This window comes from Streptomyces sp. CNP082, assembly GCF_059570535.1.
In genome coordinates, this window is sequence record NZ_JCANSZ010000006.1 from 228,076 (window position 1) to 283,648 (window position 55,573).

General features: G+C 74.1%; 55 protein-coding genes, 1 tRNA gene, 1 pseudogene and 1 riboswitch (2 of these 58 running past the window's edge). Of the genes and pseudogenes, 29 read left to right on the forward strand and 28 right to left on the reverse strand.

Going from position 1 to position 55,573, the window contains the following annotated elements:
* Positions 1-168, forward strand: partial view of a hypothetical protein gene (locus tag B124_RS08005; protein WP_496502047.1) — the end only. The gene continues 756 nt to the left of window position 1, outside the view; the window shows 168 of its 924 coding nt (coding positions 757-924); its start codon lies beyond the left edge, outside the window; it ends in the stop codon at positions 166-168.
* Positions 169-379: 211 nt separating this feature from the next.
* Here the strand turns inward: B124_RS08005 and B124_RS08010 are convergent, their stop codons facing one another.
* Positions 380-1,174, reverse strand: a complete 795-nt coding sequence (locus tag B124_RS08010) for a maleylpyruvate isomerase family mycothiol-dependent enzyme (protein WP_496501969.1) — start codon at positions 1,172-1,174, stop codon at positions 380-382.
* 79 nt (positions 1,175-1,253) lie between these two features.
* Complete coding sequence (locus tag B124_RS08015) at positions 1,254-1,931, reverse strand: TetR family transcriptional regulator (protein WP_496501970.1); 678 nt, start codon at positions 1,929-1,931, stop codon at positions 1,254-1,256.
* 161 nt (positions 1,932-2,092) lie between these two features.
* Between B124_RS08015 and B124_RS08020 the strand changes: the two genes are divergently transcribed.
* The 11 genes and pseudogenes from B124_RS08020 (at position 2,093) to B124_RS08070 (ending at position 14,711) form a co-directional block, all read left to right on the forward strand.
* Positions 2,093-3,418, forward strand: a complete 1,326-nt coding sequence (locus tag B124_RS08020; protein ID WP_496501971.1) for a glycosyltransferase family 4 protein — start codon at positions 2,093-2,095, stop codon at positions 3,416-3,418.
* Entirely contained in the window at positions 3,412-4,137 is a 726-nt protein-coding gene (locus B124_RS08025; RefSeq protein ID WP_496501972.1) for a class I SAM-dependent methyltransferase, read from the forward strand. Before B124_RS08020 ends, B124_RS08025 begins: the two co-directional genes overlap by 7 nt.
* Positions 4,134-5,231, forward strand: a complete 1,098-nt coding sequence (locus B124_RS08030) for a prenyltransferase (RefSeq protein WP_496501973.1) — start codon at positions 4,134-4,136, stop codon at positions 5,229-5,231. Before B124_RS08025 ends, B124_RS08030 begins: the two co-directional genes overlap by 4 nt.
* A 189-nt stretch (positions 5,232-5,420) precedes the next feature.
* Positions 5,421-5,537, forward strand: a riboswitch (cobalamin riboswitch).
* Positions 5,538-5,681: 144 nt separating this feature from the next.
* On the forward strand, positions 5,682-6,995 hold the full coding sequence (locus B124_RS08035; RefSeq protein WP_496501974.1) for an SCO2321 family membrane protein: 1,314 nt from the start codon (positions 5,682-5,684) through the stop codon (positions 6,993-6,995).
* A gap of 278 nt (positions 6,996-7,273) precedes the next feature.
* The gene (locus B124_RS08040; protein WP_496502048.1) at positions 7,274-7,975 is read left to right on the forward strand and encodes an SCO2322 family protein; all 702 of its coding nucleotides are present in this window, start codon (positions 7,274-7,276) and stop codon (positions 7,973-7,975) included.
* A gap of 95 nt (positions 7,976-8,070) precedes the next feature.
* Positions 8,071-9,489: a CbiQ family ECF transporter T component gene (locus B124_RS08045; RefSeq protein ID WP_496502049.1), complete on the forward strand. Its 1,419-nt coding sequence runs from the start codon at positions 8,071-8,073 to the stop codon at positions 9,487-9,489.
* On the forward strand, positions 9,486-11,372 hold the full coding sequence (locus tag B124_RS08050) for an ABC transporter ATP-binding protein (RefSeq protein WP_496501975.1): 1,887 nt from the start codon (positions 9,486-9,488) through the stop codon (positions 11,370-11,372). The genes B124_RS08045 and B124_RS08050 overlap by 4 nt, the downstream gene beginning before the upstream one ends.
* A gap of 224 nt (positions 11,373-11,596) precedes the next feature.
* Positions 11,597-12,436, forward strand: a complete 840-nt coding sequence (locus B124_RS08055; RefSeq protein ID WP_496502050.1) for an ECF transporter S component — start codon at positions 11,597-11,599, stop codon at positions 12,434-12,436.
* Positions 12,437-12,451: 15 nt separating this feature from the next.
* Positions 12,452-13,981 carry a UDP-N-acetylglucosamine 1-carboxyvinyltransferase gene (locus B124_RS08060; RefSeq protein WP_496501976.1) on the forward strand — a complete coding sequence of 510 codons (1,530 nt, stop codon included), beginning with the start codon at positions 12,452-12,454 and terminating at the stop codon, positions 13,979-13,981.
* An 89-nt stretch (positions 13,982-14,070) separates the two neighbouring features.
* Positions 14,071-14,333 (forward strand): annotated as a pseudogene (locus B124_RS08065) (hypothetical protein); the annotation flags it as partial.
* Positions 14,316-14,711, forward strand: a complete 396-nt coding sequence (locus B124_RS08070; protein WP_496502055.1) for a hypothetical protein — start codon at positions 14,316-14,318, stop codon at positions 14,709-14,711. The pseudogene B124_RS08065 and the gene B124_RS08070, both read left to right, overlap by 18 nt.
* Here the strand turns inward: B124_RS08070 and B124_RS08075 are convergent.
* Positions 14,663-15,511, reverse strand: coding sequence for an AraC family transcriptional regulator (locus B124_RS08075; protein WP_496501977.1), 849 nt, complete (start codon positions 15,509-15,511; stop codon positions 14,663-14,665). The genes B124_RS08070 and B124_RS08075 overlap by 49 nt on opposite strands.
* 54 nt (positions 15,512-15,565) lie before the next feature.
* On the opposite strand from B124_RS08075, the gene B124_RS08080 reads away from it, so the two are divergent.
* Entirely contained in the window at positions 15,566-15,976 is a 411-nt protein-coding gene (locus B124_RS08080; RefSeq protein ID WP_496501978.1) for a DUF2000 family protein, read from the forward strand.
* 233 nt (positions 15,977-16,209) lie between these two features.
* On the opposite strand, the gene B124_RS08085 is transcribed toward B124_RS08080, so the two are convergent.
* Positions 16,210-16,872 carry an HNH endonuclease family protein gene (locus B124_RS08085; RefSeq protein WP_496501979.1) on the reverse strand — a complete coding sequence of 221 codons (663 nt, stop codon included), beginning with the start codon at positions 16,870-16,872 and terminating at the stop codon, positions 16,210-16,212.
* Between the two features lie 211 nt (positions 16,873-17,083).
* On the opposite strand from B124_RS08085, the gene B124_RS08090 reads away from it, so the two are divergent.
* Together B124_RS08090 and B124_RS08095 are read left to right on the forward strand one after the other, a co-directional pair.
* A complete protein-coding gene (locus tag B124_RS08090) occupies positions 17,084-17,935 on the forward strand; it encodes an ABC transporter permease (protein ID WP_496502051.1) in 852 nt (283 codons plus the stop codon).
* A gap of 198 nt (positions 17,936-18,133) precedes the next feature.
* Positions 18,134-18,715: a TMEM165/GDT1 family protein gene (locus B124_RS08095; RefSeq protein ID WP_496501980.1), complete on the forward strand. Its 582-nt coding sequence runs from the start codon at positions 18,134-18,136 to the stop codon at positions 18,713-18,715.
* A 235-nt stretch (positions 18,716-18,950) separates the two neighbouring features.
* Here B124_RS08095 and B124_RS08100 read toward each other — a convergent pair whose 3' ends face one another.
* The 3 genes from B124_RS08100 to B124_RS08110 form a co-directional block, all read right to left on the reverse strand.
* Positions 18,951-19,385 (reverse strand): VOC family protein, encoded by a 435-nt coding sequence (locus B124_RS08100; protein WP_496501981.1) that lies wholly within the window; start codon positions 19,383-19,385, stop codon positions 18,951-18,953.
* 136 nt (positions 19,386-19,521) lie between these two features.
* Positions 19,522-20,184 carry an HAD-IA family hydrolase gene (locus B124_RS08105; protein ID WP_496501982.1) on the reverse strand — a complete coding sequence of 221 codons (663 nt, stop codon included), beginning with the start codon at positions 20,182-20,184 and terminating at the stop codon, positions 19,522-19,524.
* Between the two features lie 85 nt (positions 20,185-20,269).
* On the reverse strand, positions 20,270-20,863 hold the full coding sequence (locus B124_RS08110) for a TetR/AcrR family transcriptional regulator (protein ID WP_496501983.1): 594 nt from the start codon (positions 20,861-20,863) through the stop codon (positions 20,270-20,272).
* Positions 20,864-20,960: 97 nt separating this feature from the next.
* Here B124_RS08110 and B124_RS08115 point away from each other — a divergent pair, with 97 nt between their 5' ends.
* Positions 20,961-22,145, forward strand: a complete 1,185-nt coding sequence (locus B124_RS08115) for an amidase (protein ID WP_496501984.1) — start codon at positions 20,961-20,963, stop codon at positions 22,143-22,145.
* On the opposite strand, the gene B124_RS08120 is transcribed toward B124_RS08115, so the two are convergent.
* The 6 genes from B124_RS08120 to B124_RS08145 all read right to left on the reverse strand — a co-directional run bounded on the left by B124_RS08120 (position 22,046) and on the right by B124_RS08145 (position 26,784).
* On the reverse strand, positions 22,046-22,525 hold the full coding sequence (locus tag B124_RS08120) for a nitroreductase family deazaflavin-dependent oxidoreductase (RefSeq protein WP_496501985.1): 480 nt from the start codon (positions 22,523-22,525) through the stop codon (positions 22,046-22,048). The two genes, B124_RS08115 and B124_RS08120, sit on opposite strands and share 100 nt — an antisense overlap.
* Positions 22,526-22,695: 170 nt before the next feature.
* A complete protein-coding gene (locus B124_RS08125) occupies positions 22,696-23,640 on the reverse strand; it encodes a helix-turn-helix domain-containing protein (RefSeq protein WP_496501986.1) in 945 nt (314 codons plus the stop codon).
* A gap of 256 nt (positions 23,641-23,896) precedes the next feature.
* Positions 23,897-24,442, reverse strand: a complete 546-nt coding sequence (locus B124_RS08130; protein WP_496501987.1) for a hypothetical protein — start codon at positions 24,440-24,442, stop codon at positions 23,897-23,899.
* A gap of 174 nt (positions 24,443-24,616) precedes the next feature.
* Positions 24,617-25,069: a DUF6069 family protein gene (locus tag B124_RS08135; RefSeq protein WP_496501988.1), complete on the reverse strand. Its 453-nt coding sequence runs from the start codon at positions 25,067-25,069 to the stop codon at positions 24,617-24,619.
* A complete protein-coding gene (locus B124_RS08140) occupies positions 25,066-25,686 on the reverse strand; it encodes a TetR/AcrR family transcriptional regulator (protein WP_496501989.1) in 621 nt (206 codons plus the stop codon). The genes B124_RS08135 and B124_RS08140 overlap by 4 nt, the downstream gene beginning before the upstream one ends.
* Positions 25,687-25,770: 84 nt before the next feature.
* Complete coding sequence (locus B124_RS08145) at positions 25,771-26,784, reverse strand: peptidoglycan-binding domain-containing protein (RefSeq protein ID WP_496501990.1); 1,014 nt, start codon at positions 26,782-26,784, stop codon at positions 25,771-25,773.
* A 437-nt stretch (positions 26,785-27,221) separates the two neighbouring features.
* Here B124_RS08145 and B124_RS08150 point away from each other — a divergent pair, with 437 nt between their 5' ends.
* Both B124_RS08150 and B124_RS08155 read left to right on the forward strand, forming a co-directional pair.
* Positions 27,222-29,348, forward strand: coding sequence for an MFS transporter (locus B124_RS08150; RefSeq protein WP_496501991.1), 2,127 nt, complete (start codon positions 27,222-27,224; stop codon positions 29,346-29,348).
* A 289-nt stretch (positions 29,349-29,637) separates the two neighbouring features.
* Entirely contained in the window at positions 29,638-30,240 is a 603-nt protein-coding gene (locus tag B124_RS08155; RefSeq protein WP_496502052.1) for a DedA family protein, read from the forward strand.
* 64 nt (positions 30,241-30,304) lie between these two features.
* Here the strand turns inward: B124_RS08155 and B124_RS08160 are convergent, their stop codons facing one another.
* The gene (locus tag B124_RS08160) at positions 30,305-31,243 is read right to left on the reverse strand and encodes a DUF459 domain-containing protein (protein ID WP_496501992.1); all 939 of its coding nucleotides are present in this window, start codon (positions 31,241-31,243) and stop codon (positions 30,305-30,307) included.
* 317 nt (positions 31,244-31,560) lie between these two features.
* Here B124_RS08160 and B124_RS08165 point away from each other — a divergent pair, with 317 nt between their 5' ends.
* Complete coding sequence (locus B124_RS08165) at positions 31,561-32,955, forward strand: pyridoxal phosphate-dependent decarboxylase family protein (RefSeq protein WP_496501993.1); 1,395 nt, start codon at positions 31,561-31,563, stop codon at positions 32,953-32,955.
* An 87-nt stretch (positions 32,956-33,042) separates the two neighbouring features.
* Here the strand turns inward: B124_RS08165 and B124_RS08170 are convergent, their stop codons facing one another.
* The 3 genes from B124_RS08170 to B124_RS08180 all read right to left on the reverse strand — a co-directional run bounded on the left by B124_RS08170 (position 33,043) and on the right by B124_RS08180 (position 34,439).
* Positions 33,043-33,798: an MBL fold metallo-hydrolase gene (locus B124_RS08170; RefSeq protein ID WP_496501994.1), complete on the reverse strand. Its 756-nt coding sequence runs from the start codon at positions 33,796-33,798 to the stop codon at positions 33,043-33,045.
* A gap of 114 nt (positions 33,799-33,912) precedes the next feature.
* On the reverse strand, positions 33,913-34,119 hold the full coding sequence (locus B124_RS08175) for a hypothetical protein (protein ID WP_496501995.1): 207 nt from the start codon (positions 34,117-34,119) through the stop codon (positions 33,913-33,915).
* Positions 34,116-34,439: a hypothetical protein gene (locus tag B124_RS08180; RefSeq protein ID WP_496501996.1), complete on the reverse strand. Its 324-nt coding sequence runs from the start codon at positions 34,437-34,439 to the stop codon at positions 34,116-34,118. Before B124_RS08180 ends, B124_RS08175 begins: the two co-directional genes overlap by 4 nt.
* 271 nt (positions 34,440-34,710) lie before the next feature.
* Between B124_RS08180 and B124_RS08185 the strand changes: the two genes are divergently transcribed.
* Together B124_RS08185 and B124_RS08190 are read left to right on the forward strand one after the other, a co-directional pair.
* Entirely contained in the window at positions 34,711-35,334 is a 624-nt protein-coding gene (locus tag B124_RS08185; RefSeq protein WP_496502053.1) for a GH25 family lysozyme, read from the forward strand.
* Positions 35,335-35,669: 335 nt separating this feature from the next.
* Positions 35,670-36,848 carry a phosphatidylinositol-specific phospholipase C1-like protein gene (locus tag B124_RS08190; protein ID WP_496501997.1) on the forward strand — a complete coding sequence of 393 codons (1,179 nt, stop codon included), beginning with the start codon at positions 35,670-35,672 and terminating at the stop codon, positions 36,846-36,848.
* Between the two features lie 111 nt (positions 36,849-36,959).
* On the opposite strand, the gene B124_RS08195 is transcribed toward B124_RS08190, so the two are convergent.
* A complete protein-coding gene (locus B124_RS08195; RefSeq protein ID WP_496501998.1) occupies positions 36,960-37,811 on the reverse strand; it encodes a methyltransferase domain-containing protein in 852 nt (283 codons plus the stop codon).
* Between the two features lie 28 nt (positions 37,812-37,839).
* On the opposite strand from B124_RS08195, the gene B124_RS08200 reads away from it, so the two are divergent.
* Positions 37,840-38,289 carry a MerR family transcriptional regulator gene (locus tag B124_RS08200; RefSeq protein WP_496502054.1) on the forward strand — a complete coding sequence of 150 codons (450 nt, stop codon included), beginning with the start codon at positions 37,840-37,842 and terminating at the stop codon, positions 38,287-38,289.
* Here the strand turns inward: B124_RS08200 and B124_RS08205 are convergent.
* Positions 38,249-38,320: transfer RNA gene (locus B124_RS08205), tRNA-Val, on the reverse strand. The two genes, B124_RS08200 and B124_RS08205, sit on opposite strands and share 41 nt — an antisense overlap.
* A gap of 164 nt (positions 38,321-38,484) precedes the next feature.
* Between B124_RS08205 and B124_RS08210 the strand changes: the two genes are divergently transcribed.
* From B124_RS08210 to B124_RS08220, 3 genes are all read left to right on the forward strand, one after another.
* Positions 38,485-39,756: a hypothetical protein gene (locus tag B124_RS08210; protein WP_496501999.1), complete on the forward strand. Its 1,272-nt coding sequence runs from the start codon at positions 38,485-38,487 to the stop codon at positions 39,754-39,756.
* 54 nt (positions 39,757-39,810) lie between these two features.
* Entirely contained in the window at positions 39,811-40,050 is a 240-nt protein-coding gene (locus tag B124_RS08215) for an FmdB family zinc ribbon protein (protein WP_496502000.1), read from the forward strand.
* Between the two features lie 123 nt (positions 40,051-40,173).
* Positions 40,174-40,815: a DUF4383 domain-containing protein gene (locus B124_RS08220; protein ID WP_496502001.1), complete on the forward strand. Its 642-nt coding sequence runs from the start codon at positions 40,174-40,176 to the stop codon at positions 40,813-40,815.
* Here the strand turns inward: B124_RS08220 and B124_RS08225 are convergent.
* From B124_RS08225 to B124_RS08240, 4 genes are read right to left on the reverse strand one after another with little or no spacing between them, the layout of a single operon-like run.
* The gene (locus B124_RS08225) at positions 40,793-41,470 is read right to left on the reverse strand and encodes an O-methyltransferase (protein ID WP_496502002.1); all 678 of its coding nucleotides are present in this window, start codon (positions 41,468-41,470) and stop codon (positions 40,793-40,795) included. The genes B124_RS08220 and B124_RS08225 overlap by 23 nt on opposite strands.
* Positions 41,467-42,405, reverse strand: a complete 939-nt coding sequence (locus B124_RS08230) for an HAD family hydrolase (protein WP_496502003.1) — start codon at positions 42,403-42,405, stop codon at positions 41,467-41,469. The genes B124_RS08225 and B124_RS08230 overlap by 4 nt, the downstream gene beginning before the upstream one ends.
* Positions 42,402-45,341, reverse strand: a complete 2,940-nt coding sequence (locus tag B124_RS08235; RefSeq protein ID WP_496502004.1) for a phosphoribosyltransferase — start codon at positions 45,339-45,341, stop codon at positions 42,402-42,404. Before B124_RS08235 ends, B124_RS08230 begins: the two co-directional genes overlap by 4 nt.
* Positions 45,341-46,525, reverse strand: coding sequence for an HpcH/HpaI aldolase/citrate lyase family protein (locus tag B124_RS08240; protein ID WP_496502005.1), 1,185 nt, complete (start codon positions 46,523-46,525; stop codon positions 45,341-45,343). Before B124_RS08240 ends, B124_RS08235 begins: the two co-directional genes overlap by 1 nt.
* A 161-nt stretch (positions 46,526-46,686) precedes the next feature.
* Here B124_RS08240 and B124_RS08245 point away from each other — a divergent pair, with 161 nt between their 5' ends.
* Positions 46,687-47,481 (forward strand): TerD family protein, encoded by a 795-nt coding sequence (locus B124_RS08245; protein WP_496502006.1) that lies wholly within the window; start codon positions 46,687-46,689, stop codon positions 47,479-47,481.
* Positions 47,482-47,544: 63 nt separating this feature from the next.
* On the opposite strand, the gene B124_RS08250 is transcribed toward B124_RS08245, so the two are convergent.
* A complete protein-coding gene (locus B124_RS08250; protein ID WP_496502007.1) occupies positions 47,545-48,102 on the reverse strand; it encodes a CGNR zinc finger domain-containing protein in 558 nt (185 codons plus the stop codon).
* Positions 48,103-48,193: 91 nt separating this feature from the next.
* Here B124_RS08250 and B124_RS08255 point away from each other — a divergent pair, with 91 nt between their 5' ends.
* Positions 48,194-48,406, forward strand: a complete 213-nt coding sequence (locus B124_RS08255) for a hypothetical protein (RefSeq protein ID WP_496502008.1) — start codon at positions 48,194-48,196, stop codon at positions 48,404-48,406.
* 30 nt (positions 48,407-48,436) lie between these two features.
* Here B124_RS08255 and B124_RS08260 read toward each other — a convergent pair whose 3' ends face one another.
* From B124_RS08260 to B124_RS08275, 4 genes are all read right to left on the reverse strand, one after another.
* Positions 48,437-49,171: a TerD family protein gene (locus B124_RS08260; RefSeq protein ID WP_496502009.1), complete on the reverse strand. Its 735-nt coding sequence runs from the start codon at positions 49,169-49,171 to the stop codon at positions 48,437-48,439.
* A gap of 114 nt (positions 49,172-49,285) precedes the next feature.
* Positions 49,286-50,419 (reverse strand): DUF475 domain-containing protein, encoded by a 1,134-nt coding sequence (locus B124_RS08265; RefSeq protein WP_496502010.1) that lies wholly within the window; start codon positions 50,417-50,419, stop codon positions 49,286-49,288.
* 261 nt (positions 50,420-50,680) lie between these two features.
* Positions 50,681-51,166, reverse strand: coding sequence for a peroxiredoxin (locus B124_RS08270; RefSeq protein WP_496502011.1), 486 nt, complete (start codon positions 51,164-51,166; stop codon positions 50,681-50,683).
* Between the two features lie 174 nt (positions 51,167-51,340).
* Complete coding sequence (locus B124_RS08275) at positions 51,341-51,778, reverse strand: DUF3052 domain-containing protein (protein WP_496502012.1); 438 nt, start codon at positions 51,776-51,778, stop codon at positions 51,341-51,343.
* A gap of 372 nt (positions 51,779-52,150) precedes the next feature.
* Between B124_RS08275 and aceE the strand changes: the two genes are divergently transcribed.
* Both aceE and B124_RS08285 read left to right on the forward strand, forming a co-directional pair.
* The gene (gene aceE / locus B124_RS08280; protein ID WP_496502013.1) at positions 52,151-54,898 is read left to right on the forward strand and encodes a pyruvate dehydrogenase (acetyl-transferring), homodimeric type; all 2,748 of its coding nucleotides are present in this window, start codon (positions 52,151-52,153) and stop codon (positions 54,896-54,898) included.
* A gap of 94 nt (positions 54,899-54,992) precedes the next feature.
* Positions 54,993-55,573, forward strand: partial view of a potassium channel family protein gene (locus tag B124_RS08285; protein WP_496502014.1) — the 5' portion only. 322 nt of this gene lie beyond the right edge of the window; only the first 581 of its 903 coding nucleotides appear in the window; the start codon lies at positions 54,993-54,995; the stop codon falls past the right edge of the window.

Sequence of the window (55,573 nt, forward strand, 5' to 3'; positions counted from 1 at the left end):
GCGGCCCGGCCGCTGTTCGCGGAGAACGGCTCGGCCCAGATCGCCGAGCTGGCCCCGGGCATCTGGTACCTGGCGGTGGAGCAGCGCGGTGCCGCGCTGGTCGCGCAGACCCAGGACGGCCGCCGCGGCGTGCTGCAGGACACCACGGGCATCCAGCGCGGCGCCTGACCGCCCGCGCCTGACGCACCCCCGACGGCCCCCGCCCGGAGTTCCGGGCGGGGGCCGTCGCATGCGCGCGGACCCGGGCGCGGGCCGATGCCTCTGCGGCGGTACACAGACGGCGGCGGCCCGGCAGCGCGTACGGCCCGCACAGCGCGCATCGCGCCCTGCCGCGCCTCCGGCACCCGCGCGTCCGGCAGCGCGGTATGCACCGCCCCGCTCACCCCCAGGCCGTCGCCGCCAGCCACCTGTCCAGCAGCCCCGCCTCCCCCAGCACGTCCACCCGGTCGCTGGCCGGCGGCAGCCGCCGGTAGAACACCCGCAGCACGTCCGCCAGCGGCCCGCGCACCGCCACCGCGGCCTTCTCGTGCGCCCGGCGCCAGGTGAACCCCTCCGACCCCAGTTCGATCAGCCACTCCGCGCGCGCCTCCGGCGGTGTGTCCGTGGCGTGCAGGTGCAGGGCCGAGCCCGCGAACTCCGGCGCGCGCAGCGCGGCCATGTCCGCGTCGCCGCCCCGCTGCGCGAAGTCCAGGATCTCCAGCCACTCGTCGACCGCGTCCGCCGCCACGTCCCCCTCGACGGCGAACTCCACCCCCGCCGCCCCCGCCGCGTCCGCCCGGTGCACCACCGTCTCGTACGCCATCCGCCGCGCCCAGAACGCCGCCCGCTGCTCCTCGGCCCACGTCCACACCGCGGCGTCCGGCCCCGCCGCGCGCAGTTGGGCGGCGAGCAGCCCGGCGCCCTCGGCCAGCCAGCCGTCGAGCGCGGCGGCGGTGCGCGGCTCGGGTCCGGTGAAGCCGGGCACCTGGGCTTCCGGCACGTCCTCGGTGGCGCGGGTACGGACGAGTTCCGCCGCCCAGCGGTGCGCGCCGCCGACGTGCACGGCCAGTTCGCCCAGGTCCCAGTCGGGGCAGGTGGGCACGCGGGTGGCGAGGTCGGCGCCGCGGACGGTGCGGCGCAGCAGGTCGGTCTGCGCGACGACTTCGGCGCAGGTGCGCTCGTACGGGAGTCTCATGCCAGCGCACTCTACGGGCGCACCCGCCCTCCTCCGCCGCCCGTTTTCCGCCCGTCCCCCGCCGCCCGCGGGTCCGGTGCTACCCCGGCTGCCGCGCCCGGCCGGCGGCGCCGGCGGGCGGCGTGCCGGCCGGCGGCGTGCCGGCCAGCCGGCAGACCGTCTCGATGTCGGTCCGCACCTGCGCGACCGACGCGCGCCCCGACAGCCAGGAGATGAGCGCCGAGTGCCAGGTGTGCTCGATCACCCGCGCCACCGACAACTGATCCGGCGTCGGCCGGCCCTCGGCGCCCATCGCGTCCAGGATGATCGCCGACGTCAGCCGGGAGGCGACCTCGACGTCCGGGCTCACCGACCGGTCGGCGAAGCTCAGCGCGCGCATCATCGCGTCCGCGAGCTGCGGCTCGTGCTGCAGCGCGCGGAAGGCGCGCTGCAGCGTCTGCGCCACCCGGGCGCCGGGCCCCGCGGCCGTCGGCGGGCGCGCGCGCAGCGTCTCGTGCAACTCCCGCAACTGGTCCTGGAGGGTGGCGACGAGCAGGTGGATCTTGGACGGGAAGTAGCGGTACAGCGTGCCGAGCGCGACGCCCGCCTGCTCTGCCACCTCGCGCATCTGCACCGCGTCGAAGCCGCCGCGGCAGGCCAGCTCCGCGGTGGCCTTCAGAATGCGGCGGCGGCGCGCCTCCTGCCGCTCGGTGAGCCGCGGCGATCCCGGGCCGCATCCGGCTCCGCCCGGGACGCCGCCCTTCGGTGTTGTCGTCATGTGTCCCGATCTGTGCCGTGCTTCCCCCGACGGCGACTCCGGCGGACAGGTCTCGCTACCAACCGGTAGATTCGAAGCCGCCGAACGTCTGCCTGAAACTTGTTCTAGATTAGCGCGAGCGGTTACGCTCCGGCGAAACTGCAGTGAGAAGGGGGCCGTACGTGACCGCCGAGGTGCCACTGCGCATCGCCCTGCTCAGCTACAAGGGCAACCCCTACTGCGGCGGACAGGGCGTCTACGTCCGCCACCTCTCGCGCGAGCTGGCCCGCCTCGGCCACCGGGTCGAGGTGATCGGCGCCCAGCCCTACCCCGTACTCGACCCCGGCGTCACCCTGACAGAGCTGCCCAGCCTCGACCTCTACCGGCAGCCGGATCCTTTCCGCACCCCCGCGCGCGGCGAGTACCGCGACTGGATCGACCTCCTGGAAGTCGGCACGATGTGGACCGGGGGCTTCCCCGAGCCGCTGACCTTCAGCCTCCGCGCCCGCCGCCATCTGGCCGCCCGGCGCGGCGACTTCGACGTCGTCCACGACAACCAGACCCTCGGCTACGGCCTCCTCGGCGGCACCCGCGCCCTCGGCGCCCCGCTCGTGACCACCGTGCACCACCCGATCACCGTCGACCGGGACCTGGAGCTGGCCGCCGCGCCCGACTGGCGCCGGCGCGCCTCGGTGCGCCGCTGGTACGGGTTCACGCGCATGCAGCGCCGCGTCGCCCGCCGGCTGCCGGCCGTGCTGACGGTCTCCGGCTCGTCCCGTACGCAGATCACCGACCAGCTCGGGGTGCGCCCGGAGCGGGTCCACGTGGTGCCGATCGGCGCGGACACGGAACTCTTCGGCCCGGACCCCGCGGTGCGGCGCGTGCCCGGCAGAATCGTCACGACAGCGAGCGCGGACGTCCCGCTGAAGGGGCTGATCCACCTCGTCGAGGCGCTGGCGAAGGTCCGTACGGAACAGCCCGACGCGCACGTCGTCGTCGTCGGCAAGCGGGCCGAGGACGGCCCGGTCGCCCAGGCCGTCGAGCGCTTCGGGCTCGGCGGCGCGATCAGGTTCGTCACCGGCATCAGCGACGAGGAGCTGGTCCGCCTGCTGCGCAGCGCTGAAGTCGCGTGCGTCCCGTCGCTGTACGAGGGCTTCTCGCTGCCGGCCGCCGAGGCGATGGCGACGGGCACGCCCCTCGTCGCCACCACCGGCGGCGCGATCCCGGAGGTCGCGGGACCGGACGGCGAGACGTGCCTGGCCGTCCCCCCGGCCGACCCGGGCGCTCTGGCCACCGCCCTCGCCCGGCTGCTCGCCGACGCCCCGCTGCGCGCCCGCCTCGGCGCGGCGGGCCGCGAACGGGTGCTGGCCCGCTTCACCTGGGCGCAGGCGGCGAAGCAGACCGCGGAACGCTACCGGGAAGCCATCGCCTCCCACGCGGCGGCCGGCGCCCGGCGCCCCGTACACCCACCAGCCACCGCCCCGCCCCCTTCGGAGGAGACTTGCTGACCGTCGACTTCACCCGCTTCCCGCTCGCGCCCGGCGACCGGGTGCTCGACCTGGGCTGCGGCGCAGGGCGGCACGCCTTCGCGTGCTACCGGCGCGGCGCCCGCGTCGTGGCCCTCGACCGCAACGGGGAGGAGATCCGCGAAGTCGCCCGCTGGTTCGCGGCGATGAAGGAGGCGGGCGAGGCCCCGGCGGGCGCCACCGCCACCGCCGTCGAAGGCGACGCCCTCGCGCTGCCGTTCCCCGACGACAGCTTCGACGTCGTCATCATCTCCGAGGTGATGGAGCACATCCACGACGACAAGGGCGTGCTCGCCGAGATGGTGCGCGTGCTGCGCCCCGGCGGCCGGATCGCGGTCACGGTCCCGCGCTACGGGCCCGAGAAGGTGTGCTGGGCGCTGTCGGACGCGTACCACGAGGTCGAGGGCGGCCACATCCGCATCTACAAGGCGGACGAACTGGTCGGCAGGATCCGCGAGTCGGGCCTCAAGCCCTACGGCCTCCACCACGCGCACGCGCTGCACTCGCCGTACTGGTGGATCAAGTGCGCGGTCGGCGTGGACAACGACCGGTCGCCGGCCGTCCGCGCGTACCACAAGCTGCTGGTCTGGGACATCATGAAGAAGCCGCTGGCGACCCGCCTCGCCGAGCGGCTCCTCAACCCGGTGCTGGGCAAGAGCGTCGTCGTCTACGCGACCAAGCCCCACGAGGGCGGCCGGTGACGGGCTCAGAACGCACCGAGCACCTGGTCCTGCCCGGCGTGCTGTCCGCCGCCGAGGTGGCGCAGACCGTCGCCGGCATCGCCGCGGTGCAGCGGGACGACGGGGCGATCCCGTGGTTCCGCGGGCACCACCTCGACCCGTGGGACCACACCGAGGCGGCGATGGCGCTGGACATCGCGGGCGAGCACGGGCGGGCGGAGGCGGCGTACGAGTGGCTGCGCCGGCACCAGCTCGCGGACGGCTCCTGGTACGCGGCGTACGCGGACGGCGACGCGGCCCGGCCGACCGACCGGGGGCGGGAGACGAACTTCTGCGCGTACCCCGCGGTCGGCGTCTGGCATCACTATCTGGCCACCGGCGACGAGGCGTTCCTGCGCCGGATGTGGCCGGTGGTGCAGGGTGCGACGGAGTTCGTGCTGCGGTTGCAGCAGCCGGGCGGGCAGGTGGGCTGGAAGCGTGAGGCCCCCGCGGCGGGCTCGGCGGGAGAGCCGGCGGAGGGAGCGGTGCTCACCGACGCGCTGCTGACCGGCTCCTCGTCCGTCCACCACGCGCTGCGCTGCGCGCTGGCCGCCGCCGAGCGCCTCGGCGAGCCGCAGCCCGCCTGGGAACTGGCCCTCGGCCGGCTCGCGCACGCGATCCGCCGGCACCCGGAGCGGTTCCTCGACAAGGACCGCTTCTCGATGGACTGGTACTACCCCGTGCTCGGCGGCGCGGTCACAGGACCGGCCGCCGCGGCGCGCCTTGAGCGCGAGTGGGACCGGTTCGTCGTCCCCGGGCTCGGCGTGCGCTGCGTCAGCGACCGCCCGTGGGTGACCGGCGGTGAGAGCGCGGAGCTGGTGCTCGCCCTGTGGGCGGCGGGCGACGGCGACCGGGCGCTGGAGGTGCTGCGCTGGCTGAAGCACCTGCGGGCGGACGACGGCATGTACTGGACGGGGTACGTCTTCGAGGACGACGCGATCTGGCCCGCGGAGCGGACGTCGTGGACGGCGGGGGCGCTGCTGCTCGCGCTCGCGGCGGTCGGCGGCGACGAGGCGACGGGCGCGGTCTTCGGCGGCGCGGGGCTGCCGCGGGGGCTGGCCCCGGACTGCTGCTGAGGGGTACGGGCAGCGGGGCGCGGGTCGTACGGGCCGCGGGGCGCGGGCAGTTCGGGGCCGGGGACGCCGGTCCCGTACGGGACCGGGGGAGGTTCCGTACCGCAGCCGCACGGAACCCGCCTCGTCAGGCGCTCCCCTGGCCGGGACCGGCGCTGACCGCCCGGGGCCAGGGGCGGTATGGTGAGCGGACAACTCCATACCGCGCCCCGTGGGGGAAGCCGGTGCGAACCCGGCGCTGACCCGCAACCGTGAGTCCGGCCACACGGCCGTACGAGTCGGAACACCCGCGGAGTGCGGAGGCTCATGGGCCCGCCCGGTACCGACACCGGCCCCGGGCCCGTCCGTCGCGGTACGCGGAGCTGAGCCCGGCACCCCCGGCGTGCGTCGAGCGCGGACGGGCGGTGGCGGCTGGCTGTGCCGGCCGCCCCGTCACGAAAGGCCCGCTCCGCCATGGCTCCCCTAGGCCGGACCGCCGTCATCCGCGGCACGCGCGCGGCACTCGCCGCCGCCGTGCTGCTGCCCCTGGCCGTCGCCGGTTCCGCGACGGCAGCCTCGGCCGCCGGCGCGCCGCAGGCGGCACCGCACGCCGTCCCCGCGCAGAAGAAGCTCCCCGAGGGGCTGTACGGCACCGCGGACCCCGAGTTCGACGGCGTGTGGCGGCAGTCGCTGGCCATCCTCGCCCAGCGCACGCAGGACTTGCGTCCGGCTCCGGCCGCGGTCGGCTTCCTCACCGGCCAGCAGTGTGCGGACGGGGGCTTCCCCTCGTACCGCGCGGACACCGCCAAGCCCTGCGACGAGGCCGCCGAGGACACCAACGCCACGGCCGCCGCGCTGCAGGCGCTGAGCGCGACGGGCGGGGAGCGCAAGGCTGTCGACAAGGGCGTGGCCTGGCTGAAGGAGGTCCAGAACGAGGACGGCGGCTGGGGCTTCAACCCCGGTGCACCCACGGACGCCAACTCCACCGCGGTCGTCGTCGGAGCGCTCGCCGCGGCCGGCAGGCTGCCGGAGACGACGAAGGCGGGCGGCGGCAGCCCGTACGACGCGCTGGCGACGCTGCAACTCGGCTGCGACGCGGAGAAGGCGGAGCGGGGGGCGTACGCGTACCAGCCGGAAGACGACGGCGCGCTGCTCCCCAACGACTACGCCACCGCCGCGGCCGTCCTCGCCGGCACGGGCCACGGCCTCGGGCCCGGCCTGGCGGACAAGGGCGGCGCGGACGGTGCGGGCGGCGCGGACAAGCCGGTCAAGGCAGGTGCCTGCACGAAGGATCCGTCCCCGGCGCAGGCCGCGGACGCGGGCGCGGCGTATCTGGCGCAGAAGCTCGCGGCCGGCGACGCGCACCTCCCGGCGATGACCGGCGAGGGCGCCGACCACAACGCCACCGCGGTCGCCGTGCTCGCGCTGGCCGCGGGCGGCCACGGCAGCGCGGCGCGCGAGCCGTACGGCTGGCTGGAGCGCGACAAGAGCACGCTGGCCTGGTCGAAGGAGAACCCGGCGGCGCTGGCGACCCTCATCCTCGCCGCCGCCGCGGTCGACGCCGACCCGAGCGCCTTCGCCGGCGACACGGACCTGGTGGCCCGCCTCAACGCCACGGGCCCGCAGCCGACGGCACAGAAGCCGGCGCCGGACCAGGCGGGCGCCGAGGAGTCGTCGGAAGACGACGGCGGACCGGGCGTGGCGGTCTGGTCGCTGCTGATCGTGGGCCTGGCGGCGGGCGCGGGGATCGGGCTGCTGGTGAGCGCCCGCAGAAACAAGCGCGCATGACCGGCGGTACGGAGACCTTGCGCGGTCGGCGGCGGGGGCAGCCGGGTGGCCGCCGCGGCGGGACGAGGCCGGTACCGGACGCGGTGGTACGCCCCGGTCCGCGGCGGGGATCCGGGCCGGACCGGAGCGTGCCCCTCGCCCCCGGCGCGGAGCGCGTCCGCGCGCCGGGAGCCGAAGCGGGGCCCGGCGGCGGCCCGTTGCACGCCGGCCCGGCCCACGCCGGACGCCCCGCGGGCACCCCGTACGGCAGTCCGCGGCCCGCTCACCGCCGTGCCGGCCTGCGGCGGCGGCTGCGGCAGGCCGTCGTGGCCGGTGTGGGGGGTGTGCTGCTGGCGCTCGGGGTGGCCGCGCCCGCGGCGTACGCCGGGCCGGCGGCGGACGGGTACCGGTACTGGTCCTTCTGGGACCGGGACGGCGACGAGTGGGTCTACGCCACGAAGGGCCCCGCGATCGACCGGCCCGGAGACGGTGACGTGCACGGCGTGCGGTTCGGCGTGAGCGAGGGAGCCGGCGGCGGGCCGCGCCCCCGCGGGGCCGCCGGCTTCGAGGCCGTCTGCGGCGGCACGGAACCCGATGACGGCCGCAAGCGCGTCGCCCTCGTCCTCGACTTCGGCACCGCCGCGCACGCCCCCGACGGCGAGATCCCGCCCCCCGCCCGTACGGAGTGCGCCTCGGTCGGCGAGGACGCCACCCTCGGCGAGGCCCTCGCCGCCGTCGCGGAGCCGCTGCGCTACGACTCCGGCGGCATGCTCTGCGCCATCGACGGCTACCCGCGCACCGGCTGCGCCGAGCCGGCGTCCAGCGACGACGGCGACGCGGCAGAGGAGCCGGGCATCGAGGTCACCACCACCGCCGTCCCGGCCGACGACGCCGCCGACGACGGGGACTCCGGCCCGGCCACGGGCGTGGTCGGCGGCGTCGCCATGGTCGCGGTCCTCGCCGGCCTCACGGTCTGGCAGTTGCGCCGCCGCCGCACATGACACCCCACGCAGCCGACCGCCCCAACGCCCCGCGCCCCGCCCCGGCGCGGGGGCTGCCCACCACCGGCCCGGCACACAGGACGCCGCAGCCCGGCTTGGCGGACAACGCGACCGGCGGGACGGCTGACACGGGACCGCCCGGCGGCACGGGCGGGCCCGGCGCGGATCCGGCCAGCCCGGCGCCGGAACCCCGCCCCGCGGACGGCGGGGGCGCCCCGGCCGCGCCTGCCGCGCGCGCCCCCCGGCCCCGTACCGCCGCGGCGGACGCCCCCACCGCCCCACCCGCCCCCGCAGCCGGCGGCCCCACGGCCGCACCGGACCACCCCGCCGGTGCTCCCCCGGCCCGCCTCCGCCGCGCCCTCCGCCCCCTCCGCCCGCCCCTCGCCGACCGGGCCAACGCCCTGCACGCCGGGGCCTGGTGGCTCTGGGCGCTCGGGCTCGCCACCGCCGCCTCCCGTACCACCAACCCCCTCCTCCTCGCCCTCCTCGTCGCCGTCGCCGGCTACGTCGTCGCCGCCCGCCGCACCGACGCCCCGTGGGCCCGCTCCTACGCCCTCTTCCTCAAGCTGGGCCTGGTCGTCATCGCCGTGCGGCTCGTCTTCGCCACCTTCCTCGGCTCGCCCATCCCCGGCACCCGCACCCTGTTCACCCTCCCCGAAGTCCCCCTCCCCGAGTGGGCACAGGGCGTCCGCCTCGGCGGCCGGGTCACCGCTGAGCAACTGACCTTCGCCCTCTACGACGGCATGAAGCTCGCCGCACTCCTCATCTGCGTCGGCGCCGCCAACGCCCTCGCCAACCCCGCCCGCCTGCTGAAGTCCCTGCCCGCCGCGCTGTACGAACTCGGCGTCGCCGTCGTCGTCGCGATGACCTTCGCCCCGCACTTCGTCGCCGACGTGGCCCGGCTGCGCCGCGCCCGCCGGCTGCGCGGTCGCGACGACCGCGGGCCGCGGGCCCTGCTCCAGGTCGGAGTGCCCGTGCTGGAGGGCGCGTTGGAGCGTTCCGTGGCGCTGGCCGCCGCGATGGACGCCCGCGGCTACGGCCGTACGGCGCAACTCCCCCGCGCCGTCCGGCTCACCACCGCCGCGCTCACCCTCGGCGGGCTCCTCGGCATCTGCGCCGGCACGTACGGGCTGCTCGCCGCCTCCGGCGCCGGCTACGGCCTGCCCGTGCTGGCGCTCGGCGCCGCCGCCGCGGCCGGCGGGCTGCGGCTCGGCGGGCGCCGGTCGGTGCGCAGCCGCTACCGGCCCGACCGCTTCGGCCCGCGCGCCTGGCTGGTCGCCGCCTCCGGCGCGGCCGTCGGGGGCCTGATGATCTACGCGGGCTCCTACGCGCCGGACGCCCTGCAGCCCACCGTCGTCCCCCTGACCGCGCCCGAACTGCCGCTGTGGCCTGCCGCGAGCTGCCTGCTCGGCCTGCTGCCGGCATTCGTGGCGCCCGTACCACCGCGACCACCGGCACCACCCGCACCACCGGCACCACCGGCCCCGAGAACCACCGAGGAGACCGCCCAGTGATCCGTTTCGAGGACGTGTCCGTCGTCTACGACGGCGCCGCGTCGCCCGCGATCCGGGGGGTGGACCTGACCGTCCCCGAGGGCGAACTCGCACTGCTCGTCGGCCCCTCCGGAGTCGGCAAGTCGACACTGCTGAACGCCGTCTGCGGGCTCGTACCCCACTTCACGGGCGGCACCCTGCACGGCCGCGTCACCGTCGACGGCCGCGACACCCGCACCCACCCGCCGCGCGAACTGGCCGACGTCGTCGGCACGGTGGGCCAGGACCCGCTGGCGCACTTCGTCACGGACACCGTCGAGGACGAACTCGCCTACGGCATGGAGTCGCTGGGCCTGCCCCGCGACACGATGCGGCGGCGGGTGGAGGAGACGCTCGACCTGCTGGGCCTGGCCGACCTGCGCGACCGGCCGATCGCCTCGCTCTCCGGCGGCCAGCAGCAGCGGGTGGCGATCGGCTCGGTGCTGACGCCCCACCCGCGGGTGCTGGTCCTGGACGAGCCGACGTCGGCGCTGGATCCGGCGGCGGCGGAGGAGGTGCTGGCGGTGCTGCAGCGCCTGGTGCACGACCTGGGCACGACGGTGCTGCTGGCGGAGCACCGGCTGGAGCGGGTGGTGCAGTACGCGGACCAGGTCATCGTCCTGCCGTCGCCGGGCGGGGCGCCGACGGCTGGGGCGCCGGCGGAGATGATGGCGGTCTCGCCGGTACGCCCGCCGGTGGTCGCGCTCGGCCGGCTGGCGGGCTGGTCCCCGCTGCCGCTGACGGTACGGGACGCAAGGCGCCGGGCGGCACCGCTGCGGGAGCGCCTGGCGGCGGTGACGCCGGGGACGCCGCGGGTGCCGCCGACCCCGGCCGGCAACCGGAACGCACCGGCAGCCCCGGCCCGCACGCACCCCGCCGCCACGCCCGACGGCACCGGGGACACCGAGAACCCCGGGGCCCCCGGAGCACGCCCCACCGAAACACCCGGCACCGCCGACCCCACGCCGGCACGTACCCCCGGACCGCCCCCCGCCCGCCCCGCGGAACCGGCCTCCGCCCGGACCCCCGCACCGGCCAGGCCCCCCCTCGCCCCCCTCACCGGCCCCGCCGCCCGCGCCGACCGGCTCGCCGTGCGCCGCGGGCGGGCCGAGGTGCTGCGCGGGGTGTCGCTGTCCGTCGCCGCCGGCGAGACCGTCGCCGTCATGGGCCGTAACGGCGCGGGCAAGTCCACGCTGCTGGCCGCCTTCGTCGGCATGCACCGGCCGGCGGCCGGCTCCGTACGGCTCGGCGGCCTCGCCCCGCACCGCACCCGCCCCGCCGAACTCCTGCGGCACGCCGGGCTCGTACCGCAGGATCCGCGGGACCTGCTGTACGCGGACACCGTCGCCGCGGAGTGCGCCGCCGCCGACGGCGACGCGCAGGCCGCGGCCGGCACCTGCCGGGCCCTGGTCGCCGGACTGCTGCCCGGCGTACCCGGCGACGCCCACCCCCGCGACCTGTCGGAGGGCCAGCGGCTCGCGCTGGCCCTCGCCGTGATCCTCACCGCCCGCCCCCGGCTGCTGCTGCTCGACGAGCCCACCCGCGGCCTGGACTACGCCGCGAAGGCCCGGCTCGTCGGCGTGCTGCGCGAGCTGGCCGCGGCGGGCCACGCCATCGTGCTGGCGACGCACGACGTGGAACTGGCCGCGGAGCTGGCGCACCGGGTGGTGATCCTGGCGGACGGCGAGGTGGTCGCCGACGGGCCGACCGCCGAGGTCGTCGTCGCCTCGCCGTCGTTCGCACCGCAGGTGGCGAAGATCCTGGGCCCGACGGGCAGCGGCGGGGCGGGCGGCGGCAGCGCGGCGGCGGGCACCCCGTGGCTGACGGTCGCGCAGGTACGCGACGCCCTGGAGGCGGCTGCGTGACCGGCAGGCCCGCGGACGACGCCGGAATGCCCGGCGGCGACGCGTACCCGCACGCCGACGCCGCGACCGGTAAAGGCACAACCGGTGACGCCGCGGGTCTGCACAGCGACCGCACCACCGACGCCACCGACGCCACGCCGGACACGAGTTCCCCGCCCGACGACCCCGCGCACCCCGCCACCGCCCCCACCCCGCCGCGCCGGCCGCAGGCCGCCCCGCGCCGGCTGCAGGCCGCGCCGCAGGCCGTCCGGCTCGGCCCCGTCTCCGCCGCCGCCCTCCTCCTCGTCTCGGCCATCGGCGTCGCCGCCTTCGGCTGGCCGCTGCTCGCCGGGCCCGACTCCGGCCTGGCCCACTCCGGCGACGCCCCCTGGCTCTTCGCCGCCCTCCTCCCCCTCCTCGTCGCCGTCGTCGGCGCGACCATCGCCGACTCCGGGCTCGACGCCAAGGCCGTCGCCATGCTCGGCGTGCTCGCCGCCGTGGGCGCCGCCCTGCGGCCCCTGGGGGCCGGGACGGCGGGGATCGAGCCGATGTTCTTCCTCATGGTGCTCTCCGGCCGGGTGCTCGGGCCGGGCTTCGGGTTCGTGCTCGGGGCCGTGACGATGTTCGCGTCCGCCCTGCTCACGGGCGGTGTCGGGCCCTGGATGCCGTTCCAGATGCTGGCCATGGGCTGGGTGGCCATGGGCGCCGGGCTGCTGCCGGGGGCCGAGCGGCTGCGGGGGCGCCGGGAGTTGTGGCTGCTTGCCTCGTATGGAGCAATCGCCTCGGTTCTCTACGGGACGGTCATGAATCTCCAGGGGTGGCCATATCTGAGCGGCATGTCGTCGGGCGTGTCGTTCGTCGCGGGCGATCCGCTGCCGGAGAACCTCGCCCGTTTCGTCGCGTACTGCCTCGCCACATCGCTGGGTTGGGACCTGCCGCGCGCCGTGGTGACGGCGGTGTGCACGCTCACCCTGGGCCGCGCCGTGCTGGCGGCGCTGCGCCGGGCCACCCGAAAGGCTGCATTCGGCACACCAGTGACATTCCGGGACGCAAACCGCCTGAATGAGCCAACATCTCACATGTGAGATAGCGTCCATTTCATGGCAAATGACTACCTGGTGCGCATCGGCAGGCTCATCCGTGACGCCCGGCAGCACCGGGGATGGTCGCAGAGTCAGCTCGCCGCGGCGCTGGGCACCAGTCAGAGCGCCGTCAACCGCATCGAGCGCGGCCACCAGAACATCAGCCTGGAGATGATCGCGCGCATCGGCGAGGCACTGGACAGCGAGATCGTCGCCCTGGGCACCGCGGGCCCCATGCACCTGCGGGTCAGCGGAGGCCGTCGGCTGTCCGGCGCGATCGACGTGAAGACCAGCAAGAACGCCTGCGTCGCGCTGCTGTGCGCCACCCTGCTGAACTCCGGGCGCACGGTGCTGCGCCGGGTGGCGCGGATCGAGGAGGTCTTCCGCATCCTGGAGGTGCTGAACAGCGTCGGGGTGCGTACGCGCTGGATCAACGACGGCGCCGACCTGGAGGTCGTACCGCCGGCCGAGCTGGACCTCGACTCCATGGACCACGAGGCGGCGCGCCGCACCCGCAGCGTGATCATGTTCCTCGGCCCGCTGCTGCACCGCGCGGAGCACTTCAAACTCCCCTACGCCGGCGGCTGCGACCTGGGCACCAGGACCGTACAGCCGCACATGGCCGTGCTGCGCCGCTTCGGCCTGGACGTGACGGCGACCGAGGGCGTCTACCACTGCGAGGTCGTCCCCGGCATCGCCCCCGACCGCGCCATCGTGCTGACCGAGCGCGGCGACACCGTGACCGAGAACGCGCTGCTGGCCGCCGCCCGGCACGACGGCGTGACCCTGATCCGCAACGCCAGCTCCAACTACATGGTCCAGGACCTGTGTTTCTTCCTGGAGCACCTGGGCGTGCGCGTGGACGGCGTGGGCAGCACCACGCTGTGCGTGCACGGCGTGCCGGACATCGACCGGGACGTCGACTTCTCCCCCTCCGAGGACCCGGTCGAGGCGATGAGCCTCGTGGCGGCGGCGGTCGTCACGTCGTCGGAGCTGACGGTGCGGCGGGCGCCGGTGGAGTTCCTGGAGATCGAGCTGTCCGTGCTGGAGGAGATGGGCCTCGACCTTGAGCGCACCCCGGAGTACACCGCCGACAACGGCCGTACGCGGCTGGTGGATCTGACCGTACGGCCCTCGAAGCTCCAGGCTCCGATCGACAAGATCCACCCGATGCCGTTCCCCGGCGTCAACATCGACAACGTCCCGTTCTTCGCGGCCGTCGCCGCCTCCGCGCAGGGCTCGACGCTCATCCACGACTGGGTCTACGACAACCGCGCCATCTACCTCACGGAACTGACCCGCCTGGGCGCCGGCGTCAAACTCCTCGACCCGCACCGCGTGCTGGTCGAGGGCCCGACGCGCTGGCGCGAGACGGAGATGGTCTGCCCGCCCGCGCTGCGCCCCGCGGTGGTGGTGCTGCTGGGGATGATGGCGGCGGAGGGCACGTCGGTGCTCCGCAACGTCTACGTCATCAACCGCGGCTACGAGTCCCTGGCCGACCGCCTCAACTCGGTCGGCGCCCGCATCGAGACGTTCCGCGACATCTAGCAGCCGGTCCCCCGCCGGCGGTGGTGCGGGGCGGCGGAGCAGGCCGGGGGACGTCTTGACCGGCCACCGCCTGGGTGCTGGCTGACCGGCTGTTCTACCGTCTCCACGGGGAGACGGTGAGACCGGAAGACCCCACCCGCATAGGCCCGTACCGCCTCGTCGCCCGCCTCGGGGCCGGCGGCATGGGCCGGGTCTGCCTCGCCCGGTCCGGCCAGGGACGTACGGTCGCGGTCCACCGCGACCTCAAGCCGTCCAACGTGCCGCTCAGCCTTGACGGGCCGCGCGTCATCGACTCGGCATCGCCCGCGCACTGGCCACCGTCGCGGACGACGACGTGCGGACGCGGACGGGGCCGCCGGCCGCGGGTGCCGCAACCCCCCGTCCCCGTACGGAACCCGAGACCCGCGCGTACGCGGGCGCGGGGCGCGGTCCGGGACGCGACAAGGACGACGAGCGGGCGACCCCGTATGCCCGTAGGAAGATCGAGAACCACGTGAGCGAAGGCCCGGTGGCCGACGTGTCGCTGGTGCGCCGGGACCTGCTGTGCGTGTGGCGCAGCCCGGTCGACAGCGCCGACGACGGCTCGGAGAGCCCCCGGCCGACGCTGGGCCTCGGCGAGGGCGAGTTGCTGCGGGCGGTCCCGCGGGAGGCGTCCGGCGACTGCGGGTCCGCGCCGCCGGGTCAGCTCCGCCGGCCGGCGAGGGCGAACTCGCCGGGGGTGATGCCGTAGCTCCGTACGAACCACCGGTGCAGGTGGCTCTGGTCCGCGAACCCCGCCGCCGCCGCGGCCTCCGCGCCGCTCGCCCCCGCCGTCAGCCGGTACCGGGCCTCGCGGAGCCGGTAGAGGCGCTGCAGGTCGCTGGGGGACATCCCGTACTCCGCCCGGAACGCCCGGTACAGCGCGTACCGGCTGCAGCCCGCCGCTGCGGCCAGCTCCGCCGCCGGTATCTCCTCGGCGAACCGCTCCCGGAGCACCGCCCGCGCCCGCCGCGCGGCACCGGCCTGCGGTCCGCCGGGGCGCAGCGCGCGGGCGCGCGGTGGGGCCGTCGAGGCGCGGTTGACCATCGCCGTCACGGCGGCGGTCAGCCGCTCGTCGCGCACCAGCGGACCCGCCCCCTCCGTGAGCGCCGCGTGCAGCCGCAGCAGCGCGCGCCACAGCCGCGGGTCGCGGTGCACGGGGTCGGCGAAGAGCGGGAGAGCGACCCGGGCACCCGCGCGCGTACCGACGTCGGCGAGGACGTCCCGTACGACGTCGGGGCCGATGTGCACCATCCGGTACGTGAACCCCAGCTCGGTCGCCGCCTCGCCGTCGTGCGGGTCGTCGGGGTTGAAGGCCATGACGAGGCCGGCGGCGGAGGTGTGCGAGCCGCCGCGGCAGACGAAGCGCTGGGCACCGGTCTCGGTGAGGCCGAAGGAGTACGCGTCGTGGCTGTGGGGGTGGAAGACGTGCTTCTCGAAGTGGGCGCGTATGGCCTCCACGGGCCGCTGCGCGTCCCGCCAGTACGAGGCCCAGTCGCTCATGCCCTCCATAGTGCCGCACGAGCGTTCAAGACCCCCGCGCCCCCGGCAGGGCACGCTCGCACCATGCGCTTCGAGACCAAGATCGCCGTCGTCGTCCGCCACGACCTGGCCGCCTGGCAGCGGCTGAACGTCACCGCCTTCCTCTGCAGCGGCGTCGCCCACGCCACCGCCGACATCATGGGCAAGCCGTACGAGGACGCCTCCGGCAACACCTACCTGCCGATGTTCCGCGAACCCGTCCTCGTCTTCGCCGCCGACGCCGCGGGCCTGACCCGCGCCCACACCCGTGCCCTGACCCGCGGCCTGGCCACCGCCGTCTACACCGACGAACTCTTCGCCACCGGCAACGACGACGACAACCGCGCCACCGTCCGCGACATCGCGGCCGACGACCTGACCCTGGCCGGCCTCGCGGTCTACGGCGCCCGGAACGCCGTGGACCGCACGGTCAAGGGCCTGCCCCTGCACACCTGAGCCCGCTACCCGCTCCCCGCAGCCCGGCCTGCGCCGCACCGGCACCCCGCTCTCGGGGCGGTGGGGTGCGTCTCGTTGGGCAAAACTCGGCCCGCGTGGGCGATTTGACCCGGTTTTGAGGGCGGGTTGCCGAGTGTTTGTCACGGTGGCGTTCACCGGCCCGCTCCCCGTTGCCCCCGACCGCCGCGGTGCGCGGCGCGGTTGTTCCGCGCCGCGCCCGCGCCGTCAGGCGGTCAGCAGCCCGACAGGATGGACTCCAGCGCCGACTTCTCCGCCTCGTCAGCGGTCAGGTCGTACGTGTGCTTGACCCACACCCACATGCTCGCGTAGGTGCAGTGGTAATCGGTCGACGGCGGCATCCACTCCGCCGGGTCCTGGTCGCCCTTGGACTGGTTGACGTTGTCCGTCACGGCGAGCAGTTGCGCGATGTCGAGGTCGTTGGCGAACGCCTCGCGCTCGGTGGTGCTCCACGCGCTGGCGCCCGAGCGCCAGGCTTCGGCGAGCGGCACCATGTGGTCGATGTCGACGTCGGAGGCGGCGGTCCAGGTCTCGCCGTCGTACGGGGAGTACCACGAACCGCTGACCGCGGCGCAGCTCGCGTCCTGCTCGACGTTGTCGCCGTCCCGTTCGAGGACGACCTCGCGGGTGTTGCAGGCCCCGGACTGGGTGCTCCAGTGCGGGAAGAGGTCGCGGTCGTAGCCGTCGGAGGAGCCCTCGGGCTCGGTGGTGATCTCGGCGAGGTAGCCGAGGGCGGTGTCGGGGCCGGGCGGGGTGGGCGGTTCGGCCTGGGCGCTGGGTGCGGCGGTCAGCAGCAGCGCCGCCACCGCGAGCGGTGCAGCGAGGTGACGCGCGTAGACCTTGAACCGCGGCATCCGCGGCAGAGAAGTGCGGGACATACGAACTCCCGGATCTATGGGGGGTGTTGTGCATGCGCACATGGATCCTGGCGCCGCGAAGTGTCGTTTCTGCAGGCGCCAGGTAATACCTTGAGGACATGGCCATGTCACTCGCAAGACCGCGTGGCGGATTTACTCTCGCCACGCCCCCGGCGCCGCCCGTCCCGGCCGGACTACGCTCGCCGCCCGTTCCGGGCCGGACTACGCTCGGCTGGTGTTGCCCGTCAACGTCACGCTCGCGGCCGTGCTCACCGCCCTGTTGGCCACCGCCGTCACCGTCGCCGCCCTGGCCCGGCTCGGCGAGGGGCACGAACACCGGCGCACCGCGCCGGGCGGTGGCGGCGGCAGGGCGCGAGGGGGCGGGAAGGCCCGTAAAACCCTCGGGGGCTCACCGCACGCGCGCGCCATCGCCACCGCCGGCCTGCGCGCCGCCGCCCAACTCGCCGCCGTCTCCCTCGTCATCGGCTACGTCGTACGGGCCGTCCCCCTGCTCCTCGCCTTCGTGGCCCTGATGTTCACCGTCGCCACCTGGACCGCGGGCCACCGCGTCACGCACAACGGCACCTGGCGCTGGGCCGCCGTCCCCATCGCCGCCGGTGTCGTCCCGGTCGTCGCCACGCTGCTGCTCACCGGCCTCGTCGCCGTCGACGACATCGCCCTGATCCCCGTCAGCGGCATCCTCATCGGCGGCGCGCTGACCGGCACCGTACTCGCCGGCCGCCGCGCGCTCGACGAGCTGACCGCCCGGCACGGCGAGGTGGAGGCGGCCCTCGCGCTCGGCTTCCTGGACCACGAGGCCCGGCTGGAGATAGCGCGCCCCGCCGCCTCCGACGCCCTGATCCCCGGCCTCGACCAGACCCGCACCGTGGGCCTGGTCACACTCCCCGGCGCGTACGTCGGCATGCTGCTGGGCGGCGCGTCACCGGTCGAAGCCGGCGCGGTGCAGCTCTTCGTGCTGGTCGCGCTGATGGCGGTGCAGGCGGTGGCGGTCGCGGTGGTGCTGGAGCTGGTCGCCCGCGGCCGGGTGCATCGCCTACACTCGGGGTCGTCTGAAGGGGAGTAGCCCTCAGCCGGTGCCGTCGACATACTGCCCAGCCCGCTGGGCCGGCGCCCGGAGCGCGGAACCGCACGGCCTGACCGGCCGCGGGGCCTCCGCGCCGGCGAGACCTTCGGCCGCAGTGTCGTTTCCGTTGACGCTGCCGTGCCGAGGTCTGCCCCGCCCTTACGCTCTCGGTACGGCGCCCGACCGAGAGTGGGAAACTTGCTCAGCCTCAGCACCGTCGCGATCGTCTTCGGCGTGGTCTTCCTCGCCGAACTCCCCGACAAGACCGCGCTCGCCGGCCTCATGCTCGGCACCCGCTACCGCGCCTCCTACGTCTTCGCCGGCGTCGCCGCCGCCTTCGTCGTCCACGTCAGCCTCGCCATCGCCGCCGGCAGCCTGCTCGCGCAACTGCCGCAGCGGCCGGTGCAGGGAATCGTCGGCGCGCTGTTCCTGACCGGCGCGCTGATCCTGCTGCTGAAGAAGGACGACGGCGAGGAGGAGGTCAAGGCACCCGCCGACCAGAGCTTCCTGAAGGTGGCGGGGGCGGGCTTCATGCTGATCCTGGTCGCCGAGTTCGGCGACCTGACCCAGATCATGACCGCGAACCTGGCCGCACGGTACGACGACTGGCTGTCGGTCGGGGTCGGCGCGGTGCTGGCGCTGTGGGCGGTGGCGGCGGCCGGGATCCTGGGCGGACGGACGCTGATGCGGTACGTACCGCTGAAGCTGATCACGAAGGTGGCGGCGGCGGTGATGCTGGTGCTGGCGGGCTTCAGCATCTACGAGGCGATCACGGGCTGAGGAGAACCGCCGGGGCGGCGCGCCCGCGGCGGCGCGCCCGCGGCGGCGCGCCCAGAGCGGCGCGCCCAGAGCGGCGTGCCCGCGGCAACGTGCCCGGGCCCGCCCCACCCCCGCCACCCCCGCAATCGCGCAACCCCACGCCCCCCGCACACCCGCCCAAGGGTAGGCCGCCCCTCTGACATCGACTCGGCGGGATCGACCAGGCGGAGGGCCCAACCCATGTACGGCGGCCACGTCAGTCCAGGCAGAACTCGTTGCCCTCGATGTCCTGCATCACAAGGGTCGACTCGTCGTAGCCGTCGGCAGGCAGGAGATACAGACGTACCGCGCCGAGCGCGACCAGCCGCTCGCACTCGGCCTCAAGCGCGGCCAGGCGCTCCTCGCCCACGAGCCCGGTGCCGACCCGCACGTCGAGGTGCACCCGGTTCTTGACGGCCTTCCCTTCGGGAACGCGCTGGAAGTACAGCCGCGGCCCCACGCCCGAGGGATCTTTGCAGACGAAATCCGCCCCCTGACGCTCGGGCGGCAGCGAACGGTCGTAGTCGTCCCAGGTGGCAAACCCTTCCGGCGGCGGCGGCACGACGTACCCCAGCACCTCGCACCAGAAACGGGCGACGCGCTCGGGTTCCGCGCAGTCGAAGGTGATCTGTACCTGCCTGATCGGCGCCATCGGGCCATCCTAAGAGGCGGGATCTTCCGTCGCCCCTACGGGACCCTGGCCGGGGTGCAGCGGGGCGGCCGTCGGATACGCGACCGCACCGGCGCCGCAAGACGCCCGCGCCCCCGACCCCGACCCCGACCCCGACCTACGCCACCTCCAGCCGCAGCGCGCCGCCGCCCTGCGGCCGGACCCGTACCCCCGTCAGCGACTCCACGTGCAGGTCCGTCCCCTCCGCCGCCGCCCGCGGCCCGACGCCCACGACCCGCATCCCGGCCGCCCGCGCCGCCGCGATGCCCGCCGGCGCGTCCTCGAAGACGATGCAGTCGGCCGGTGCGATCCCCAGGTCGGCGGCGCCCTTGAGGAACCCCTCCGGGTCCGGCTTGCTGGCGCTCACGGACTCGGCGGTGATGGAGACCGGCGGCACCGGCAGCCCGGCGGCGGCCATCCGCGCCTGCGACAGCGCGCGGTCGGCGGAGGTGACGAGCGCGTGCGGCAGCCCGGCCAGCCCCGCCAGGAACTCCGGCGCACCGGGTATGGGCACGATGCCGTCGGTGTCGGCGGTCTCCCAGGCGAGCAGGCGCGCGTTGTCCGCGAGGTTCTGTTCGACGGGCCGCTCGGGGAAGAGGTACGCGAGGGTGGCGTGCGCCTGCCGCCCGTGGACGTGGCGCATGATCTCCTCGACGTCCTTGCCGTTCTCGGTGGCCCAGCGGCGCCAGACACGTTCGACGACGGCGTCGGAGTTGAGGAGCGTGCCGTCCATGTCGAGGAGCACGGCCTTGAAGACGCCTATGTCCGCGGGCCTGCCCATACGTAACCCCCTGAGGTGGAGAACAGCTTTTGTTTCCACACGATACAAAACGCCGCTCCCCCCGCCAAGAGCCGTATGAGCAGGCTCACATCCACAGGGCGGCCAGGTGGGCATGGAGGACGTCGTGCGCCTCGCGCGGGGTGAGGTGGCCGACGAGGACGTGCACGGTGAGGCCGTCCGCGAGGGCGAGGAGCGCGCGGGCCTCGCGCTGCGCATCGAGGGGCACGTCCCGCCCCGCACCCTCGCCGGCTTCGGCGAGGAGGCGCACGAACGCCTCGTGCAGACCCGCATAGTTGGCCCGCAGCGTCCCGGCGAGCGCTTCGCTGACGGCCGCCTGCGCGACGAAGGCGAGCCAGACCCTGGCCTCGGCGCGGTGCTCCTCTCCGACGAGCGAGACCTCGGCCGCCGCGTGCCCCAGCGCGGTGCCCGCCGACTGGGCCGGGCTGCGGACCAGCCGGGCCCGTACGCGCTCGGCGACCCGCTCGCCCACGTGCCCGAGGGCGAAGACCAGCATCTCCTCCTTGGTGCGGAAGCACCGCTGCACGGCGCCCATCGACACCTCCGCGCGGGCGGCGACGTCGCGCAACGTCACGCCCTCCAGGCCGCGTTCATCGGCGAGCCGGCAGACGGCCTCGGCGATGGTGCGGCGCCGGCTCACGTGATCCACCTGCCTGGGCATGCCTCCGGCCGCCTCCTTTATCCGATGCGCTCGTATCGGTTCCAGGATACGGTGACCGTTCCGATGCGGGCGCATCGGAACGGAGCGGAGGAGAACCATGCCGGACGACCTGTGGAAGATGACGGCCGCCGAACAGGCGGCGGCCGTACGCGGCGGACACGTCTCGGCCGTCGAGCTGACCGACAGCCACCTGGACCGCATCGCCGAGGTCAACCCCCGCGTGAATGCGGTCACCCAGCTCCTCGCCGAGCGCGCCCGCGAGGCCGCCGCGGTGACGGACCGCAGGCGGGCGGCCGGTGAGGCGCTGGGGCCGCTGGCGGGCGTGCCGTTCACGGTGAAGGAGACCACCCCCGTCGAGGGCGTGCCGACCACCTTCGGCGTGCCGCGCTTCCGCGACCTGGTGGCGGCGGAAGACGCGCCTCCGGTGGCGCGGCTGCGCGCGGCCGGGGCCGTCCCCATCGGGCACAGCAACATGCCCACCCTGATCGTGTCCGGGATGCACACCCGCAGCGAACTCTTCGGCGACACCGTCAACCCGTGGGACAGCAGCCGCACCCCCGGCGGCACCAGCGGCGGCGACGCGGTCGCCGTGGCCACGGGCATGGCGGCGCTGGGGCTCGGCAACGACTCCGGGGGCTCGGTGCGTATCCCGGCCCAGTTCTGCGGGGTGGCCGGGCTGAAGCCGTCCACCGGCCGGTTCCCCGCGGACCACCGCGTCCTCGGCCCGGACGACCCGGGCCCGGCGTCCCAAGTGCTGGTCACCGAAGGACCGCTGGCGCGGACGGTGGCCGACCTGCGGCTGGCGTACGAGGCCCTCGCCGGCACCGACCCCCGCGACCCCCGGGCCGTACCCGTACCGCTCTACGGCGACGCCCTCCCCGGCCCGCTGCCGGTCGCCGTCGTCGCCGACCCGGGCGGCCACGGCGTCCACCCCGCGGTCCGCCGGGCCGTCGAGACCGCGGCCGACGCACTCCGCGACGCGGGCTGCGCCGTGCGCGACGTAGCCGACGTACCGCGGCTGGACGAGGCGCTGGAGGCGTACGGGCGGCTGACCGCCACCGGGTCGGGGGCACGCCGCGGGGACGAACTCTGGGTAACCCTCAAGCTAAATGCAGACAAACCGCCCACGCGGCCCGACTTTTGCCCCCTGACGCGCACCCAGACACGTCACGAACGCCAGCGTCACCGGCCTGCCGCCCGACCTCCCCCGTCGGGTTCGTCCAGCGGGGTGAGCAGGACGACCGGGATCTCACGGTCGGTCTTCTCCGCGTACTCCTCGTAGAGCGGGAAGATGCCCGCCATCTGCGCCCAGAGGGCCGCCCGTTCGTCCGCGGACGCGACCCGCGCACGCGCGTCGAACCGCCGCGGACCGACCTGCACCCCGATACCCGGCTCCGCCATGAGGTTCAGGAACCACGCCGGGTTCTCCTCGGCACCGCCTTTGGAGGCGACGACGACGTAGTCGTCGCCGGACGTGCCGTAGATCAGGCAGGTCCGGCGGGGCGTCCCGGTCCGCCGCCCGGTGGTGGCGAGCACGAGGGTGCGCACGCCGTCGCGCTCGTGCCCTTCGGTCCCGCCGGAGGCGAGATAGGTGCGGGCGTGCTCGGCGACCCATCCCCACTGGGAGTCGGTGGCGCGGTCGAGGTCTGCTGCGGTGGCCATGTCGGCGGTCCCTTCGGTACGGGGTGGGGCGCGGCCCCGTCGACCGCGTCCACCCCGGGGACGCAGCCGCAGTGCCGTTCTCGACAACCCGCCCGAATCTTTTTCCGGCCAGCCGTCGCCGCCGGTCGCCCCCCGGCCGTAGAACACCTCTCGGCGCGGCGCGCCCCGCCCTACCGGTCCTGCTCCCCGCCCTCTGCCTGTGCCAGCGCTTCCCGCGCCTCCCGCGTCCACAGCGCGTAGCGAAGCTCCGGCGGCAGGCTGTCCAACCCGGTCCGCAGGTGTTCGGCGGCGTCACGGCGCCTGCCGAGCAGCAGGTGAACGTGGCCGATCGGGAGGCTCATCCACTCTTCGCTGAGCCAGTAAGCGGTCGACGGCGGGGGGCGGTCCGCAGCCCTGTCGCGCAGGACTTCGACATCGCTCAGCAAGCGTTCCGCCTCGCCGCGCCTGCCCAGCACGGCCAGCGCGGAAGCCGCCTGCGCCCCGTTGACCACGCGCTGGCGCGGCGCGCTCTCGCTGGCATACGCGGCGACGAAGTTCCGGTGAACGGCACCCCACTTTCCCCGCTGCCGGGCGATGTTGCCTTTCAGGTTGTGCGCCTGTGCCGCGAGGGCCCCGTCTTCGATTTCGTCGGCCAGGTCGATTGCTTCATTCAGCAAGGCGCTGGCGCGGGGGTAGTTGTTGCGTTCGATGTTCAGCCACCCGGCGAACTGGGATACCTGGCTCACCACAGCCCCGAATGCGACCCGGTGCTTGCCGGTCGTCTCGCGCAGCATGCTGGTCAGCGTCTTTCGCTGAGCTTCTGCTGCTCCGAGAAGGGGTTCAGGACCGACGAAGTCATCGGCCCTCCGCTGCGCAGCCAGCGATGCGGCTAAAGCCGCCACGCCCGCAGCATCGATTCGCCCAGGGTTCCGCACCGCGTAGGCCAGCCTGTCATCAGCGTCGCTGAGTTCGAGTGCGTCGGCCAGCGCGCGCAGGAGGGTCGTTGACGGCCGCTTCAGGCCTCGCAGGGCACGGGAGATGTGGGCGGGGTCGTAGTGCGTGCGCCGCGCCAACTCCCGCACGCTCACCGCCTGCCTGCCCATCGCTGCTTTGATCGCTTCGATGTCCACGTCCACACAGCCAGGCTACGGGAAGTAGTCAACGGGCAACGCTTGGTGGTCAGCACCTGATCCGTACTCGCCGCTGCCTCGGGGCCGTTGAATCAGGACGGAAGCCCCCGCGACCGCGCGAACGGCCCGGGGCATCGACGAGAGAGGCTGTCGTGAGCAGAACGGATAGGAGCGGTACCAGTGACGGGTGCAGGGCGGTGGATCGCCACCGGCGTCCTCCCGTACTCCGCTTGCCTGCTCCGGACGTCTCCGGGGCAACGCGTCACGGCTCCTCGGGGGCAAAGCTCATGACCGCTGTGCCGTCCTCGACACCGAGCAAGGCGAACTCGATGATCGTCGTGTTGACGTTGCCGAAGCTGCCGCCCTCGGGCCCGACTCCCACCTGAATGGCGCCGCCACCGCCACCGGGGTAGGTCATCGTGAGCGTCACCTGACCCTCGCCCACCTCGGCGACCTTCACCCCGCCGATGTCCGGATCGAAGGGAATGGCGGTGCCCGCCTTCACCGCGACCTCACACTCACTGTCGGCGCAGGCGTCGACATCTGCCCCGTCCGCCGCGTCCGCGGGGGCGAGGGGAGTGAACTCGGAGGCCGTGGGGCCGGGTTCGGTGGTGGCGGAGGGGGACGCCGACTTCGAATCCGGCTTCTCGTCTGTGGGAGACGGCGACACGGTTGCGGTGTCGGTGTCGTCGGGCTTTGCTGCGTCGTCGGTGTCCGAGCCGCAGCCGGCCAGGGTGGCCGCCGTCGCCGCGATCACGGCGACGAGGGCGGACAACCCGGCACGGCTGGAGCGTACGCGCTGCCTCATGGGGGGAACTCCGTTCCACGGAAGGCTCAAGGGGCTTCCCGGAGTTGTAGCGGCCCGCGTCCGGGAGGGGTCCCTTCCGGCGATCCGGTTCGGTGTCACGCTCCATCGCCGTCCTCGGCATCGCGGAGGACACCACGCAGCTGCGGCTCCCGGCGACGTAGGACCTGGGCCCCGTCAGCCCCGGCCGCCCTGCGGCACCCCGGCGGGGCCGCCCGTACGCGGCACACCCGGACCCCGCGCCGGGGTGGCGGCCGTCGTGCGCAGGCCCGGGATCAGTACCGCCCCCACCGTCAGGTGCATCAGGGCCAGCGCCGTGCGGGTGCCGGCCGTCATGCCGTCGCCGGTCAACGGCAGGGCGGACAGGGCCAGTACGGCGCCGGCCGCCCCGGTGAAGACCCCGCGGGCGCGCCGTACTCCGAAGCGTTCCAGGGCCGCCAGCAGTCCCCAGGCGGCGAGGGACGCGAGCAGCGCGACCAGCACCACCGCCGCCGCGCCGAGGTCGAGGGTCTGCTCGCCGTTGACGATCCGCAGCCGGTGCCCCAGCAGCGGGTCCGCGACCAGCCACACCAGGACCGGTGCCAGGACCGCGAGGCCCGTGACCGCCGAACGCCGTCTGCGCGTACTCACTTGGCGCCGCCCGCGAACGCGCCGTGCAGGAAGACCTCAACCAGTTCCCCGGTGGTCAGCTCCGGCTCGTCCTCCCGGCGCGGCTGGGTGAAGAGGAGCCCGAAGAAGAGCGCGGCGATCTGCTCCGGCGGCCGGCGCAGGGCGGCCCTGTCGGGCTCCAGCAGGTCCGCGAGGGCCGCGCGGATGCGGGTCGTCGACTCGTCGCGGCCCGCGCCGCGGACCGTGCCGGGGTGCTTGCCGCCGCGGTGCCCGGAGGCGAGCAGGGAGCCGGCGATCGCGCCCATCCTGTCCATGTGCGCCTGGAGCGCCTCGGCCGCATCCGCGAGCCGGTCGGGCAGCGGCTGGGAAGTGTCGATCGCGCCGAGTTCGCGAATCGCGTGCTCGGGCGAGAGCGCCTCCGCCAGACAGGCTTGCAGCAGTTCGTCCTTGTCGGCGAAGACCCGGAAGATCGTGCCCTCGCCGATGCCCGCGGCGCGGGCGATCTTCGCGGTGGTCACCGCGGCGCCGTACTCGGCGACCAGCGGGATGGCGGTCTGGATGATCATCGCGCGCCGCTGCTCCGGCGACATGCCGGGGGCGCGGCGGCGTGCGGTCTGGTTCTCCTTGGGTGCCGTCATGGCAGCGATCGTACGGAGTGAGGACTCACTCCGTCAATGAGTGAGGACTCACTCCACTGTCAGCGGCGCGCGCTCCGGCGCGGCTCAAGGCTCCTTCGTCATCGACTCCAGCACGCGGCGCGTCGCCGGGCCGTAGACCCCGCGCTCGTCGCTCTCGATGTCGTGGTCCCGCTGGAAGCGCGCGACCTCCCCGCGCAGGATGATGCCGAACTCGCCGTCGGTGTCCTGCAAGCCGTTGTAGCCGGCCTCGATGAGCCGCTTCTGCATCTCCAGGACCTCCGGGCCCGTGTCGCCCTCGCGCAGGGTGGGCGGCGGGGCGGACTCCTCGGGCTCGTCGGGGGTCGTGCCGGTGGCGGAGCCGCCGGGCGTGGTGGGGGCGGGCGGGGCGGCGGTGACGTTGCCGCCGGCTTCGGTGCGTTCCGCGGTGGCCTCGTCCGGGTCGCCGGACGCGGTGCCGGACCCGTCGGAGGCGGTCGCGCCGGGCTTCTTCGGGTCGCCGCCGCCGGGCGGGGCGGTCGGGGTGCCGCTGGGCGAACCGTCGGGGCCGGGTGTCGTACCGCCACCGGTGGGCAGGGCGGTGACGGTGTCCGGCTCGGGTACGGCGCGGTCGTCGTCCCCGTCGCCGGAGAGCAGCCCGGAGCCGAGGAGCCCGGCGCTGAGCGCGGCCACGACGCCGCCGACCGTCAGCACGAGCGTCAGCCGGCGGCGCCGGCGGGCGGCGATGCGGTCGCGGGAGCGGCGCGGTCCGTGCGGGTCGCGGGGGCCGGCCGCGTCGTACGCGTCCCGGGAGGAGCGCCCCGCCGCGGGGGTGTCGGCGAAGAGGCCGAGGTCGGTGTCCGCAGGTCCCTCCGGCGCGGCCCCGATCGGCGCGTAGGGGGTGGCGAGGGTGGTGTCGGGGGGCGGGCCGTCGCCGGGGACGGCTGTCCCCTCGGGTACGGAACCGGGCGTACCGGCCGCCGCGGTGCCCGCCGCGTCCTCCCCCGTCGCGCCGTACACCGCCTGCCCCGGCTCCCCCTGCCCCCCGGCATCCGCCGCGCCGGGCACCTCAGGAACGCCCGGCGCCGCGCCCGCGCCCTCCTCGCCGTCCCACCCCGTCACCGGACCAGGCGCCTTCATGACGTACGGCCGCACCAGCGGCCTCTCCCGCTCCGGCACACCCCCCGCGCCCGCCGGGGCAGCACTCGACGCACCATCCGGCGCACCGCCCGACGCACCGCCCGGCCCCCCGCCGCGCGCACCGTCCGGCGCGTCGCAGGCGCAGCCCCGCCCGCCCGGCTCCTGGAGCGGCTCGCCGCACGTGCGGCATGCGCGAGGTATCACCGTGCTCCCCCTCCTGTGGGCTGGAGGCGATTATGCAGACCCCGCGGAACCCCGCGTACCGCCCCCCGGCCGATATCCGGCCCGAGCGGACCGCCCCGGCGGGCTGTTTCAGCGTATCCGGGCGACTATGAGGCAAACGACCCGCGCATCAGAGGAACCGTACGCACCACACGCACCACACGCCGCACCGGCAGGCCGCCCGAGGGGAGCCGCGCATGTCCCAGGACGCCGGCGCCCCACCCGCCGCCGAGGCCCCGGGCCAGGGCCCGGGCCCGGCACGCCGCACCGTCCTGCTCTCGATGGCGGCCCTCCTCTCCGGGATGCTCCTCGCCGCACTCGACCAGACGATCGTCGCCACCGCCCTGCCCACCATCGTCAGCGACCTCGGCGGCATGGAGCACCTGTCCTGGGTGGTCACCGCGTACCTCCTGGCCGCCACCGCCGGCACCCCGCTCTGGGGCAAGCTGGGCGACCAGTACGGCCGGAAGCGGCTCTTCCAGACCGCCATCGTCCTCTTCCTCGCCGGCTCCGCGCTCTGCGGCGTCGCGCAGGACATGGGCCAGCTCATCGGCTTCCGCGCGCTGCAGGGCATCGGCGGCGGCGGGCTGATGTCGCTGGCCATGGCGATCGTCGGGGACATCGTGCCGCCGCGCGAGCGCGGCAAGTACCAGGGCCTGTTCGGCGCGGTCTTCGGCACCACCAGCGTCCTGGGCCCGCTGCTCGGCGGCGTCTTCACCGAGCACCTGAGCTGGCGCTGGGTGTTCTACATCAACCTGCCCATCGGCCTGGCCGCCCTCGTCGTCATCGCCGTCGTGCTGCACATCCCGCGCCGCGCCACCAGGCACCGCATCGACTACCTCGGCACCGCCCTCATCGCCTCCTTCGCCGTCTGCCTCGTCGGCGTGACGTCCCTCGGCGGCACGACCTGGGCGTGGGGCTCGTGGCAGGTCGCCGTGGCCGGGCTGCTTGCGGTCGCGCTGCTGACCGCGTTCGTGCAGGTGGAGCGGCGGGCGGCGGAGCCCGTCATCCCGCTCAAGCTGTTCGCCATCCGTACGTTCACGCTCTGCTCGGTGATCGGGTTCGTCGTCGGCTTCGCCATGTTCGGCGCGATGACGTACCTGCCGACCTTCCTCCAGGTCGTACGCGGCGTGTCCCCGACCACCTCCGGCCTGCACATGCTGCCGATGGTCGCCGGCATGCTCATCGCCTCCACCGGCTCCGGGCAGCTCATCAGCCGCACCGGCCGCTGGAAGGTCTTCCCGGTCCTGGGCACCGCGGTCACCACCGCCGGCCTGCTCCTGCTGCACCTGCTGCACCAGGACACGGGCGACTGGGCGCTGAGCGCGTACTTCTTCGTCTTCGGCTTCGGCCTCGGCCTGGTCATGCAGGTGCTCGTGCTCGCCGTGCAGAACGCCGTCCCGTACCGCGACCTCGGCGTCGCCACCTCCGGCGCCACGTTCTTCCGCTCCATCGGCGCGTCGTTCGGCGTCGCCGTCTTCGGCACGGTCTTCACCAGCCGGCTGCGCGACAAGCTGGAGGCCGGGCTGAGCGGCGTGTCCCTGCCGGACGGGCTGAGCCTGGACACGCTGGAGTCCGACCCGCGCTCCGTCGTCCGGCTGCCGGCCGCGCTGCGGCAGGAGGTGGTGGACGCATACTCGACGTCGATCACGGACGTCTTCCTCTACGCCGCGCCCGTCGCCTTCGTCGCGTTCGTCGTCGCGCTCTTCCTGCGCGAGGACCCGCTGCGCGGCGCGGTCACCGTGCCGGACGGCGGCGAGACGGTGGCCACCCACCCGGTCGAGCGCTCACCCCGCGACGAGGTGTGCCGCGCGCTGAGCGCGCTCAGCACCCGGGAGGGGCGGCGGGAGTTGTACGAGGACATCACCCGCCGCGCCGGTCTGGACCTGCGGCCGGCGTCGAGTTGGCTGCTGCTGCGCGTCGAACACTACGGGCCGGCGACACGCGTCACTCAGGCGGCGGACGTGGAAGTGGTGGATCCGGTGGCCCTGGCCGAACGCACCGGGCTGCCGCTGGCGGTGGTCCTGGGGGCGGCGGAGGAACTGGAGGAGCGGGGGCTGGTGCGGCGGGAGGGGCTGCCGCTGGTCTGCACCGAGGAGGGCACGCGGGTCGCGAAGCGGCTGTCGGCGGCGCGGCAGGCGGCGCTGGCGGAGCTGCTGGGCGACTGGTGGACGCCCGACCGGCCCGCGGATCTGACGGAGTTGGTGGCGGAGTTGTCGGCGGAGATGTGCGGGTCCGACGACGAGGCGCCGCCCGGGGAGGCGGTGACGGAGTGGCGGCGGCCGGGACCCGGTCCTGACTCCCCGCCGAAGTCCCCCGATTGAGCGTCGCCGCAGTGCAACACGGCGCGGTACGGCACGTGGCGGGCGCGGCGCCGTCGCGCCCGTGCCCGTACGGCCACGGCGCACCATGACCGCAGATAAGCAGATAAGCGGGTGCTCAGGAGTGATGCGGGTTACATCTGCTCCCCCGTGCGATTTCCGTGACCTGCCAGGCGTACGCTGTGATCCGCCCGGCGCTCTCGTCCGCGGCAGAGGACCACCGGATGACCGCCGGGACACGGGGAGCAGGGGAACAGTGGAGTTTGTGGGGTCACTGAGCGGTACCCCGTGGATGTACGCGATCGTCGCCACCTCTATCCTCCTCGACGTCTTCCTGCCGCTGCTGCCCAGCGGTGCGCTGGTCATAATGGCCGCCACCGCCGCCGCCGGCACCACCACCGCGGCCGACGCCGTACGCAACGGCGCCGCGCTGCCCGCCCCTGACCACCTCGCGGAGCTGCTGGCCCTGCTGCTCTGCGCCGCCACCGCCTCCGTACTCGGCGACATGCTCGCGTTCCGGCTGGCCAGCAGGGGCCGCGAGAAGTTCGCCAACTCCCGCTTCCTGGCCCGCGCGCAGGAGCGCCTCGGCCACCACCTCAGCGGCCGGCGCGGCGGCGGGATCGTCGTCCTGGCCCGGTTCGCGCCCGCGGGGCGCAGCGTGGTGATGCTGGGTGCGGGCGCGATGCACCGGCAGGTACGGGAGTTCCTGCCCTGGTCCGCGCTGGCGGGGCTGCTGTGGGCGGGGTACGGCGTGACGCTGGGGTACTTCGGCAGCCGCTGGCTGGGCGCGGGGTGGCTGGCGACGGGGGTGTCGGTGCTGGCGCTGTTCGCCGCCGGGCTCGGCGCCGCGTACCTGGTCCGCAGGCCGCGCCCGCAGCCGACGGCCTCCGACTGACCGCTGCCCTCCGGCTGACCGCTGCCCTCCGGCTGACCGCCCGCAGGGCCGTCAGCCGCGCGCGTCAGCCGCCCAGGTAAGCATCGACCTCGTCCGTGACCGCCCGGCTGTAGCGCTCAAGACCCGGGGACCCGACCGGGCACGGCCGGCCGCCCTCCGGGGTGGGCGCGAGGCAGAAGTGCAACGGGTCGTCGTCGCGGTGCAGTCGGACCGTGCCGCCGGGGCCGGTGCAGTAGCCGGCGGTGCGCTCGTCGTCGCGGCACGGGAGGTACTGCGTCCACTTCCCGTCGTCGCCGCGCAGGTCGCGCCCGGCGTCGGCCAGCAGGTCGCCGGAGGCGTCGGCCTGCTGCTCGTACAGCTCGTTGACCTGCTCGATGCGCTCCGGGTTGAGCGCGTCGGGCGGCTGCTGCACCCAGACGATCCGGGGCCGCGGCACGTCCGCGGCGCGCGCGGCGGCGGTGATCTGCCGGGTGAGCGCGCGCAGGTCGGCGGCGTAGCGCTCGTAGTACGCGGGCGTCCCCCACTCCACGCCCTCCATGCAGGGCGTGTATCCCCACGTGTTGCCCCAGAACTGGAGCACGATCACGCCCGGTTCGCGCTTTTCGACCAGGGCGGCGGCCTTGTCCTCGGGCTTGACGAGGGAGCGCCCGGGGCGGCCCTTGAGGTAGTCGCAGACGGTGACGCCGGCGACGGGCTCGCTGCTGTACGAGCCGACGCGGTCGGAGCGTTCGAGCCGGTCGCCGAGGACGTCCTGGGCCTCCATGGCCAGGGAGTCGCCGAGGTAGAGCACGTCCTGCGGGGTGCGCGGGGCGCTCGCCGACGGCGACGGGCTGCTGTCGGGCGGGCTGAAGCCGGAGCGGTCCGGCGCCTGGTCCCGTACGGCTCTGTCCACCGTGCCGCCGTCCGCCGCCCCGTCGTCGGAGCGCGACACCGCGCCCCAGCCGGCGGCCACGGCCACCAGCAGCACGGCGAGCACGGGCACCGCCCAGCGCTTGGTCTCCATCAGGTCCTCCGGCCACCCGGTGACAACTGGCCAGTAGGGTAGGGAGTCGACCACGCCCGGGTCGAGCCCCTTCGACTCATTCCCTTCGCCGCCGCAACCGGCGCGACGGGGCCGTCGAGCCGGTATGGAGCCTGAGCGATCGGTCCGGTTTGCAGGCGAGTGCCTCGGGTCCAGCAGTTCACCGGACTGCGCCGCGGGCAGTCCAGTCAGGTGCAAGTGGACCCGGACCGCGCGGGGGGCGGGGTCGTAGCGTACGGGGACGTGGGCGGCGGACGGAGCCCGTCCCGCCCGTCCCGTCGTACGTTACGGAGGCCCCCGTGCACCCTGCCCTCGCCGCCGACCTCGACCGCTTCGACCAACTCCTCGACGCCGCCCGCGCCCGCGCCGTCGCCGCCCTGCGGGGGCTCGCCGAACGCCCGGTCGCCGCCCCCGTGCCCCGCGCGCCCGGCCCGTACGAGCCGCTGCCCGAGCGCGGCGCCGGGGGTGCCGCTGCGCTCGCGCACTTCGTCGAGCGCTGGGAGCCGGGCCTGTCCGGCAGCGCGGGACCGCGCTATCTCGGGTTCGTGACCGGCGGCGCGACGCCGGCGGCGGTGGCGGGTGACTGGCTGGTCGGTGCGTACGACCAGAACGTGGTTGCCGCCGGCGACTCCGCGGCCTCCGACCTGGAGCGGGAGACCGTCGGCTGGCTGCGCGAGCTGTTCGGACTGGGGCCGGAGCACGCGGGCGCGTTCGTGTCCGGAGCCACCATGTCGAACGTCGCGGGGCTGGCCGTCGCCCGGGAGTGGCTGGGCGAACGGCTCGGCGTCTCGGTCGCGGACGCCGGGGCCGGGGCGCTGGGCGAGGTCACGGTGCTGTCGGGCGCGGCGCACTCCAGCGTCGCCAAGGCCCTGTCGCTCCTCGGGCTCGGCCGCGGCGCGCTGCGCGAACTGCCGCTGCTCCCCGGCCGGGAGGCGGTGGACGTCGACGGCCTGGCCGCTGCGCTGGCGGAGCTGGGCGGCCGGCCGGTGATCGTCGTGGCGAACAGCGGGACGGTCAACACCGTCGACTTCGACGACCTGCCCGCCATCGCCGCGCTGCGCGAGCGGTACCCGTTCTGGCTGCACGTGGACGCCGCGTTCGGCGCGTTCGCGGCGCTGTCGCCGGCGCACGCGCACCTGGTGGCCGGGCTGGACGCGGCCGATTCGGTCTGCGTGGACCTGCACAAGTGGCTCAACGTTCCGTACGACGCGGCGGTGCAGTTCACCCGCCGGCGGGACCTGCAGGTACGGGTCTTCCGCAACGCCGCCGCCTACCTGGCGCCGCCGGGCGGCGACCCGGACTTCGTCCACCTGACGCCGGAGAACTCGCGCCGGCTGCGCGCCTTGCCCGCGTGGCTGACGCTGGCGGCATACGGGCGGGAGGGGCACGGGGAGGTGGTGGAGCGCAACGTCGCGCTGGCGCGCCGGTTCGGTGAGCGGGTGGAGAGCGCGGCGGGGCTGCGGTTGCTGGCGCCGGTGCGGCTGAACGTCGTGTGCTTCACGCTCGCGTCGGAGCCGACGCGGGAGCGGGTGGCGGCGCTGGCGGAGGCGGTCGCGGCAGGCGGGGAAGCGGTCGTGACGCCGACGGTGTACGGGGGGACGCACGGGCTGCGGGCGGCGTTCAGCAACTGGCGGACGGGGCCGGGGGATGTGGACCGGGCGGTGGCGGCGCTGGCGGCAGCGGTGCGGGGGTGAGGGCGCAGGGGTGACGGGACTTGGCGGATGCGCCGGGCCGGATCCACCGCCGCCCGGTCCGCCCGGTCGCCGGGCAGCCCGTCCGCGTCAGCCCGCGCCCACCTCCACCACCGTCTCCGGCCGCGCCACCGCCACCGCCCCGCCGAACCCGCGCCGCGCCGCCGCGACTGATGCGTCCGCGTCCTCGTCCGGCCACAGGTGCGTGAGCAGCAGCCGCGCCGCCCCCGCGCGGGCCGCGTGCTCGCCCGCCTGGCGGGCGCTCGACAGATACGGCGCGTCCTCCGCCGGCACCTCCTCCGGGTACGTGGCCTCCGCGAGGAACAGGTCCGCCGCGTCCGCGAGTTCCGCGAGCGCCGGGCTCGGGCCGGTGTCGCCGGTGTACGCGAGGACCCGGCCGGCCGCCGTCAGCCGGAGCCCGGCGTTGGGGACGTGGTGCGGCAGCGCGCGCGTGGCGATGCGGAACGGGCCGGAGGTGAACTCCGGCTCCGTCGCCGGGTCGAAGGCGCGCAGCTCGTACGAGCCCTTGAGCATCCCCGGCTTGTCGAGCGCCAGCACCGTGTCGAGCGCACCGGCGGGGGCGTACAGCGGGAGCGCGGGCGCCGGGGTGTCGGCCAGCGCGCGGGCGCGTAGCAGCGGGTTGAGGTCGGCGCAGTGGTCGGGATGCCCGTGGGTGACGACGACGGCGTCCACGTCCTCGGGCCGAAGGTGCCGCAGGAGCTGCGGGAACACCGCGTAGCCGGGGTCGACGAGCAGCCGGTGGCCGTCGTGTTCGACGAGGTAGCCGCTGCAGGCGGCGTCCGCGGTCGGCCAGGCGCCGCAGCCGCCGAGCACGGTGAGCTTCATCAGGTTCCTCCGGTACGCGTACGGGGTCCGCAGCCGCCCCGTACGCGTACCGTAACCGCCTCCCGCGGGCCGCCGCGCCCGATATAAGCCGGGCCGGCGCCGGCGCGACCGGCCTCACCAGGCGATGTGCACCAGGAACCAGCCCGCGAAGCCCACCCAGACCGCGACGAAGACCGCCTTGCCCACGGGGGTACGCACCCGGAACCAGTCCCGGGTCCGCTCCGAGAGCGTGTCGCCCTTCTGCGGGGTCCGCAGCGCGATGACCTCCACCACGGCGCCGAGGGCGAGCAGCCCGCCCCAGATCCAGTCGGCCCCGCTCACGCCGGCCGCCCCTCGGCGGCGTCGGGCGGCGGCACGGCGGCAGCCGCCGCCGGCGCCGCGGCCGGGCGCGCCGGGTACTCCGGCGGGCGCGCCCAGCCCAGCAGCACACCGGCGACGAGCCGCAGCGGTTTCCAGTCCTGCTTCGTCGCCCACTCCTCCAGCCCCCGGAACACCGCGTAGTAGACGGCGGTGACCAGCGCGGTGACCCCTGCGGTCACGGTCGTGGAGTCGGCGTCCACGCCGAAGGCGCCGGCCGCGGTCACGACCCAGCCGACCAGCAGCGGAACAAAGGTACGCAGCGCAGAGATGTACAGATTCATGGTCAGATCCCCCGATCTTGTGGCCACTACGAGTAAAGCGGCCTTCCCTCCCGGGAGATGCCCGCACCGCGACCCTCTGAACCACAACCTGAACGTCCCGTTCCGCACCAACTTCCCGGGCGGGTCCGTGACTTGAGGGGGCGCACCCCGCAGGTGCAGGATTCCGCCCGGGTGCTTGCACGGCGCCCGCAACGGGGATGAGGAAGGAACGGAGAGTTACGAGGGATCCGGCCACCATCCCGTCCCGACCCCCACTCGAAAGGGACGAATGATGACCATCAAGGGCATCGACGTCAGTTCGCACCAGTCAAGCAACTACTCCACGCGAGGCATGCACTTCGTCTTCGTCAAGGCGTCGGAAGGCCGCAGCTACGTCAACCCCAAGCAGGGCGCCCAGGCGGCACACGGCCGCGAGGCGGGCCTGGTGCTGGGGTTCTACCACTTCCTCTGGCCGGGCAACATCAAGGCGCAGGCGAAGTACTTCATCGACAAGGCCAAGGAGAATCCGGGCGACATGCTCGCCTGCGACTGGGAGCGCACGAGCGAGGGCACCGCCGCGAGCAACTCGGAGAAGGACGCCTTCATCCGCGAGGTGAAGCGGCTCAGGCCACGCCACAAGGTGCTGCTCTACTGCAACCGCGACTTCTGGCTCAACCGCGACACCACCAGCTACGCCGGCGACGGCCTGTGGATCGCCCAGTACAACGGCGACCCGGGCCACCCGGACATCCAGGCGCCGTGGCGCTTCCACCAGTACACGTCGTCCCCGATCGACACGAACGTGGGCAAGTTCAGCTCGCGTTCGGCACTGCGGTCGTGGGCCCGGGAGCGCTTCGACGCGAAGCTCACGGCAGAGGAGGCAGAGGAGGCGGAGGCCGGGGCCGGCACCGACTGAAACCGGTCCAGGGCACGTCGCCGCACTCCAGGCGACAGGACTCAAGCGCTTAGGGGACAGCTCGCACGGCACCGCCGTGCCCGTCTCCGCGGCGACCCCGGACCCCGCCACGGCCATCACGTCGCAGCCGTCACCGACAGGGAGGTTGCGGAAGCTTTCCGGGAAGGCGTCTTTACCGGATATGTGGGCCATGCGTCTTCGCGGCTGGTTCCGGCCGATTGCCGTCCGTGCGGCCCACCGTGTTCACACGCGCGGCCACCGCCCGGTGGCCGCGCGTCACCCGCCGGGGGCAGGGTCGGGCAGCGCCCGTTCCCTCATTCGTCCCGGAGGCACCCATGCCCCGCCCCCGTCTCGCCCGGCCCACGGCCGTCGCCGCCGCACTGGCCGCCGTCTGCGCCACCCTGGCCGGCGCCGCCGCTCACTCCGCCGCCACCGACACCACCGCTGCCGGCCAGCGGCAGGTGGGGCTGAACGAGATCCAGGCCATCGCGACCCACAACAGCTACCACCGCGAACTCTCCTTCGCCGAGAAGGAGGTCCAGCGCCGCACCGACGCCAACTTCTGGAACCTGGAGTACTCGCACGCCACCCTGCCCGCTCAGTTCGAGGACCAGCGGGTGCGCGGCATCGAGCTGGACGTCTTCCCCGACCCCGAGGGCGGCCTGTACGCCAGGCCGCTGGTGCGCGCGGAGGCCGGCCTTCCGCCGCTGGAAGAACCGGAGCTGACCAGTCCCGGGTTCAAGGTGCTGCACTGGGCCGACCACGACTACGGCACCAACTGCGCCTCCCTGCGCGCGTGCCTGACCCAGGTCGAGGAGTGGTCGGACGCCAACCCCGGCCACGCGCCGATCCCGGTCCTGCTGGAGCTGAAGACCACCGACCCGGCGAAGGAGGCCATCGGCGGCGCGCGCAGCCCCGCCTGGACCACCGAGCAGTTGGACGCCCTCGACGCCGAGATCCGTTCGATCGCGGACGAGTCGGACATGGTGACGCCGGACGATGTGCGTGACCCGGGCCGCACCCTGGAGGAGTCCGTGCTCGACGGCGGCTGGCCGACCGTGGCCGACTCGCGGGGCGACCTGATGTTCCTGATGGACAACCAGAGCGCGGACCTCCAGAACGCCTACCGCGCCGGCGGCCGGGAGAGCCTTGAGGGCCGCGTGCTGTTCACCAACTCCCGGCCGGGCCGCCCTGACGCGGCCTTCGTCGGCTGGAACGACCCGACGGGCGCGAACGAGGAGGCCATCCGCGCCATGGTGGCGGACGGCTACTTCGTCCGCACCCGCTCCGACGTGCCGTTCACCGAGGCGTCCTCGGGCAGCACCGCCCGGCTGGAGGCCGCGCTGGCCTCGGGCGCCCAGATGGTCAGCACCGACTTCCCCGTCACCGGCCTGGCCGCCCGCTACGGCACCGACTACACCGCCGAACTCCCCGGCGGCACCGCCGTACGCTGCAACCCGGTCAACGCGCCCGCCTTCTGCCGCACGGACGGCCTGGAGCGGCTCGGCGACTGACCGTCTGCGCCGGTGCGCGCCCGGGGCGGCGAGCATTCGGCAGGGCGCGACGCGACATATCCGCGGTCGGCCCCGGCACTTGGCAGCTCGGGGCCGACTGGGACGAGGTGGTCACAGCCGGTGTCTGGAGCCCCCGGCCGCACGACGGTACCCGGCGGTGCCCCGGCGCATCCGCGGGTGGCCGGACGGCTCCTGGGCCGAGGCGGCGGCCACGAAGAACGGAATGGCGATGAGAAGGCGGTCGGACTCGGCACGCTGACGCTGCTCGGCGAGCCACTCGTCGGCCTGGTCACGGCCGACGGCGCCGCTCGCGCACGCCGGCTCCACGAGCCTGGTGAGCAGCGACAGCATCGCCGGTCCTGTGAACACGCTGGTGTGCACCTCGACGGTGACGTCGTCGAAGCCGTCGTCCAGGAGCAGGCTGCGGTACTGGCGGCCGGCCCGGGGCGTGCCCAGGAGGCCGGCGCGGGCATGCACGATCGTGCGCGTAAGCTCCGCGTCGGCCGAGTCGATCATGATGGCGTCCCAGTCCTGCCCGACCAGGACGATCCTGCCGCCCGGGGCCAGGACGCGCCGCGCCTCCGCGGTCGCACGCCGCGGTTCGCGCAGCACGTGGAACACCTTGTCGGCACGGTAGCCCCGCACGCTTCCGTCGGCGAACGGCAGTTCCTCCGCCCCCGCCTCCCGGAACTCGGCCTCCGGCCACCGCTGCCGGGCCGCGGCCAGCATCGACGGGTCGGGGTCCACGCCCACCGCGTGGACGCCGCGCCCGGCCAGCTCGGCGACGGCGCGTCCGGCGCCGCAGCCGACGTCCACGACGGTCGAGCCGGGCTCGGAAGACAGCAGCTCGTAAGTGCGGGTCCGCAGCCGGGTGGCGCCCGGCATCCGGTCCGCCGCGTCGAGGACGGCCAGCAAGGCCTGGGTGTCGCGGTGCTCGTCCACCGCTTTCTGATCTCTGGACATGGACACGAGGCTGCGACTTAATGTCGACGTGAAGTCAAGCGAAGACAGCGGCGCCGCCGTCACCATCGGCGACCTGGCGGCACGGTTCGGCCTGGCCACGCATGTCCTGCGGCACTGGGAGTCGATGGGCCTGCTGCAGCCCGTACGGGACGCGGGCGGGCGCCGCCGCTACGGTGCGGACGACCTCACCCGCGTGGCGACGATCCTCATCGCCAAGGAAGCCGGCCTCCGCCTGGACACCATCAGAAGCCTGTCCGCCACCGCCGACCGCACCACCCGGCACGAGATCCTGCGCCACGAGGCCGAGAAGCTGCGCTCGAGAATCGCGGCGGCCCAGGTCTCCCTGGAGCTCGTCGAAGGCGGCATGAACTGCACGCACGAGGACGTCACCGAGTGCCCGAACTACCGGCGGCTCGTCGCCGAACGGGTCGGTCAGGTGGGCGCGGACGGTTTCGAACCGCCGACATCTGCCTTGTAAGGGCAGCGCTCTACCGCTGAGCTACGCGCCCGGATGCGTGGACAGCGTACCGTGCCCCGCCGACGGCGATCGACATGCGGGGGCCGCCGGGATCCGGTGTGCGGGGGGCGCGGGGATCGTCGAGGGCCGTGTGTTCGTTCAGCCCTGGTGGGAGAATGTTCCCCCAGGGGAGCGCAGGGCACGGAAAGGGGACTCGTGGCATTCGGCGGAGGCGGAGGCGGCACCCGGCGGTGGGGCTGGGGGGACCGGGGTGACGGAGCTCGGGCCGAGGCGCAGGCGGCCAAGGACGCCGCCGCGACCGCGTTCTACGAGCTGGACACCGCGCAGCGGGACCTGCGCATCTCTGTGGAGACGATCGCCGCCGTCGACGATTCGCCGGCCGCGCGCAAGGCGGCGTCCGACTTCGCCGCCCTGGGGCAGCGCATCGACGAGGTCAGCCACACGTACATCACCGCCGTCGACTCCTACGACCTCGACCGCGACGACCTCGACCACGGCACCGCCTCCCGCGCCCGGCAGGAGCTGCAGCAGGCCACCAACGGGCTGGAGAAGGTCCGCTCCGACCTCAACCACTTCGCGCACGGCCTCGGCCCCCTCCTCGACCAGGCCGAGAGCCAGCTCGCCCGCCTCGCGCCCGCCGTGGAGCGGGCCCGCCAGGCGCTGCTCGCGGCGACGACGGCGCTGGACGGGGTGCGCGCCAAGGGGTTCCAGGCCGACGATCTCGCCGCCCGCCTCGCCGGGCTCGGCCCGGAGCTGACCAAGCTCAACGAGGGCGCCGGGCGGCACGGCGTCCAGGAGACCATCCGCCGCGCCGTCGGCGTGCAGCGCGACGCCGAGGCGCTGCGCAGCGAGGCCGAGCAGTTGCCGCAGCGCGCCGAGGAGATCGACCGCCGCCTCGTCAGCCTCCGCACCCGCGCGCAGGCCCTCGCCACCCGCGCCGAGAAGGTCAAGCCGGTGCTCAGCGAGTTGCGCCGGCGCTTCGCGCTGGCCTGCTGGCGCGACCTGCAGGAGGTGCCGGCCCGCGCCTCCCAGGCCGTCACCGAGGCGGAGGGGAAGCTCGCCGACGCCGGCCGGGCCCGCCGCGAGCAGCGCTGGCCGGACGCGATCGCGCTGCTGACGAGCGTACGGGCGCTGCTGAACCAGACCGACGAGGCCGTGGACGCCGCCCGCGACCGGCTCCACCGCCTCGACGAGGTGGAGAAGGACCGCACCTCGGAGGTGAACCGCACCCGCTTCGCCATCCGCGACGCGCAGCGCCTGGCGATGGCCGGCCGCGACCGCCCCGACCCCCGGCACGCGGGTCCGCTGGACGCCGCGGTCGAGCGCGTCGACCGGGCGGAGGCGGCGCTCACGGGGCGGCATCCGGACTACTGGAGCTTCCTTGAGGAGCTGGAGTCGGTCCGCGAGACGGTGGCCGGGGTGGTCCAGGCGATACGGACCGAGCGCGGCAGCGGCACCGGCCGCTGACCGCGGCTTTCGCCGCCTGCCGCCCGCCGGTGCACCGGCGATATGCTGTCCGCCATGCCGCGATACGAGTACCGCTGCCGGTCCTGCGGGACGACCTTCGAGGTCAGCCGGCCCATGGCCGAGTCCTCCGCCCCCGCGGACTGCCCGCAGGGCCACGACGACACCGTCAAGCTGCTCTCCACCGTGGCCGTCGGCGGCTCCGCCGCCGGAGCCGCCGCGCCGCGGTCCGGCGGGGGCGGCGGGGGCGGCGGGGGCGGCGGGGGCGGGTGCTGCGGCGGCGGTTGCTGCGCGTAGCCGCGGGGCGCCGCAGCGTACGGCGTACGGCCAGCGACGGCCGGGCGACTTGCCCCGGTGTGCGGCACGGGCGGATCCTGGATTACGGCACCGATGCACCACCGCCGTAAGTGAGGTCACATCATGACCGAACCGCACGTCATGGAATCCCTGCCGCATCCCCTGGCCGAACCGCCCCGGGGCGAGGTGGTCGGAGCCGGCGAGGCCCTCAAGGACCGCATCCACGTGGGGCACCCCGCCCACCACCACACCAAGCTCGACGAGCATCTGCCCGTCGACCACCACCTCAGCAACGTCTACCGCCTCGGCGCCGGCCTCGCCGGGCTCTTCCTGCTGGTGTTCGGCATCCTGGGCCTCTTCAACCGCGTCTGGTTCTTCGACACCGGCGGCGACGAGACCCTCGGCCTGAACACCAACGGCGCGCTCAGCACCCTGTCCATCGCGGTCGGCGTGCTGCTGCTCGTCGGCATGCTCCGCGGCGGCAACTTCGCCTCCACGCTCAACATCGTCGTCGGCGGGCTCTTCGTCCTCAGCGGGTTCGTCAACCTGGCCCTCCTGGAGACCAGCGCGAACTTCCTCGCCTTCAAGATGCAGAACGTGCTGTTCAGCTTCATCCTGGGGGTCGTCCTGGCGGTGTTCGGGATGTACGGGCGCGTCAGCGGCCGGCTCCCTTACGACAACCCGTACTGGCGCATCCGCGACGAGGAGGCGAAGGCCGACGCAGCGGCCCGGTCCGCCGCCGCTAGCGGCGCCGCGCGACGGTGAGGCCGTCCGCGACCGTCAGCAGCACCGAGTCCATCCGGGCGTCCGCGACCACATGGTCGTTGAACGCCCGGATCGCCGCGGTCGCACCCGTCGCGTCCGGGTCGACGACCCGGCCGTGGAACAGGACGTTGTCCACGACGATCAGTCCGCCGGGCCGCATGCGCGGCACCAGTTCCTCCCAGTACGCGATGTAGCCCTGCTTGTCCGCGTCCAGGTACGCCAGGTCGATGTGCGGCTCCGCCGGCATCGCCCGCAGCGAGTCCGCGGCCGGCCCGAGCCGCAGCTCCACGCGCTCCGCGACGCCGCCCTTCTCCCACGCCTCACGCGCGTACGCCGTCCACTCCTCGGAGACGTCGAGGGCCACCAGCTTCCCGTCGGCGGGCAGCGCCTGGGCCATGGACAGCGACGAGAACCCGGTGAAGGTGCCCACCTCCACGACGTGCCGGGCGCCGACCAGCCGGACGAGGAACGCCAGCAGCGGTCCCTGCTCCTGCGCGGACTGCATGCTCGCCGAATCCGGGAAGCGCGTGTGCGTCAGCTCCACGAGATCGCGCTGCACGGCGTCCAGCGGCGGGTTGTGGTCGAGCACGTACTGGTACAGCTCCGGTGTCTGGTCAGGCCGCTTGTCCCGGTCCGCGGGAGTCGAAGTCGTCATGGAAGGCATCCTGCCATCTGCTGGAGAATCCGCTCCCCGGCAGCCACACCGCGCTCGGAGAGCGCGGTGAGGTGCGGCGCGGTCCAGCCGCGGGCGGCCAGTTCGCCGTGGCCGGGCCGCCAGGCGCGGTCGGCGGCGAGGAGGAGGTCGGTGTCGAGGAGGGAGTCCCCGGCGGCGAGCACGGGGGCGGGCGCGAGGCCGGCACCGGGTACGCGGCCGGGGGCCCCGGCGGCGCGTGTGCCCGCCGGGTCCTCCCCCACCGTGGGCTCCCCCGCGGCGGGCTCGCCCGCGGCGGGCTCCCCTGCCGGGTCCTCCCCTGCCGCCGCCTCACCGACCCGCCGTACGACCTCCGCCACCGCCGCGCTCTTCGTCAGCGGGCGCGGCACCGCGTAGATCTTCCGCCCCTGCGCCGATACGGACCAGCCCCGCCGCAGCGCCCACTCCCCCAGCTCCTTCAGCCACTCCTCCGGCACCGCCGCCCGCTCCACCACCAGATACGCGAAGAGGTCCTCCGCCGTACGCAGCTTCCGCAGCCACGCCGGATCCGCCGCCCGCGCCAGGTGCTCGCGGACCTCCGCCAGCGGCGCGCTCCCCGCCGCCAGCTCCCGACCCACCCGCGCCCGCCAGCCGGCGTCGGCCTCGCCGTCGACCAGCAGGTGGCCGCCGTTGGCGCAGATCGCGTACCGCGGCGGCGGCCCGGGCAGCCGGACGCGGGCGTACTGCTCGCGGGTGCGCGTCGTCACCGGTACGAAGTGGGCCCGCCCGGCGAGGCCGGCGAGCAGCGCGGCGGCGGTCTCGGTCATGAAGGACAGCGGCCTGCCCTCGTAGACCTCGACGCACAGCAGGCGGGGTGCGGCGGCGTCGGGCATGTCGAGGGCGAGGGCGGCCGGGGAGTAGATGAGGGTGCGGTCGAGGTCGCTGGCGATGATCGTCATCGGGCGGACTCCCCGGGTGCGGCGGGGGCGGCGGGGGCCGCGGCCGTGTTCGTCGCGGCCGTCGTCTTCGCCGCCGCAGTCTTCGCAGCCGTCGTCTTCGCTTCCGCCGGCACGTCCGGCGCCGCCGCCGTCGCCGAGGTTCCGTCCGCGCCCGTCGCGCCCCGCGTGTACCGCGGGTGGATCAGCCCCACGCACGTGTACGGCAGCTCGTCCGTCTCCTCCACCGGCACCCCCCGCTGCTCCGCCAGCAGCCGTACGTGATCGAGGTCCGCCCCCGCGCCCCGCCGCGCCAGCACGCGCCACGGCACCCGGCGCAGCATCACGCGCGTGGTCTCCCCCACACCCGGCTTGACGAGGTTCACGTCCCCGATCCCGTACGCCTCGCTGATCCGCTCCACCGCGGCCCACCCCGCCCACGTCGGCTCGCGCTCCGGCGAGGCCGCCATCGGGCGGACGCCGGCGGGGTCGGGGAAGCGGGCGGTGACGGCGTCGAGGAAGTGGCCGGAGAGGTCGTCGGCGGCCAGTTCGCGGTAGAACTTCGCGCCGTGGAAGTCGGCGGGGCCGATGAGGCCGGCGCGCAGCACGGTACGGGATATCAGGCCCGAGACCGTGGAGTTGAGACAGGCGGAGGGGATGAGGAAGTCCTCGCGGGTGCCGTACGTGTCCACGCAGCGGCCCGGGTCGGCGAGAACGGCGAGCCGGGGGTCGAAGGCGGGGAAGTCGCGGAGCGCGGCGGCGAGTTCGCGGGCGATGGCGCCCTTGCCGGTCCAGCCGTCGACGAACACGACGTCGGCGGGGTCGTGGTGGGCGGCGAGCCAGCGCAGGGCGGTGGTGTCGATGCCGCGGCCCCGGACGATGGAGACGGCGTAGTGGGGCAGGTCGAGGCCGCGCGCGTACCGGGCCCAGCGGCGCATCAGGATCCCGACGGGGGTGCCGGCGCGGGCGAGGGAGACGAGCACGGGGGCGGCCGACCGCTCGGCGAGCACGGTCTCGGTGACCGTGGCGACGGCGGCGGCGATGCGGTCGGCGGTGGCGTCGAGAGCGGAGTGGAAGAGGCGTACGTACTCGGGGCTGGGCTGGTACTCGACGGGCAGCGACTCGGCGTAGTGCGCGCCGCCGTGCTGGATGGCCTCCTCCCGCTCCTCGGTGGGGGCTTCGAGGGCGACTTCGGAGAGGTCCTTGAGGAGCCAGCCGACGTCGTCGGGGGCGTAGGAGGAGAAGCCGGGCCCGCGCAGGGGCTCGGCGGTGCGGGGAACGTACGAGGGGATCACGGCGAGAAGTACCCGGGGGGTGTGCGAGGCGAGCTGGTCGAGGAGCCCGCCGGGGGCGTGCAGGGCGGGGGTGTCGGCGGCGGAGTCGGTGACGGCGACGACTGCGTCATAAGCGGAGCAGCCGGGGTCACCGGAGTCGCGGGCGACGTTGTAGGCGTAGCGGGTATCGGCGGGGGTGCCAGGGGTGTCGTGGGCGGGGAAGGTGAGGCGGCTGCGGATGGCGTAGCCGGGGTGGTCGACGGGGAGCACGGGTGAGCGGGTGGTGGAGGAGAACCGCACCTCGCTGCCGGGGAGGAGGTCCTCAAGGGCGGTGGCGAGCCGGAGGGGCGCGTACATCAGCTCTTCGGTGCCGAGAACGAGCACGCGGGCGGGGTGGTCGGGGCGGTCGGGAAGCGCGAGGGCGTCGGCGATACGGGCGGCCATGGCGGGGAGGGCGGCGCCGAGCCGGTCGCGGTGGGCGGCGGTGAAGCCGTGCCGCCCACCGTCGGGCAACCCGGCAGGCCACCGAAGCGCAACGCGGCACACGAAACCGGGACCTGTTCCCCGACCCCGCCCCCTACGCCCTTGGGGGCGTGGGCGGTACCCCCACTCCCCGAACCCCGCGGGCTCCGCCCCCGAGCCCCCCGGGCACCCGGGCCCTCGGGCACCCGGGGCGGACGGGCCCCCGGCGTCGCCGCCGGGGCCAGAAGGCGCACCGCCCGGCTGCGCCGCAAAGCGGCCAGCCACCCGGCCGCCGGAGGCGCCGGGCGCCGCCGCGCCCCCGCCCTCCGGCAGCTCGACGCCGCCGGCGCCCCCCGGCCCGCCTCCGGACCCGCCAGCCGACGGCCCCCGCGCGGCATCGTCCCCCGAACCCGCCGGCTCGGCTCCGTCCCGCGTGCCCGGCGACGTGGCTCCCGCTGCGCTCGCCGCAGGCGGCTCGTGGGTTGCCACCAGTTCCGCGCCCCTCGCCAGCACGTCCGCCGGCAGTCGCACCGTTCCCGACGCCAGCGACACCACGTCCACCCGCGTGCCCAGCTCCGCCGCCGACTTCTCCAGCGCCCTGCGGTCCTCCTCCGACCGCATGTCCGTCAGTGCCGCGACCACGTACCGCGCCCGCGGGCTCGCCGCGTGCAGGGCCGCGATCGTGTTCCGCAGTGTGCGGCCCGTCGACAGTTCGTCGTCCACCAGCACCAGCGGCCCGTCCCCCCGCAGCAGTCCCGGATCCGCCGGCAGCAGCAGGTGCTCCGTCGCGTGGCTGTGCTCCTCCTCGAAGCCCGCCGCCCGCGGCACCCCCGCCACCTGCCGGCGCGTGGAGTGCAGATACGCCGACGCCCCCAGGCCGTCGGCCACGCAGTGGCCCAGGCCCGTCGCCGTCTCGGCGTAGCCGAGGACCACCGACCGGGCCGCGGCGGCGGGGCCCAGCAGGTCCCGGGCGAGGCCGCCGAGGCGCAGGCCCGCGCCGTGGATGCGCGACGGGCGCTGCGGTACGTGCTTGCCCAGCACCGTGGAGACCAGCAGGTGTGCCCGGCGCGGGTTGCGGCGCAGCGCCAGGCCCACCAGGTCGCGTAGCTCCGCGGGGCCCGACAGCTCCACCCCGAGCCGGCTCTCCACCCACTCGCCGGACCACACCCCGCCGGCACCGCCGGCCGCGCCCGTACCCACACCGGCGTCCGCGTCCGCGCCCATCAGTTGTCCCCCCGGCTCGCCGCCGCCAGCAGCTCCACGAACGTCGTCTCCTCCCGCGCCACCCCGAACACCCGCGCCCGCAGCAGCGTCCGCTCCGCCCAGGTCCGGTGCGGCTTCGCCTCGTTCATCTTGTTCGTGTACGCCGACCGCATCACCCCGCCCCCCGCGCCGTCCTTGCGCACGATGTCCGTCGCGTCCACGTACTCCTCATGGCTCACCACCGACAGCGCGTGCACCGGCGCCACATGGCTCGGGTGGATGCATGTCTTGCCCTGCAGCCCGTTCGTGCGGTCGAGCGAGATCTCCCGCAGCAGGCCGTCCATGTCGTGCTCGATGAGTGCCGCCCGCAGCTCCTCCGCGCGGCCCGCCGCGAACGGGCTGCTGCGCAACTGAGGCTTGAACAATCGTTCCTGCTGGCGGAAGTACTCCCACACGGGCCCCGTGACCGTGAAGCCGCTGCCGTCCGCCCGCCCGAAGACGTTGACCACGTCCCCGATCGCCGCCGCCACCAACTGCACGTCGTACGCCGTCATGTCCGGCGAGCGCCGCAGCCCGTACGCCGCGCAGAAGTCCGTGACCCCGAGCCGTACGGCCAGCACCCGCTCCCGGTACTGCTCCAGCACCCCCGCGATGCCCCGCAGCGCCGCCGCCCGCGACTCCAGGTGCAGCACCTCCGGCGACTCCACCACCGGCATCGCGTACAGCCGCCGGCCGGCCGGCTCGATCAACTGCTCCGCCTTGCAGACCGCCTCCAGGAAGGCGACCCCGTGCACCGCCGTGAACTTCGGCAGCACGAACCCCGACAGCAGCCGCGCCGCCGGCCCGAGGCGCGCGACGAGATCGGGGATCTGGCCCGCCTCGCGGGTGCGGATGAACAGCAGCGGCAGGGCACCGCCGGTGTCCTGCCGCTCCAGCTCCCGAAGCTGCCGTACGACGTTGACCTCCGCCTCGGCCACCTCGTCGTCCGCTATGGAGTCCTCCAGGCACAGCACCATCGACACCACCCCGCGCGCCGCCTGCCCGCGGATGTCGCGCGCCAGGTGCGGGCGGGTGGCGGGGCTGTAGAGCGTCGCGCCAAGTGCCATGGCCAGCTCGGCGGGCGGGGCGTCGGCGGTGAACTCGGCCGGCTCGCGGTGGAACAGCCCGGCACGCACGTCCGAGGAGACGTGCCCGAAGTGGCGCATGTGGTGCTCCGAAGGTCGTCGCGGCCGGGGCGGGGCCGACCTGGGTAAAGGAAGGTCGGGGAAAGGCGATGATTCGGTAAAAAGGACGTCTGAGAGCTCCCCGCCGTTCCCCGTTCGCCCCGCATTGTGGCTCCCGCGGGCGACAGGGCAGGATAGCTCGCATGACGCATGCCATGGCGCAGGGATCCGACATGTCCGTATCCGTCGCTGCGGTACGGGCCGTGCTGCGCTGGACTCCGGGGGCCGGCGTCCCGGACGTGGACGCCTGCGTCATCCTCCTCGACGACAAGGGCCGGGTGCGCTCCGACGCCGACTTCGTCTTCTACAACCAGCCCCGGCACCCCTCCGGGCTCGCCCGCAAGCTGCCGAAGAAGCGGCAGGGCGAGGGGCTGACCGACTCCGTCGAGGCGCAGTTGGCCCGGCAGGACCCGTCGGTGGACCGGATGGTGCTGATCGCGTCGGCGGACGGCGGCACCCTTGCGCGGGTACGGAACCTGCGGGTGGAGCTGCACGACGCCGGCAGCGGCGACGCGGCGGGCGGGGAGCCCTTCGCGTACGTGGACATCCTGCCGGACGGCGGGGCGTCGGCGGCGCTGGTCTGCGGCGAGCTGCGGCGGGCCGGGGGCGGCTGGCAGTTCCGGGCGGTGACGAAGGGGTACGCCACGGGGCTGGTCGGCGCCGCCGGCGAGTTCGGCATCTCCGTCGACGAGACAGACACCGGGCACCACCCGACGCCGGAGTCCGCGGGCGACCCGGCGTCCGGCGGCCAGCCCGCGCCGGGCGCGCAGAACGCCCCGGGGTCGCAGAACGCACCCGCCCAGCAGAGCCAGCCCGCCCCGCAGAGCGCACCCGCCCCGCAGGCCGTCCAGCAGCCGCAGCCCGCGCCCCCCATCGCATACGGCTACCCCCCGGCGTTCACCCTCCCGCCCCAGGGCCCCCAGTTCATCGGCCGCTGATCGCGCCGCCCGCCGGAGACTCTCCCCCCTGGCGCCGCCTCACCGCACCTCGTTCCGACTGCGTCACGGCCGCGACGCCCTGCGTCCGGCTGCCGGAGCCGCGCTTGCCTGGAGCCGCTCGCGGTGGCGGGCCACGGCGTCGTTGTTGGCGCAGCGCACCGAGCAGTAGGCACGCCGGCCGTTGCGGGAGGTGTCGACGAAAGCCAGCGCGCAGTCGCGTCGCGCGCAGCGGCCCAGCCGCTCGGCGTCGGCGGAGCAGATGACGTAGGCGAGTCCGGCCGCGGTGATGGCGCGGATGTGCGCGGCCGGGTCGGCGTTGGTGGCGCTGTAGTGCAGGTGGGGCCGTCCGTCGTGCAGGGAGATGCGGGGGCTGCTCGACGCGTCGGCGAGGAGCGAGTTGACCGCTTCACACCGTTCGTCGAGGTCTTGCCGCCCGAAGCAGGCGGCCAGGCGCCGGCTCCACTTCCAGACGGATTCGGCCTGCGCGGCGGTGAGCGTGCGGTTCACCACGCCGCGCACAGCCAGCAGCGGTTCCAGGTCTGCGGGGCGCGGTGCCGCGGTCAGGTTGACCAGGTCGGCGGCGAGCCGGGCGGCCTCACCGCCGTAATGATTGAACTGCATACGACGATTACACCACCACGTGACCCCGGGCTGTACCGCACCGAGGGCGTAATGGTTGAAGTGTCATAGACCATGACAGCATGTTGGACGCATGACACTCATACCCGCGGCCCCCGTGACGCCGGCACAGGACCGCTGCCCCGTCTGCCAGGAGCCGACCGAGGGAGCAGCACGGTGGTGGACGCTGCGCTCCCGCCACCGCACGTCCGAGGGCGAGGTCGAGTACTGCACCGGCGGCTGCGGTTGCCTCGTCGTCCTGGTGAACGGCGAAATGATCAAAGCTGTCCCCGGCGGCCGTCCGTGAGCACGGGCGGATCCGCCGCCGGGGAGGACGTCACGTCTTCGTCTTGAACCCGCGGCCCCAGACGAGCCCCCAGCCGTACAGCCGGTCCAGCTCCGACTGGAACCCGTACACGTAGCGCACCTCGCGCCGCACCGTCAGCTCGCCCTTCTTGTTCTCGATGAGCAGCACCGCGCACGACCGCGCCTCCGGCGCCCGCTCGTCGAGGGCGATCTCCACCCGCGGCCCGTTGGACGGGTAGAGCGTGACGACGGCCTGGGTGCGGTCGAACGCGGGCGTGCCGTCGTAGATGTAGACGAAGACCAGCAGCCGCCGGAAGGCGTCCTTGTGGTCGAGGTTGACGTAGACCGTCTCCCCGGAGCCCGAGCCGAACCGGTCGTCGCCGCTTAGCTTGATGTACGGCGGGTCGTTGATGTCGCCGAGGAGGTTGCCGAGCGGCTGCACCACGCCCCGCGTCCCGTCCGCCAGCTCGTACATGCACGCCAGGTCGAGGTCGACGTTGACCAGGGCCGGGCCCTGGGCCTGCACCATCTCGGGCTTGAAGAGCTTGCCGGGGTGCAGCAGCGTCCCGCCGCTCCTGCGGGTGCGACCACCGAGGTCGGAGGTGCGCATGCGCCAGGAGAGGTTGATGCGCAGGTTGCCGGTGTCGGATCCCTGCCTGGTCAGTGAGAGCAGCGGCTTGCGCTTGGTGAGCTGCACCGAGTACGACGCGCCCGCGCTGTCGAACTGCGGCACCCCCTCCCGCCGCCAGTTGCCCCAGAACGACACCTCGCACCCCCACACATGAGGAACCCCTCGGGCCCGGTCGGACGACCGGCCCCGAGGGGAATCCTTACCGCATCGGACCCCGCGCGGAACCTACACGCGGGAGGGAAGCTCCTTTTAGGCCGGTTCACCGTCGCCGTCCCCGCCGTCTCCGCCCTCGCGGGCGATGCGCCTGTTGCGGCGGACGGAGGAGTAGAAGGAGAGGGCGATGAGGGTGACGCCGATCAGCCCGGTGATGACCTCGTGGATGTGCCACTTGATGGTGATCAGCAGGAGGGCGGCCAGGGCGCCGATCGCGTAGTGCGCGCCGTGCTCCAGGTACACGTAGTCGTCGAGCGTTCCCTGCCGGACCAGGTAGACCGTGAGGGACCGGACGTACATCGCGCCGATGCCCAGGCCCAGCGCCATCCAGAAGATGTGGTTGGTGACCGCGAAGGCTCCGATGACGCCGTCGAAGGAGAACGAGGCGTCGAGCACCTCCAGGTAGAGGAACATGAAGAACGCGGCCTTGCCCGCGAGCCCGATGACGGACGGCTGCTGGCCGGAGCGCCTGGCCGCCTCCTCGGCCTCGTGCTCGCGTTCCTCGTCCTCTTCCAGCTTGTCCTCGAAGTGACCGGACAGACCGCCGACGATGAGGTACGTGATGAGGCCGGCGATACCCGCCGACATCACCGTCCCCGATTTGTCAACATGGTGTCCGCCGTGTTGGAGGGCGGTGGTGGCGATGGTCATCGCGGTGGTCAGCAGCACGATCAGGGCGATGCAGACGGCGATCGCGTCGATCCGGCCGACCTTGGAGAGGGGCTTCTCGATGAACGGGATCCAGACGTGCTCCCGCTTGTCGAAGAGGAACTCCAGGAAGATCATCAGCAGGAACATCCCGCCGAACGCGGCGATCGACGGGTGCGCGTCGGTGACGAGCTGCTCGTACTGGTCGGGGTCGTCCAGGGCCAGCTCGACGGCCTCGATCGGCCCGACCTTGGCGGTGATGGCGACGATCACCACGGGGAAGACCAGGCGCATGCCGAAGACGGCGATGAGGATGCCGACGGTGAGGAAGATCTTCTGCCAGAAGGCGTTCATCTTCTTCAGCACGCCGGCGTTGACCACGGCGTTGTCGAAGGAGAGCGAGATCTCCAGGATGGAGAGGATCGCCACCAGCAGGAACGCTTCCCACCCCCAGAAGATCGCGGCACAGGCGAGGCCCGCGGCGGTCACCGCGAAAGACCAGCCGAAGGTTTTCAGCAGCACTGGTAGTCGTCCATTCTCGTCGTGTGTCCTTCCGTCCCCGCGACGTGGCACGGCACCGGGCTGTCGTCACCGTACCCGCAGGGTTCACCCGGATCCGGCACGTAGGTCTTGCCCCCATCCTCCCTGGCGGTGTCAAGCCCCCGCACTGCCAGGGTGCGGAAGCATCGCGGGCCGGCCCACTGCCGGATCGTGCAGGATCCTCGCCGGGTACGTCCACCCTGCCGGGCGCCCGGCCGCTCGCCAGCCCGGCGCCGCGGCCCGTCAGGCGGGGGCGAGGTCCTTCAGCGCGGTCACGTACTCGTCGAGGTCACGGGCGTCGGGCAGGTCGTTGACGACTGTCCAGCGCACCGTGCCCGCGGCGTCGATGATGAACGTGCCGCGGACCGCGCAGCCCTTCTTTTCGTCGAAGACGCCGTACGCGCGCGCGGTGGCGCCGTGCGGCCAGAAGTCGCTGAGCAGCGGGTAGCCGAAGCCCTCCTGGTCGGCGAAGACGCGCATCGCGAAGGGTGTGTCACAGGAGACGGCGAGGAGCTGGACCTCGTCGTTGACGAAGGCGGGCAGCCGGTCGCGCAGCGCGCACAGCTCCCCCGTGCACACGCCGGTGAAGGCGAACGGGAAGAAGAGCAGGACGACCGCCTTCTCGCCGCGGTAGTCCGAGAGCCGCACGGTCTCGCCGTGCTCGTTGCGCAGCGCGAAGTCCGGCGCCTTCGTGCCGGGCGCCAGCGCCTCGATCCCGTCCAGTGCCATGGGTGACCTCCGGTCCTGTCGGTCTGCCGAACCTGTACCGGGTCACGAGCCTACGGCCGGGGCGTACGCGGCTCCGCGCCGGGATCCCGTCGCGCCGGCCGGGATCCCGGCCGCACGGCACCGCGGGACCGCCCGGAGCGGTCCCGGTGAAAGGCGTGTCAGCGAAGAGGTGTATCAGCGCTTGTTGCGGGCCGCCTTCGGGGTCACCAGCCTGCTGCCGCTCCAGTCCTTGCCCGCGTTGATGCTCTTGGTCTGGGCCAGTCCTGCGGTCTGCGCCGCCTCGCCGATGTCGCTGGGCTCGACGTAGCCGTCGCGGCCGGTCTTGGGCGTCATGAGCCAGACCGGGGCGCCTTCGTCGATCATGGTGGTGGCGTCCACCAGCGCATCCGTCAGATCGCCGTCGTCGTCGCGGAACCAGAGCACGACTGCGTCGGCGACGTCGTCGTACTCCTCGTCCACGAGGTTCTGCCCGGTGATCGATTCGATGGCCTCGCGAAGCTCCTGATCGGTGTCGTCGTCGTAACCGATCTCCTGGACCACCTCTCCGGCCTGGAAACCCAGCCTGGTGGCGGGGTTGGTCCGCTCCTCCGCGTGGTCCGCGGTCGCGCTCACGGATTGCCTCCTGCTCGTGTGCTTGTGTCTTCCGATGTCATCCGAAACCAGCATCACACCCGCGCGCACGCGGGGGCGATGGGCGTAGTCCACACGTGCCGGGCGAATCGCGCAAGTACCCGGCGGTCGATCCCGCCCTATGGAGGGCACCCCTGGACCAGGGGGCGCAGTCGCCCGGGATGCCTCCGGGTACGCTGGCGATCAGCCCGTACGGCCGCTGGCGGCCGTCCCGGTGGAACCTCGGTGGAACGACGGCGGGGTTACTAAACAGTAGAGATGACGTGGCCGCAACCGCGGTAGACCATGGGAATCAGGGCGAGACCCCTCATCCGTGAGCAGTCCGATTACCGATACGTACAGCAAAGGGGCAGCGTGGCTTCCGGATCCGATCGCAACCCGATCATCATTGGCGGCCTTCCCAGCCAGGTCCCGGATTTCGATCCCGAGGAGACCCAGGAGTGGCTCGACTCGCTCGACGCGGCGGTCGACGAGCGGGGCCGGGAACGAGCCCGTTATCTCATGCTCCGCCTGATCGAACGGGCCCGCGAGAAGCGTGTGGCCGTTCCCGAGATGCGCAGCACGGACTACGTCAACACCATCGCGACCAAGGACGAGCCGTTCTTCCCCGGCAACGAGGAGATCGAGCGGAAGATCCTCAACGCCACCCGCTGGAACGCGGCCGTGATGGTCTCCCGGGCCCAGCGCCCCGGCATCGGCGTCGGCGGGCACATCGCCACCTTCGCCTCGTCCGCGTCCCTCTACGACGTGGGCTTCAACCACTTCTTCCGCGGCAAGGACCGCGGCGACGGCGGAGACCAGGTCTTCTTCCAGGGCCACGCCTCCCCCGGCATCTACGCCCGCGCCTTCCTGCTCGACCGGCTCAGCGAAGCGCAGCTCGACGGCTTCCGGCAGGAGCACTCCCGGGCCCCGCACGGCCTGTCGAGCTACCCGCACCCGCGGAACATGCCGGACTTCTGGGAGTTCCCGACGGTGTCCATGGGCCTCGGCCCGCTGGCCGCCATCCACCAGGCCCGGATGAACCGGTACATGCAGGCCCGCGGCATCGCCGACACCTCGAACTCGCACGTGTGGGCGTTCCTCGGCGACGGCGAGATGGACGAGCCGGAGTCGCTGGGCCAACTGTCGCTGCCCGCCCGCGAGGGTCTTGACAACCTCACCTTCGTGGTGAACTGCAACCTCCAGCGGCTCGACGGCCCGGTGCGCGGCAACGGCAAGATCATCCAGGAGCTGGAGTCGTACTTCCGCGGCGCCGGCTGGAACGTGATCAAGCTGGTCTGGGACCGCTCCTGGGACCCGCTGCTGGCCCAGGACCGCGACGGCGCGCTGGTCAACAAGCTGAACACGACGCCCGACGGCCAGTTCCAGACGTACGCCACCGAGTCGGGCGCGTACATCCGCGAGCACTTCTTCGGTGACGACCTGCGGCTGCGCAAGATGGTCGAGGACATGACCGACGACCAGCTCCTCCACCTCGGCCGCGGCGGCCACGACCACCGCAAGGTCTACGCCGCGTTCAAGGCCGCCGTGGAGCACAAGGGCCAGCCGACCGTCATCCTCGCCCAGACGATCAAGGGCTGGACCCTCGGCCCCAACTTCGAGGGCCGCAACGCCACGCACCAGATGAAGAAGCTCACGGTCGAGGACCTGAAGCGGTTCCGCGACCGGCTCCACCTGCCCATCCCGGACAAGGACCTGGAGGACGGCCTCCCGCCGTACTACCACCCGGGCCGGGACTCGGAGGAGATCCAGTACATGCACGACCGCCGGCAGGGCCTCGGCGGGTACGTGCCGACGCGCGTGGTGCGCTCCCAGCCGCTGAAGCTGCCGGACGACAAGACCTACGCGGCCGTCAAGAAGGGCTCCGGCACCCAGTCGATCGCCACCACGATGGCGTTCGTCCGGCTGCTGAAGGACCTGATGCGGGACAAGGAGATCGGCAAGCGCTTCGTGCCGATCGCGCCGGACGAGTACCGCACGTTCGGCATGGACTCCTTCTTCCCGAGCGCCAAGATCTACAACCCGCTGGGCCAGACGTACGAGTCCGTGGACCGCGAACTGCTCCTCGCCTACAAGGAGTCGTCCACCGGCCAGCTCCTGCACGACGGCATCTCCGAGGCCGGCTGCACGGCCGCGCTGACCGCCGCCGGCACCGCGTACGCCACCCACGGCGAGCCGCTGATCCCGGTCTACGTCTTCTACTCGATGTTCGGCTTCCAGCGCACCGGTGACCAGTTCTGGGCGATGGCCGACCAGTTGGGCCGCGGCTTCGTCATCGGCGCCACCGCCGGCCGCACCACGCTCACCGGCGAGGGACTCCAGCACGCCGACGGCCACTCCCAGCTCCTGGCCTCCACGAACCCGGCGGCCGTGGCGTACGACCCGGCGTTCGGCTTCGAGATCGCCCACATCGTGCAGGACGGCCTGCGGCGGATGTACGGCTCCTCGCCCGAGCACCCGCACGGCGAGGACGTCTTCTTCTACCTGACCGTCTACAACGAGCCGATCGTCCACCCGGCCGAGCCGGAGAACGTCGACGCCGAAGGCATCGTCAAGGGCATCCACAAGCTGTCGCCCGCGACGGCGGGCCGGGTCCCGGCGCAGGTCATGGCCTCCGGCGTGGCCGTGCCGTGGGCCCTGGAAGCTCAGCGGATCCTGGCCGAGGAGTGGGACGTACGCGCCGACGTGTGGTCCGCCACCTCGTGGAACGAGCTGCGCCGCGAGGCCGTCGAGACCGAGCGGCACAACCTGCTGCACCCGGAGGAGGAGCAGCGGGTGCCGTGGGTGACGCGGAAGCTCGCGGGCGCCGAGGGGCCGTTCGTGGCGGTGTCGGACTGGATGCGGTCCGTACCCGACCAGATCGCACGGTGGGTGCCGGGCACGTACCAGTCGCTGGGCGCGGACGGCTTCGGCTTCGCCGACACCCGCGGCGGGGCGCGGCGCTTCTTCCACATCGACGCGCAGTCGATCGTGGTCGCGGTGCTGACGGAGCTGGCGAAGGAGGGGAAGCTGGATCGCTCGGTGCTCAAGCAGGCCATCGACCGCTACCGGCTCCTCGACGTCGCCGCGGCCGACCCGGGCGCGGCGGGCGGCGACGCCTGACGCCTCCCGCCGGAGGCGGCCGGGTCGCAGGGCCCGGCCGGCCCTGCGCCGCTCCGCCGTGCCGCTGGCCGCGGGGTCTCCGTAGCATCGGCCCATGCACAGTAAGCCGGACAGTGTCCCCGAGCACGCGGACGCCGGACCCGCCGCCGCGCCCGCAGGGCCCGCCGTCCCGCCTCCCGGCCCCGCCGCCGCGGACGCGGCGCCCGCGCCGCCGCCGCGGCTGGCGGCGTGGGAGCGCCGCACCCGCCGCCCGCTGCTCGGGCTCGCGCTGGTCTTCGCCGCCGCGTACGCCGTACCGGTCCTGGACCCCGGGCTGCCGGACGCGCTCCACACCGCGTGCCGGGCCGCGACCTGGGCCGTGTGGGCGGTCTTCGCCGCGGACTATCTCGTACGGCTGCGGCTGGCGGACGACCGGTGGCGGTTCGTACGCACGCACGTGCTCGACCTCTGTGCCGTGCTGCTGCCGCTGGTCCGGCCGCTGCGGCTGCTCCAGCTCGTCTCGGCGCTCCTGCTCACCGGCCGGCTCGCGACGGCCGCCGCCCAGGTCCGGCTGACGACGTACGTGGCGGGCTCGGTCCTGGTGCTGTGGCTGTTCGGCGCGCTCGCGGTGCTGGAGGTGGAGCGGGGAAAGCCCGGCGCGAACATCCACACGCTGGGTGACGCCGTCTGGTGGGC

Excerpts from the sequence above, each read along its gene's own strand:
- B124_RS08010 (WP_496501969.1), bottom strand. The coding sequence starts at position 1,174 with ATGAGACTCCCGTACGAGCGCACCTGCGCCGAAGTCGTCGCGCAGACC.
- B124_RS08015 (WP_496501970.1), bottom strand. The coding sequence starts at position 1,931 with ATGACGACAACACCGAAGGGCGGCGTCCCGGGCGGAGCCGGATGCGGC.
- B124_RS08035 (WP_496501974.1), top strand. The coding sequence starts at position 5,682 with ATGGCTCCCCTAGGCCGGACCGCCGTCATCCGCGGCACGCGCGCGGCA.
- B124_RS08060 (WP_496501976.1), top strand. The coding sequence starts at position 12,452 with ATGGCAAATGACTACCTGGTGCGCATCGGCAGGCTCATCCGTGACGCC.
- B124_RS08075 (WP_496501977.1), bottom strand. The coding sequence starts at position 15,511 with ATGGAGGGCATGAGCGACTGGGCCTCGTACTGGCGGGACGCGCAGCGG.
- B124_RS08080 (WP_496501978.1), top strand. The coding sequence starts at position 15,566 with ATGCGCTTCGAGACCAAGATCGCCGTCGTCGTCCGCCACGACCTGGCC.
- B124_RS08085 (WP_496501979.1), bottom strand. The coding sequence starts at position 16,872 with ATGTCCCGCACTTCTCTGCCGCGGATGCCGCGGTTCAAGGTCTACGCG.
- B124_RS08100 (WP_496501981.1), bottom strand. The coding sequence starts at position 19,385 with ATGGCGCCGATCAGGCAGGTACAGATCACCTTCGACTGCGCGGAACCC.
- B124_RS08105 (WP_496501982.1), bottom strand. The coding sequence starts at position 20,184 with ATGGGCAGGCCCGCGGACATAGGCGTCTTCAAGGCCGTGCTCCTCGAC.
- B124_RS08110 (WP_496501983.1), bottom strand. The coding sequence starts at position 20,863 with ATGCCCAGGCAGGTGGATCACGTGAGCCGGCGCCGCACCATCGCCGAG.
- B124_RS08115 (WP_496501984.1), top strand. The coding sequence starts at position 20,961 with ATGCCGGACGACCTGTGGAAGATGACGGCCGCCGAACAGGCGGCGGCC.
- B124_RS08120 (WP_496501985.1), bottom strand. The coding sequence starts at position 22,525 with ATGGCCACCGCAGCAGACCTCGACCGCGCCACCGACTCCCAGTGGGGA.
- B124_RS08130 (WP_496501987.1), bottom strand. The coding sequence starts at position 24,442 with ATGAGGCAGCGCGTACGCTCCAGCCGTGCCGGGTTGTCCGCCCTCGTC.
- B124_RS08140 (WP_496501989.1), bottom strand. The coding sequence starts at position 25,686 with ATGACGGCACCCAAGGAGAACCAGACCGCACGCCGCCGCGCCCCCGGC.
- B124_RS08150 (WP_496501991.1), top strand. The coding sequence starts at position 27,222 with ATGTCCCAGGACGCCGGCGCCCCACCCGCCGCCGAGGCCCCGGGCCAG.
- B124_RS08155 (WP_496502052.1), top strand. The coding sequence starts at position 29,638 with ATGTACGCGATCGTCGCCACCTCTATCCTCCTCGACGTCTTCCTGCCG.
- B124_RS08160 (WP_496501992.1), bottom strand. The coding sequence starts at position 31,243 with ATGGAGACCAAGCGCTGGGCGGTGCCCGTGCTCGCCGTGCTGCTGGTG.
- B124_RS08170 (WP_496501994.1), bottom strand. The coding sequence starts at position 33,798 with ATGAAGCTCACCGTGCTCGGCGGCTGCGGCGCCTGGCCGACCGCGGAC.
- B124_RS08180 (WP_496501996.1), bottom strand. The coding sequence starts at position 34,439 with ATGAATCTGTACATCTCTGCGCTGCGTACCTTTGTTCCGCTGCTGGTC.
- B124_RS08185 (WP_496502053.1), top strand. The coding sequence starts at position 34,711 with ATGACCATCAAGGGCATCGACGTCAGTTCGCACCAGTCAAGCAACTAC.
- B124_RS08190 (WP_496501997.1), top strand. The coding sequence starts at position 35,670 with ATGCCCCGCCCCCGTCTCGCCCGGCCCACGGCCGTCGCCGCCGCACTG.
- B124_RS08195 (WP_496501998.1), bottom strand. The coding sequence starts at position 37,811 with ATGTCCAGAGATCAGAAAGCGGTGGACGAGCACCGCGACACCCAGGCC.
- B124_RS08215 (WP_496502000.1), top strand. The coding sequence starts at position 39,811 with ATGCCGCGATACGAGTACCGCTGCCGGTCCTGCGGGACGACCTTCGAG.
- B124_RS08220 (WP_496502001.1), top strand. The coding sequence starts at position 40,174 with ATGACCGAACCGCACGTCATGGAATCCCTGCCGCATCCCCTGGCCGAA.
- B124_RS08225 (WP_496502002.1), bottom strand. The coding sequence starts at position 41,470 with ATGACGACTTCGACTCCCGCGGACCGGGACAAGCGGCCTGACCAGACA.
- B124_RS08230 (WP_496502003.1), bottom strand. The coding sequence starts at position 42,405 with ATGACGATCATCGCCAGCGACCTCGACCGCACCCTCATCTACTCCCCG.
- B124_RS08235 (WP_496502004.1), bottom strand. The coding sequence starts at position 45,341 with ATGGGCGCGGACGCGGACGCCGGTGTGGGTACGGGCGCGGCCGGCGGT.
- B124_RS08240 (WP_496502005.1), bottom strand. The coding sequence starts at position 46,525 with ATGCGCCACTTCGGGCACGTCTCCTCGGACGTGCGTGCCGGGCTGTTC.
- B124_RS08245 (WP_496502006.1), top strand. The coding sequence starts at position 46,687 with ATGACGCATGCCATGGCGCAGGGATCCGACATGTCCGTATCCGTCGCT.
- B124_RS08250 (WP_496502007.1), bottom strand. The coding sequence starts at position 48,102 with ATGCAGTTCAATCATTACGGCGGTGAGGCCGCCCGGCTCGCCGCCGAC.
- B124_RS08255 (WP_496502008.1), top strand. The coding sequence starts at position 48,194 with ATGACACTCATACCCGCGGCCCCCGTGACGCCGGCACAGGACCGCTGC.
- B124_RS08270 (WP_496502011.1), bottom strand. The coding sequence starts at position 51,166 with ATGGCACTGGACGGGATCGAGGCGCTGGCGCCCGGCACGAAGGCGCCG.